Annotated in this window: 29 protein-coding genes; 6 read left to right on the forward strand and 23 right to left on the reverse strand. The window is 72.3% G+C overall.

Annotated elements, in window-relative coordinates:
• Positions 1-169 precede the first annotated feature (169 nt).
• The 3 genes from ACFU95_RS31960 to ACFU95_RS31970 form a co-directional block, all read right to left on the reverse strand.
• A complete protein-coding gene (locus ACFU95_RS31960; RefSeq protein WP_383834625.1) occupies positions 170-1564 on the reverse strand; it encodes a chloride channel protein in 1395 nt (464 codons plus the stop codon).
• 17 nt (positions 1565-1581) lie between these two features.
• Positions 1582-1872, reverse strand: a complete 291-nt coding sequence (locus tag ACFU95_RS31965; protein ID WP_383834751.1) for an SHOCT domain-containing protein — start codon at positions 1870-1872, stop codon at positions 1582-1584.
• 183 nt (positions 1873-2055) lie between these two features.
• Positions 2056-2952 (reverse strand): PfkB family carbohydrate kinase, encoded by an 897-nt coding sequence (locus ACFU95_RS31970; protein ID WP_383834628.1) that lies wholly within the window; start codon positions 2950-2952, stop codon positions 2056-2058.
• A gap of 236 nt (positions 2953-3188) precedes the next feature.
• Between ACFU95_RS31970 and ACFU95_RS31975 the strand changes: the two genes are divergently transcribed.
• Positions 3189-4394 carry a glycoside hydrolase family 64 protein gene (locus ACFU95_RS31975; RefSeq protein ID WP_383834631.1) on the forward strand — a complete coding sequence of 402 codons (1206 nt, stop codon included), beginning with the start codon at positions 3189-3191 and terminating at the stop codon, positions 4392-4394.
• Between the two features lie 10 nt (positions 4395-4404).
• On the opposite strand, the gene ACFU95_RS31980 is transcribed toward ACFU95_RS31975, so the two are convergent.
• Positions 4405-4848: a DUF6325 family protein gene (locus tag ACFU95_RS31980; protein WP_383834634.1), complete on the reverse strand. Its 444-nt coding sequence runs from the start codon at positions 4846-4848 to the stop codon at positions 4405-4407.
• Positions 4849-5029: 181 nt separating this feature from the next.
• Here ACFU95_RS31980 and ACFU95_RS31985 point away from each other — a divergent pair, with 181 nt between their 5' ends.
• Positions 5030-6358 carry a hypothetical protein gene (locus ACFU95_RS31985; RefSeq protein WP_383834636.1) on the forward strand — a complete coding sequence of 443 codons (1329 nt, stop codon included), beginning with the start codon at positions 5030-5032 and terminating at the stop codon, positions 6356-6358.
• A gap of 36 nt (positions 6359-6394) precedes the next feature.
• Here the strand turns inward: ACFU95_RS31985 and ACFU95_RS31990 are convergent, their stop codons facing one another.
• The gene (locus tag ACFU95_RS31990; RefSeq protein ID WP_383834639.1) at positions 6395-7384 is read right to left on the reverse strand and encodes a TIGR00341 family protein; all 990 of its coding nucleotides are present in this window, start codon (positions 7382-7384) and stop codon (positions 6395-6397) included.
• Positions 7385-7510: 126 nt separating this feature from the next.
• The gene (locus ACFU95_RS31995; protein ID WP_383834642.1) at positions 7511-10264 is read right to left on the reverse strand and encodes a SpoIIE family protein phosphatase; all 2754 of its coding nucleotides are present in this window, start codon (positions 10262-10264) and stop codon (positions 7511-7513) included.
• Positions 10265-10467: 203 nt separating this feature from the next.
• Between ACFU95_RS31995 and ACFU95_RS32000 the strand changes: the two genes are divergently transcribed.
• A complete protein-coding gene (locus tag ACFU95_RS32000) occupies positions 10468-11589 on the forward strand; it encodes a PP2C family protein-serine/threonine phosphatase (RefSeq protein WP_383834754.1) in 1122 nt (373 codons plus the stop codon).
• A 12-nt stretch (positions 11590-11601) separates the two neighbouring features.
• On the opposite strand, the gene hisC is transcribed toward ACFU95_RS32000, so the two are convergent.
• The 17 genes from hisC to ACFU95_RS32085 all read right to left on the reverse strand — a co-directional run bounded on the left by hisC (position 11602) and on the right by ACFU95_RS32085 (position 35612).
• Positions 11602-12660: a histidinol-phosphate transaminase gene (gene hisC, locus ACFU95_RS32005; protein ID WP_383834645.1), complete on the reverse strand. Its 1059-nt coding sequence runs from the start codon at positions 12658-12660 to the stop codon at positions 11602-11604.
• Positions 12661-12726: 66 nt separating this feature from the next.
• Complete coding sequence (locus tag ACFU95_RS32010; RefSeq protein WP_383834648.1) at positions 12727-14019, reverse strand: ATP-grasp domain-containing protein; 1293 nt, start codon at positions 14017-14019, stop codon at positions 12727-12729.
• Between the two features lie 25 nt (positions 14020-14044).
• Positions 14045-14881 carry a TauD/TfdA dioxygenase family protein gene (locus ACFU95_RS32015; protein WP_383834651.1) on the reverse strand — a complete coding sequence of 279 codons (837 nt, stop codon included), beginning with the start codon at positions 14879-14881 and terminating at the stop codon, positions 14045-14047.
• Positions 14863-16089, reverse strand: a complete 1227-nt coding sequence (locus tag ACFU95_RS32020; RefSeq protein WP_383834654.1) for an MFS transporter — start codon at positions 16087-16089, stop codon at positions 14863-14865. Before ACFU95_RS32020 ends, ACFU95_RS32015 begins: the two co-directional genes overlap by 19 nt.
• Positions 16086-17486, reverse strand: coding sequence for an FAD-binding oxidoreductase (locus ACFU95_RS32025; RefSeq protein ID WP_383834657.1), 1401 nt, complete (start codon positions 17484-17486; stop codon positions 16086-16088). The genes ACFU95_RS32020 and ACFU95_RS32025 overlap by 4 nt, the downstream gene beginning before the upstream one ends.
• A complete protein-coding gene (locus ACFU95_RS32030) occupies positions 17483-17728 on the reverse strand; it encodes a ferredoxin (protein WP_383834660.1) in 246 nt (81 codons plus the stop codon). The genes ACFU95_RS32025 and ACFU95_RS32030 overlap by 4 nt, the downstream gene beginning before the upstream one ends.
• Positions 17725-18921 (reverse strand): cytochrome P450, encoded by a 1197-nt coding sequence (locus ACFU95_RS32035; protein WP_383834663.1) that lies wholly within the window; start codon positions 18919-18921, stop codon positions 17725-17727. The genes ACFU95_RS32030 and ACFU95_RS32035 overlap by 4 nt, the downstream gene beginning before the upstream one ends.
• Positions 18918-25022 (reverse strand): amino acid adenylation domain-containing protein, encoded by a 6105-nt coding sequence (locus tag ACFU95_RS32040; RefSeq protein WP_383834666.1) that lies wholly within the window; start codon positions 25020-25022, stop codon positions 18918-18920. The genes ACFU95_RS32035 and ACFU95_RS32040 overlap by 4 nt, the downstream gene beginning before the upstream one ends.
• 10 nt (positions 25023-25032) lie before the next feature.
• The gene (locus ACFU95_RS32045; RefSeq protein WP_383834669.1) at positions 25033-25437 is read right to left on the reverse strand and encodes a nuclear transport factor 2 family protein; all 405 of its coding nucleotides are present in this window, start codon (positions 25435-25437) and stop codon (positions 25033-25035) included.
• Positions 25434-27620: an aminotransferase class III-fold pyridoxal phosphate-dependent enzyme gene (locus ACFU95_RS32050; RefSeq protein ID WP_383834672.1), complete on the reverse strand. Its 2187-nt coding sequence runs from the start codon at positions 27618-27620 to the stop codon at positions 25434-25436. Before ACFU95_RS32050 ends, ACFU95_RS32045 begins: the two co-directional genes overlap by 4 nt.
• Positions 27621-27883: 263 nt before the next feature.
• Positions 27884-29767 (reverse strand): beta-galactosidase, encoded by a 1884-nt coding sequence (locus ACFU95_RS32055; RefSeq protein WP_383834675.1) that lies wholly within the window; start codon positions 29765-29767, stop codon positions 27884-27886.
• Positions 29764-30801: a zinc-binding dehydrogenase gene (locus tag ACFU95_RS32060; protein ID WP_383834678.1), complete on the reverse strand. Its 1038-nt coding sequence runs from the start codon at positions 30799-30801 to the stop codon at positions 29764-29766. Before ACFU95_RS32060 ends, ACFU95_RS32055 begins: the two co-directional genes overlap by 4 nt.
• Positions 30798-31751 carry an inositol monophosphatase family protein gene (locus tag ACFU95_RS32065; RefSeq protein WP_383834681.1) on the reverse strand — a complete coding sequence of 318 codons (954 nt, stop codon included), beginning with the start codon at positions 31749-31751 and terminating at the stop codon, positions 30798-30800. Before ACFU95_RS32065 ends, ACFU95_RS32060 begins: the two co-directional genes overlap by 4 nt.
• Positions 31748-33016, reverse strand: a complete 1269-nt coding sequence (locus ACFU95_RS32070) for an aspartate aminotransferase family protein (RefSeq protein WP_383834683.1) — start codon at positions 33014-33016, stop codon at positions 31748-31750. Before ACFU95_RS32070 ends, ACFU95_RS32065 begins: the two co-directional genes overlap by 4 nt.
• A 228-nt stretch (positions 33017-33244) precedes the next feature.
• The gene (locus tag ACFU95_RS32075; RefSeq protein WP_383834686.1) at positions 33245-33838 is read right to left on the reverse strand and encodes a GPP34 family phosphoprotein; all 594 of its coding nucleotides are present in this window, start codon (positions 33836-33838) and stop codon (positions 33245-33247) included.
• The gene (locus ACFU95_RS32080) at positions 33835-34440 is read right to left on the reverse strand and encodes an HAD family hydrolase (RefSeq protein WP_383834689.1); all 606 of its coding nucleotides are present in this window, start codon (positions 34438-34440) and stop codon (positions 33835-33837) included. The genes ACFU95_RS32075 and ACFU95_RS32080 overlap by 4 nt, the downstream gene beginning before the upstream one ends.
• Positions 34437-35612: an MFS transporter gene (locus tag ACFU95_RS32085; RefSeq protein WP_383834692.1), complete on the reverse strand. Its 1176-nt coding sequence runs from the start codon at positions 35610-35612 to the stop codon at positions 34437-34439. Before ACFU95_RS32085 ends, ACFU95_RS32080 begins: the two co-directional genes overlap by 4 nt.
• Positions 35613-35835: 223 nt before the next feature.
• On the opposite strand from ACFU95_RS32085, the gene ACFU95_RS32090 reads away from it, so the two are divergent.
• From ACFU95_RS32090 to ACFU95_RS32100, 3 genes are all read left to right on the forward strand, one after another.
• Entirely contained in the window at positions 35836-36600 is a 765-nt protein-coding gene (locus ACFU95_RS32090) for a DeoR/GlpR family DNA-binding transcription regulator (protein ID WP_383834695.1), read from the forward strand.
• Positions 36601-37239: 639 nt separating this feature from the next.
• Complete coding sequence (locus ACFU95_RS32095) at positions 37240-38310, forward strand: chorismate-binding protein (protein WP_383834698.1); 1071 nt, start codon at positions 37240-37242, stop codon at positions 38308-38310.
• Positions 38311-38564: 254 nt separating this feature from the next.
• Entirely contained in the window at positions 38565-40292 is a 1728-nt protein-coding gene (locus tag ACFU95_RS32100) for a BCCT family transporter (RefSeq protein ID WP_383834701.1), read from the forward strand.
• Positions 40293-40386: the final 94 nt, after the last annotated feature.

A 40386-nucleotide genomic window follows, 5' to 3' on the forward strand; every position in this document is an offset into this window, starting at 1 on the left:
GGGGGGCGGGACGCCCTTGGTAGGGGGTGGTGTCGGAGATCCGTAATGGGAGCTCCTTCGGCGCGGGCCCCCGTTTCCACTGTCGGCCGCCCGGCCGGGGCACGCACCCCGGCGTCCGCGGCGGCAGGTCCGCGCGGCGGTGGAGGGGCCCGGTCGCGGCCCCGGTCGGTCAGCCGCGCTCAGGAGGCCCGCTCGGCGCCTCGGGCGTCGAGTCGGCCGGTGCCCCGGCGTGTTGGCCCAGCGGCGGCACGGTACGGCCGGGCGGCAGCAGCTGGGCCGTCGCGAACCCCACGACCGCCGCGATGATCACCACGGGGGTCATCTCGGCGCTCCCCATGACCAGGACGACCAGCACCGCACTGCTCACCGGCAGGCGGAGCGCTGCCGCGGCCGCCGCGGCCATGCCCGCCGCCAGTCCCGGCACGACTCCCAGCCCGGGAAGCGGCGCCAGCAGAACACCCACCGCGCCCCCCAGGAACAGCGCGGGGAAGACGGGGCCGCCGCGCAGACTGCCCAGGCACAGCGCGTACGCCGCGGCCTTGCACAGCAGGACGGCGACCAGGGCACCGACGCCCCAGGCATGGGGGTCATCGGCCAGCTGGGCCAGCGTCGCCTGACCGGACGACGCCACGTCCGTCGGCGACCGGTCGGCAGCCAGCGAGTACACCGCGGCGCACACACCGGCGGCCAGCGCGCAGACCGTCGTACGGGCGACAGGTCGTCTCGAGACGAACACCGCGGTCAGGCGCCCGGTGCCGAGGACCAGGTGCAGGACGAGCCCGAGCGCGACGGCGATGGGCACCGACCAGAACACGTCCCCGGCGTCGAGGCGGGGCGACGGCACCCCCAGAGTGAGCGAGAGGTCGCCGGTGGAGAGGCCGGTCCAGCGGCCGAACCCGGTGAAGACAAGCGAGCCGATCCCGCTGGACAGGAGCGCCGGCAGCATCACGGCGAACAGTCGCGGCCCGCCCACTCCGGCCACCTCGATGAGGATCACCGCTCCGACCAGCGGATTGCCGAAGATCGCCGGGAGGGCCGCCGCGGCACCGGCCGCTTCGACGAGAGCGGTGCTCTGCGACGTGACCGGGGCACGGGCGAGCCGTGCGAAGAGCAGGGCCAGACCGCCACCGAGTGCGATCAGCGGGGCTTCGGGGCCGAGGGCGGCGCCCAGCGGCAGGCTGGCCAAGGCCGCGAGGACAACTCCCGGCAGGGCGGCCAGGGGCAGACCCGGGGAGTGCAGACCGGCAGCGGGGACGTGGCCGCCGGCGCCCGGCAGGTGCCGGACCACAAGGCCGACGGCGATGCCGGCGAGCGTCAGCAGCGGCAACGGCCACCACCACGGAGGGGTGTCCCACCCCAGCCCCGCGGGCAGGTCGGCCCACACCAGGTGCTCCAGTTCATGCAGGCCCGCGAGAAACCAGAACGCGGCGAGGGAGACCGGGACGCCGATGAGCGCGGAGAAGACGAGCGCCCTCTGGTAGGCCGGGCTGCGCAGGAGGTCACGCAGCCGGTCGGCCTCTGCCGGCTGCGTACCGGGGGCGGTCGGAGGCCGCGGCTCGTGCACCACCCGTTCCCTCCGGGTCAGCCGAGGATCCGGCGCTTCTGGGCCTCGAACTCCTCGTCGGTGAGTACTCCCTGGGCCTTGAGGTCACCCAGTTGCTTCAACTGGTCGATCTTGGTGGTCATCTCGTCGGCGACCGGCTGCGCCGCGGCGGTCGCGGGCGGCGGGGCTTCCTGCTGGTGGGCGAGCTGCTGTTCGCGGTCCTGCTCGGCCCACCGGCCCGCCTGCCGCCGTGAGACGCGGTTGGACACCGCCGTGGCCGTCCCCGAGATGACGGCCGTGCGGGCGACCCCGCGCAGGAGTCCTGGCATGTCACTCATCTCCCCTGTGATCCGTGCGCCGTGTGGAAGGGGCACAGCCGGAGGAACAGCTCCTGTGGCCATTGCAGCACTCGGCCCGGCCCGCTGCATGTCCGCTGTGACTGCGCGCCCGCACCCACGACTGCCGCTGTGGCGGATGCCGTACCAGGGCGTCGCCGCTCGTACGCGACGCCGTCACCCGTCCCGCATCCAGGCCCGGGTGCCGAACGAGGCACACGCCCGCGAGGCCACCGTGGCCGCGGCACGCAGGGCCTCGGCGAAGCCGTGTGCGGTCAGCTGCCGCTGTCCGGCGAGGTGGTGGGTGAGCGCGCCGTGCAGGACGTCACCCGCGCCCAGCGTGTCCGCGACCCGAACGGGGGGCACCTCCACGGTCCCGGCGCCGTCGGGGCCCGCCCACATGATGGGGTGTCCTCCGCGGCTGACGGCTGACCACACGACCCCGTGGTCCCGCAGGAACCGCAGGGTGTCCGTCGCGGTGTCCGTGCCCGGTGGGCGGAAGTCGGCCGAGCAGACGGCCACGTCGATCGACGGCAGCAGGTTCTCCGTACCCGGCTTCCAGCTGCCCCCGTCGAGCACCGTCCGGCGACCGGCGGCCCGCGCGGCCCGGGCGGTGGCCTGAGCCAGCTCCCTGTGGTGGCCGTCGAACTCGACGATGTCGCAGGCTGCCAGCCACGTGTCGAGATCGTCGGGCGCAGTGAGCCGGTGCCCCGTGGCATTGGTCGAGGCGACGGCGCGTTCTCCGCTGGACGCGGTGACCAGGGCGCAGGACACGGCAGGCGGCTGGACCGAGTCCGCTGCCAGGTCGGACACGCTCACGCCCGCCCGGTCCAGGTCCGCGGTGATCGCCTGTCCCAGGGGATGGGAACCGATCGCGGTGAGCAGCGACGCCGCGCCGCCCAGGTGGGCGAAGGCCACGGCCGCGTTCGTCGCCGGACCGCCGGCCGCCACGACCTGCTGACAAGCCGTCAGTTTCTCGTCGGGGGCCGGTACGTGATCCACGAGCTGGACGACATCCAGCGTGCACAGGCCGACGAACAGGCCCCTGGGGCGGCCCCTCGTGTGCGGCTCCATCCGCGAGCACCCTCTTTCGGCCGGGCATGCGGCCCTGTCGCAGGGCCTGCCACGGTATCCGCCCGGACGTTGCCACGGCCGGCGGTCCGAACGGGCTCCGTGGCCGGCCCGGTGCGGGGCCATGGCCGACGCGCGGGCGACATTCGCTCCGTTCATTGACAGGTCCATACCAGCGCGCAACGCTGAGAGCGCTCTCAGAACCTTCTCGATCGGCCATCGTCGAACGGAGACAGAGCATGTTACGAACACTCGAACGCCGGGCCGCGGCCGTGGGGTCGGCCCTCGCCACGGTCCTCGTCGGCACACTGCTCGCGACCGGAGCGGACACGCCGGCCCACGCGGCCGTCCCGGCGACCATCCCGCTGAAGATCACGAACAACTCGTCCCGCGGCGAGCAGGTGTACATCTACAACCTCGGCACCGAACTGACGACCGGACGGCAGGGGTGGGGCGACGCCAACGGCACGTTCCACCCCTGGCCGACGGGCGGGAACCCGCCGACCCCCGCGCCGGACGCCGCGATCCCGGGCCCGGCGGCGGGGCAGTCCACGACGATCCGCATGCCGAAGTTCTCCGGGCGGGTGTACTTCTCCTACGGCCAGAAGCTGGTGTTCAGGCTCACCACCGGCGGCCTGGTCCAACCCGCCGTGCAGAACCCCACCGACCCGAACCGGAACATCCTGTTCAACTGGTCGGAGTACACGCTGAACGACGCCGGCCTGTGGATCAACAGCACGCAGGTCGACATGTTCTCCGCGCCGTACTCGGTCGGAGTGCGGCGAGCGGACGGCAGCACCGCAAGCACCGGCCGGCTCAGGGCGGGCGGGTACAACGGCTTCTTCAACGCCCTCAGGGGACAACCCGGAGGCTGGGCCAACCTGATCCAGACCCGCCCCGACGGCACGGTCCTGCGCGCCCTGTCGCCGCTGTACGGACTGGAGACCGGCGCGCTGCCCGCTTCGGTGATGGACGACTACGTCAACCGCGTCTGGCAGAAGTACTCCACCGCCACGCTGACCATCACGCCGTTCGCCGACCAGCCCGGCACCCGGTACTTCGGCCGGGTCACCGGCGGCGTCATGAACTTCACCGACGCCGCCGGCACCGTGGTCACCCGCTTCGAGAAGCCGGACGCCTCCTCCGTCTTCGGCTGCCACAGGAAGCTCGACGCACCGAACGACCTGGTACGCGGCCCGATCTCGCGCACACTGTGCGCCGGGTTCAACCGCTCCACGCTGCTGGTCAACCCCGACCAGCCCGACTCCAGCGCCGACGCCTTCTACAAGGACGGCGTCACCAACCACTACGCCCGCAAGATCCACGCACAGATGGCCGACGGGAAGGCGTACGCGTTCGCCTTCGACGACGTGGGCCATCACGAGTCCCTCGTGCACGACGGCAATCCGGGCCAGGCCCACCTCACCCTCGACCCCTTCAACTGATCACCCGGGGTCAGCCGGCGGCGTCGGTCGCGTCGAGGGCGGCGACGAGGTCGGGCACCGGGATCCGCCCGGAAGCGACCAACCTGGCACCACCACGGCGCAGGGCCGCGGCGAAGGGCGCGGCCCACAGGTTCTCGTAGATCAGGATCCCGGCGGAACTGCCGGGTTCCAGCGCGGTGCCGGCCTCGTCGATGTCGTCCTGGCCCAGCAGACCCGACGACGCGCCCTCGAAGACGGCCAGGTCGAGCGCGCCGTCGCCGGTGAGATCGGCGATCTCCATGCCGGTCACGGATCCGTCCTCGTCCTTTCTGACGAACACCAGGTCCATGATCCGAATGAGACCGCGGTCCACGAGATCGAGCAGGAGGGGGAAGCCCTCGCCTGTCATCCGGTTGCCGGGGAACTCCACGACCAGGTAGTCGATCGGGCCCACTTCGTCGAATTCGTCGCTCACGGTGTCGCCTCTGATGCTCGTACTCGTGCTCGCGGCTGCCCCCGGTGACCCGCCCGCCTCGGCGTCGGGGCGCGCACCTCAATTGCAGCATCGGGGCGTGCCCTTCGCACCTCCGAACGCCGTTCACCCGCCTGGTCCGCCCATGTGGCGCGTCGGGGGCCGCGCGCATCTGCTGGTGACCATGAGCGACAGCGGTGACGGACGGCTCTCGGGCCAGGAACGCGGCGAGTTGGAGGCACTGCGCAGCCGGGTGGCCGCACTGGAGGTCGTCGGGCCGCCGCGGCACCACCCGTTCCGGTCGCTGGGCGCCGGCCTGCTGATCCTTCTCGCCGCGCTGTTGTCGCTGCTGTCCGTCGTCGCGGTGTGGGCGAACAGCATCGTGCAGGACACGGACCGCTACGTCGCGACCGTCGGGCCACTGGCGAGCAATCCCGATGTGCAGGAGGCGGTCACCAACCGGGTCACCTCCGCCGTACTGGAGCGCGTCGACGTGGACGCGCTGGTCCAGCAGCTGACGGACGCGGCATCGGCGCAGGGCGTGCCCCCGCGGGCCGCCGACCTGCTGAAGAACCTGGACGGCCCGATCGAGAGCGGCCTCAACCAGCTGGTCGCCAACACGGTGCACCGGGTGGTCACCAGCAGCGCCTTCCAGACGGTCTGGGTCGACGCCAACCGCCGGGCGCACGCGGCGCTGGACGAGGCGCTGACCGGCGAGGGCGAGGGCGCGGTCAAGCTGAAGGACAACCAGGTCGTCATCGACATCGGGCCGATCGTCGCCAGGGTCAAGGACCGGCTGGTCGACGCCGGCCTCACACCGGCCGCGAAGATCCCTGAGGTCCACACGAACTTCGTGGTGTTCGCGTCCGAGGACATCGGCGAGATCAAGACCTACATGAGAGTGCTGGAGCTCCTCGGCGGCTGGCTGCCCGTCATCGCGCTCCTGGTCGCGGCCGCCGGAGTCTACGTGGCGTTCAACCGCCGGCACGCGTTGATCGGGGCGGCCCTGGCCGTGTTCGTCGCCATGCTGGTCTTGGGTATCGCGCTCACCGTCGCCCGTGACGTCTACCTCGACCGGCTGCCGCCCGGTACCTCCCAGGCGGCCGCGGGAGCCGTGTACGACGCGCTGGTCAGGTTCCTGCGGGCCGGCGTGCGGGCACTCGCCGCGGTCGCCCTGTTCACCGCCGCCGGAGCCTTCCTCGCGGGCCCGTCCCGGATCGCCGTTCTCACACGTACGGGCTGCCGCAGGAGCATCGGCGCCCTGCGCGACGTGGCGACGTCGGCGGGCTTCCGCACGGGTGCGGTCGGGCGGTTCGTCCACCGTTTCAAGCGCTGGATCGGGATCGCCATCCTGCTGGTCGCGGCGATCGTCCTGTTCACCTGGACCTACCCGACCACGGCAGTGGTGGTGTGGACCGCGGTGATCACGCTCGCGGGCTTCGCGATCCGCGAATTCCTGGACGACGCCCCCGCACCGCCCGCCGACTCCCCGGCCGACACCGCCACTGCCTGACGGTCCGCCCGGCGAATCCCGTACGACCCGGACCGTTCAGTCGCCGACCCGGCCGGCATCGATGCGCCGGCCGCGCGAGGCGTCCACCACGACGGGGATCCCGTCCGGGATCTGTCCGTCGAGCCGGTCGAGCAGCGGCTCCACCGGGGGAAGGTCTCCGGGAGCGCGCACATGGACGTACATGGTCCGGGACTCCGCGTCGACACTCGTGACGGAGGCGCCTTGCTCGTCGGCGAGCCACTCCCGGGCCGCGTCCTTGGTCCGGTCGGTCCAGGCGTCGAGCAGGAGAGTGAGGACGGTGTTGGCCGTCAGCGGCACAACCACCACGGTGAAGAGCAGGGCCATGGCGGCGTAGGCCCGGCGGGCGGGCCGCCCGGCCGCCCTGTCGTCCCGGGTGCCGTAGCCGAGGGCGGCGAAGACCACCATGCCGCCGAAGACCAGCGCGAAGACGTTGGACACGAACAGCATCAGCGCCCCCAGCGCGAGCCATCCCGACAGCCGGCCCAGGCACACTCCGGTGACCACCAGGGGCGGAACGAGGGAGATCGCGATGGCGACTCCGGGCAGCACGGCGGCGACGTCCCGTCGGGCGAGCGCCACCGCGCCGGCGAAGCCCGTGGCCAGGGCGGCGATCAGGTCCATCAGGCCCGGCGACGTACGTCCCGAGATCTGGCTGTTGGAGAGCAGGTCGTAGTCGCCGGGGAGCACCGTCGAGAAGACCGTCCCGATCACGATCACCAGCAGGCAGGCGAGGAGGACGATCCTGACCGATCCGTTGCGGCGGCGCTGCACCGAGCCCAGGGCGATGCCCATGATCGGCGTGGACAGCGGCGCGATGATCATCGCGCCGATCACGGTGGCCGTCGAGTCCGTGAGCACGCCGGCGGCCGCGATGACCGACGACAGCGTCAGCATGGTCCAGAAGGCCGAACGCTTGGACGTGGTGTCCCCGGACGACAGGTCCAGATCCTGGGCCAGTTCCTCCAGCGAGCGGCGCTGGGAGGCCGGCAGAACACGGGCGCGCACTCCGCTGAGCATGCCCCCAAGTAACCACGGCCGGCCCGGCCCGGGGTGCGGGACACGGTGTACGCGAGTGAGCCGGAGCGTTCGGCGGGTCGGACAGCGCGCTGCCGGTCCCGTGCGCCGCCGCCGTCAGGCCGGATTGTCCGGGCCCGCCGCCTCTTCGTTCGGGGGCGGGTCCGCGTGGGCCGGTGCCGGGGCGGGCTGCTGGAGGACGTCGGGCAGGGCCTGTTCGGCCCAGATCACCTTGCCCTGCGGGGTGTACCGGGTGCCCCAGCGCTCGGCCATCTGGGACACCAGGAACAGGCCGCGGCCTCCCTCGTCCGTCGTCGCGGCGTACCGCAGGTGCGGTGAGGTGCTGCTGCCGTCGGCGACCTCGCAGATCAGCCTGCGGTCGCGGATCAGCCGCACATGGATCGGCCCGGCGCCGTAGCGGATGGCGTTGGTGATGAGCTCGCTCAGGATGAGTTCCATGGTGAAGCCGAACTCCGACAGGCCCCACGCGTCGAGCCTTCGGGACACGGCGTCGCGCATCCCCGAGACCGCGGCCGGGTCCGGTGGTACGTCCCAGTCGGCGATCCGGTCGGGCGGCAGTTCCCGCGTGCGGGCGACCAGGAGGGCGACGTCGTCCTTGGGGCGCTCGGGGAGCAGGCTGTCCAGGACGTCCCGGCAGGTCTCCTCGGGCGGTCGGCCGGGGTGGTCCGTGAGCGCGGCGCGCAGCAGCTCCATGCCCACGTCCAGGTCGCGCCTGCGGTCCTCGATGAGGCCGTCGGTGTACAGGACGAGCTGGGTTCCCTCCGCGAGGCACAGCTCCGCCGTCTGGAACGGCAGGCCGCCCAGGCCCAGGGGCGGACCGGCCGGCACGTCCGGGAAGGTGACGCTTCCGTCGGGGTGGACCAGCGCGGGCGCCAGATGCCCGGCGCGCGCCATGACGTAGCGGCGCGTCACGGGGTCGTAGATCCCGTACAGGCAGGTGGCGCCCACGACGCCCGCCGCGCTCTCCGCCGCCTCGTGCTGGTCGATGCTCCCGACCAGGTCGTCCAGATGGCTCAGCAGCTCGTCGGGTGGCAGATCGAGGGCGGAGAAGTTGTGCACCGCGGTCCGCAGCCGTCCCATCGTGGCGGCGGCGTGCAGGCCGTGGCCGACCACGTCGCCGACGGCCAGCGCCACCCGGCTCCCCGGCAGGGGAATCACGTCGAACCAGTCCCCGCCCACGCCCGACTGGGCGGGGAGGTAGCGGTAGGCGATGTCGAGGGCGTTCTGCTCGGGCACGGCCTGCGGCAGCAGGCTGCGCTGGAGGGTGACCGCCAGGGTGTGCTCGCGGGTGTAGCGGCGTGCGTTGTCGATGCTCGTCGCGGCCCGGGCCACCAGCTCCTCCGCCAGCGAGAGGTCGTCCTCGTTGAAGCGCTCATGGTGTTGCGCGCGCCAGAAGTTGGCCATGCCCAGCACGACACCACGGGCCCGGATGGGGGCGGTGATCAGGGAACGGATGCCGTAGTCGATGATCGCCGTGGCACGCTCCGGGTCCTGCACGCGCCAGCCCGTGGCGGTCGGCAGATCGCTCACCAGCTGGGAGCGGCCGCTGCCGTAGCCGCGCGCCTGGGGTGTGGTGGGCAGGTAGTCGAACAGCCGGCCCTGCGCGGAGAGCGGATGGTCCTCCCGGATGCCGGCCACGGCCGCGCGGCGCATGTCCGTCGCCGTGGGGGCCGGCTCCTCGCCGTGCAGGACGGCGTCGGCCAGGTCCACGGTGACGAAGTCCGCGAAGCGCGGAACGGGGACGCGCGCCAACTCGTCGGCGGTGCGCAGCACGTCCAGGGTGGTCCCGATGTTGAGTCCGGCGTCGTACAGCAGCCTCAGCCGTTCCCGGGCCACCTCCGCCCTGCCGGTCAGGGCCTGTAGCTCGGTGGAGTCGCGCAGTGTCACCACCGTTCCCTCGGGACCTCCGTCGCGATCCGTGGGCCGCTGGTTGACCGCGAGCAGCCGCTCTCCCGCGAGGTGCACCTCGTCGGTGGCCTCGCGCCCGGACGCGAGCAGCGTCTTCATGTCGGGATCGAGGCCCCGCAGTTCGGTGACGAGCCGTCCCTCGACGTCCGGGGGAAGCTCCAGCAGTCGTCTGGCCTCGTCGTTCGCCAGTACCAGGCGCCCGTCGGCGGCCACGATCAGCACTCCTTCCCGAACGGAGTGCAGGACCGTGTCGTGGTGCTCGTACATCACGGTCATCTCGTCCGGTGCCAGGCTGTGCGTCTGCCGTCGCAGCCGCCTGCCCACCAGCGCGGTCACACCGATGGACAACACGAGCGCTCCGGCCCCGGCGCCCAGGATGATCGGCAGCTGCCGGGTCAACTGGCTCTCGACGTTCTTGACCTTCATCCCGGCCGACACGAGGGCCACCACCTCGTCCTCGGCGTTCTCGATCGGGACGGTGGCCTGTACCTCGCGGCCGAGGGGACCGTCGACGCTCTCCACGTAGACCTTCCCCGCCAGCGACGGCCCGATCTCGCCCACGAACCGCTTTCCGATCCGGTCCGGCAAGGGGTGCGTGTACCGGATGCCGTCGGTGTCCATGACCACGATGAAGTCGACTCCGGCCGCCCGGCGGGCCGCCTCGGTGAGCGGCTGGAGGATCTTGCTCGGATCCGGGGCCTGCAGTGCCGCCAGGACGCCCGGCGCGTGCGCGAAGGTCTGGGCCACGGCCGTGGAGCGGCGCCTGGCCTCGGCACTGGTGTCCCGCTCCGACTGGAGGATGAGGGCGAAGACGCCGCAGGCCACGAGCAGCACCACCAGAGCCACCTGGAAAACCAACACCTGCCCGGCGACGCTCCGTGTGCTCTTGCTGATCAGGCGCCTGGCCGGTACGTGTCGGAAACGGGCGAAACGACTCGCCATGCGACCCTTTTTAACACCGATGATCCCTAGCGGCCAGGGGCCCGCCCGGTCGCTGTCCGGCTGACCTGGGGCGTCTGTGCGGCCGGGCGTCCCACGGGCTCGCCTCGTCCGGGCGGGGTCGTGCGCCGCGGGTTCCCGTGAGCGGGCGCATGATTTTACTGTGCCGTATGTCCCGATAGGTCGATATGATGCATTTTGTGATCATGTCTGCACGGCTGTGGCGCCGTCGTCCCGCCTACAGCGGTCGATGGCAGGCTGCCCGGCTGTCACCCGTGGTCCTGACCGTCCTCATCGCCGGCCTGGCGTTCTCCACGCCCAGGGAGATCGCGATCAGCCGGCTGCTGCCCGCCGCCCCCGCCCTCGCCGCCGCGATGTGGCCGGTGCTGCCCACGGTCCTGCTGGGGACGTTCTGCCTGGTGTTCATGATCGTCCTCAGCTTCTTCTACACCGATCTGGGGACGCAGTACACGTCGGCCGCCATCATCGCGGTCACCCTGGCGGCCGCGTACGGCAGCCATGTCCGGCTTCAGCGGGAGAACATCCTCTTCCACGTCCGGCTCGTCGCCGACGCGGCCCAGAAGGTGCTGCTGCGCCCGCTGCCGCGCCGCATCGAGGACGTCGAGATCGAGTCGCTGTACCTGGCGGCCCAGGAACAGGCCCGGATCGGCGGCGACTTCTACGAGGCGATCGGTACACCGCACGGGGTCCGGCTGCTCATAGGTGACGTACGGGGCAAGGGCCTGTCCGCGGTGGGCGCGGCCGCGGCGGTGATCAGCTGCTTCCGGGAGGCCGCGTACGACGAGCCCGACCTCCAGGGCATCATCCACCGCCTGGAGACCACCGTCACGCGCCACAGCGCCGCCTTCACCGCCCAGGACCAGCCCGAGCACTTCGCCACCGCTCTCCTCGCCGAGGTCCCGCACGGCGGCGGCCACATGCGACTTCTCAACTGCGGGCATCCCCCGCCACTGATCGCGCACTGCGGGAAGGTCCGCGTCCTGGAACCCACGCTCCCCTCCCCGCCCCTCAACCTCGCGGCGCTCATCGGTGACCGCTACTGGGTCGACCTGGTCGACTTCGCCCCGGGCGACCAGCTGCTGCTCTACACGGACGGCGTGTCGGAGGCCCGGGACCACGCCGGCCAGTTCTTCCCGCTGTCGGACTGGCTGCGGCGGCAGGGCCCGGAGCAGCCCCGCGAGCTGCTCGACCAGCTGCACCGCGATCTGCTCCGGCACAGCGGCGGAAGGCTCGACGACGACATCGCGGCCCTCGCACTGAGGCGCTCCGGCGCGCAGGACCGGGGAGCCGTCGCCGCGGAGGGCTGAGCCCGTCGCCGGTCATCCGGCGGCCGCGTACGCCTCCGCCGCCCGCACGAAGACGTCGTTGTCCTCCCGCGCTCCGACCGTGACCCGCACTCCCTCGTCGCCGAAGCGCCGGACCACCACACCGTGCTCCTCGCAGAACCCGGCGAAGTCGGCCGACCGGCCGGCCAGGGGCAGCCAGAGGAAGTTCGCCTGGGAGGCGGGGACCGACAGGCCCGCCGCCGTCAGCCGGTCGCGTACGCGCTCCCGCTCCGCCGCGACGGCCCGGCAGCGCTCGGCCACCTCGGCGGTGTGGGACAGCGCCGCCGTCGCCGCCGCCTGGGCCAAGGCGCTGACCGCGAACGGCACCGCCACCTTGTTCACCGCCGAGACGACATCGGGTGACCCGACGCAGTAGCCGACCCGGATGCCGGCCAGCCCGTACGCCTTGGAGAAGGTCCGCAGAACCGCCACGTTCTCGTACTCACGGGCGAGCAGCAGGCCGTCGGGCACGTCCGGGTCCATGACGAACTCGCGGTACGCCTCGTCCAGTACCACGAGCACGTCGCTCGGGACCCGCTCCAGGAAGGCACGCAGTTCCCGGTCGCCCACCGCGGTGCCGGTCGGGTTGTTGGGGTTGCAGACGAAGACGACGCGAGTGGCCGGGGAGAGGGCGTCCGCCATGGCGGCCAGGTCGTGCCGGTGCCCGGAGTCGAGCGGAACGGTCCGGGCGCGTACCCCGGCGACCCGCGCGAAGACCGGGTACGCCTCGAACGAGCGCCACGCGCACACCACTTCGTCGCCCGCGCCGCAGTACGTCTGGATCAGCTGCTGGCACAGGCTCACCGAGCCGCAGCCGATCCCGACCCACGACTCGGGAAACCCCAGCTCGGCGGCGAGCCGTGCCACCAGGTCCTCGGAGAACCACTGCGGGTACCGGTTGCCCCCGGCGGCGGCCACGGCGACCGCCTCGACCACCGCGGGCAGCGGCGGCAGAGCGTTCTCGTTCGAGTTGAGCAGGATCGCGCCGGGCGGCCGGCCCGGAATGATGTAGTCGGGGATGCCGGCCAGATCGGCCCGGGTGGGCACACCCATGGGGCAACCTCCCTTTCGGACGGGCGTGATGAACGTGGTGGGGGCAGGGGGAGAGCGCCGGCCGCGTCAGCGCGCGGTCCCACCGGGCGCGGCAAGCCGGAAGACCTGGTCCTTCAGCACCTGGACCTGCCGGTAGTCGGCGAGCAGGTCCTCGTGACGGTCCCCGACCAGGAAGACCCGCAGCGGGCTGGAGAGCAGATCGGTGGTCGGACGCATCCGGTCGCCGGGGCGCAGCCGGGGCAGGACCAGCCGGACCGTGCGCAGGGCGGCGATCCGGGCGAGGACGTCCTGGTCGACCTCCTCGACGATGCCCTCCCGGGTCGTCTGCCCGTGCAGGACGAGGGCCTCGCGGTGCTTGCGGTACATCGTGCGCCCCGCGTACCGGCGCTCGAACTCCTCGGGCCGTACGCAGGCCAGGGCGAGCAGGTCCGCCTGGTTGCCGTCCATGCAGGCGTCGTGGACGGCGGGATCCATGTCTCCGTTGAGCCGGGCCCCCACCTCCACCAGAGCGGGACCCTCGGGGGTCAGCACGACCTCGGCGTGGGCGGCGCCGAAGCGGATGCCGAGGGCGTCGAGGACACGGTCCACATAGGCGACGAGGACGGGGACCTCGGGGCTGTCCGGGTCGAGCAGGATGTCCTTGTCGTAGATCCGTTTGGCGCCGGTCTCCGTCTTCTCGTACCGCCACACCCCGCACACATGGCGCCCGCCGCCGGGCCCCCGGACGACGTCCACGATGTACTCGGGGCCCCGCAGGAAGGACTGCGCGAGAACCTCGGTGTTGCGGCGCTCGAAGATGTCGTACGTCCCGAGGACGGCGGCCACGGCCGTGCGGATCTCCCCGGCGCTGCGGCAGATCGAGACGCCGTCGGTGGAGGCGGAGCTGAGCGGCTTGACCACCACGGGGTAGTCGGCCTCGCGCTCGGCCCAGGCGACGATCTCGGCCGCGTCCGCGGACTTCAGCTGGCGGGCACAGTGGAGGCCGGCGGCCCGCAGCGCCTCGATCATCCGGTACTTGTCGCGGCGCACCGCGGAGGTCGCGGCCGGGTTGCCCGGCAGTCCCAGCAGCTCGGCGACGACGTCGGCCGGGGGAACGCCGGTCTCCTGCCCGGGCAGCACGCCGACGGGGGAGTGGGCGGCGAGTTCCTTCGCGGTGCGCTCCCAGTCGCCGCCGTCGTGCACCACGTTGGCGGCGTAGGGCCCGAGGTCCGGCGGCGGCACCGAGGCGAGGAACTCCGGGGCGGACTGGAGGTGGACGACGTCGGCGCCGAGCCGCTGGAACGCGGCGGGCAGGTACTTGCCGATCGAGTAGCCGTCGACGATCACACCGACGGGCCGGTGCGGGTGGGCGTGGTCCATGGGGAACCCTTCTGGCGGAGCGGGGTCAGGCGGCGACGCTGATGCGGTGGACGGTCCGGCCGACGCCCTCCGGAAGGTCGGTCGCCCGGTGGTAGGTGGTCGCGGTCTTCCAGATCAGCAGGTCGTCGCGCGTCCAGCGGTGCTCGTAGACGTGCGCGGGGTCCCGCACCAGGGTGTCGAGCAGCGCGAAGAACTCCTCGTTGCCGTTGGCGTCCAGGCCCACGACCGAGTCCATGTACTCCCGGGCGGCGTACAGGAAGCGCCGGCCGGTGAACGCGTCGCGGCGGACCACGGGATGCTCGACCACCGGGTACTCGTGGGCGACCAGGGCCCGCATCTCGGCGATGGACAGGCCCACATGACGGGGCTCGATGCGCTGCTGCCTGGTCAGGGTGTGCAGGCCGGTGCGGCCCTCCAGGCGGGTCTTCCACTCCTCGGGCAGCCGGTCGTGGACGTCGGCGGCGGAGGCGAAGAGGGTGTGGCCGTGCTCCGCGGGCACGTTCACCCCGTGCAACACCGTGTACTCGGCCGGACGCGCGTTGTACGACGAGTCCTGGTGCCAGAAGTTCCCGACACGGGGGACGCCGATCGGCCTGTTCTTCCGGCGCTCGTTGGAGGAGACGAGGATCTCGGCGAACTCCGGGTGGCGCCAGTCGCTCAGCAGGAAGGGGACGGGGGTGCCGAGGCGGGCGGCGATCGAGATCTGCTGCACGGGGGTCAGCCGGATACCGCGCAGCACCACCAGGTCGCGCTGATGGACCGAGTCGACGACCTCCGCGAAGAGATCGTCGCTTCGCAGGTCGTCGTAGGTGACTGAGGTGTACTCGACGCCGATGAACGGGGTCAGATCGCGTCGGTGCATGAGGGTTCCTCCTTGTGCCAGGTGAGAGGGCTGGTCCGGGCCACGGTCAGCAGCAGCCAGGCGACGCACAGGGCGCCGCCGGCGACGGCCCACGGGATACCGGGGGCGCCGGGCCGGGAGAGCAGCAGGGCGAGGTGGGGCGCCAGGATGAAGGCGATGTTGACGCCGGTGGAGTAGAGACTGAGATCGCGGTCCGCCGAGGCCGCGCCGGACAGGTCGCTGACATAGCTGAGCAGCCCCGGGAAGACGACGATCTCCCCGGCGGTCCACACCAGCGTGGCCAGCACGAGCGACGGACCCGACCCGGACAGCGCCATCAACAGGAAGCCGGCGCCCGCGAGTCCATAGCCGAGGAGCAGGGTCGGCAGATGCCCCGTCCGGGCCATGAGCACGTTGAGCGGTACCTCGAACAGGACGATGCCCACCGCGTTCACGGCGAAGACGACGCCCGCCCAGTACCCGGGCAGGCCCAGCCCGACGATGACGTAGGTGGAGACGAAGACGGAGGGCAGCGAGTAGGCGAGCTGGACGGGCAGCGAGAGGCCGAAGATCGTCCAGAACCGGGCCCGTTCGTACGGCGTACGGCGGACCGCGCCCTGCTTCCGGACGTTCCGCCGTGGCGGGGGAGCGGCCGCCGCTCCGCCGGAGCGTGCCGCGAGGTACCCGGCCGCGGCCAGGGTGCAGCCGGCGTTCGCCCAGAACACCAGCCGCGCGTCGAGGGCGAAGAGCAGCCCGCCGACGACGGGTCCGGCCGCCATACCGAGGTTGATGGCGAGCCGGTAGCAGGAGAAGGCGACCTTCCGCTCCTCGGGACCGGCTGCGGCGACGGTCGCCGAGTACGCGGCCGGGGTGACGATCTCGTACGCGAAGCCCCACACCACGGCGAACGCGACGACCGCCGTCAGACCGTGCAGGAAGGGGAAGAGGATCAGGACCGCAGCGTTGAGGACCAGACCGCCGAGCATCAGCGCACGGGCGGACACCCTGCCGAGCAGCACGCTCGCCGCCAGGTCGGCGGCGAGCGCGCCCACACCGAAGCAGGCGAGGACCGTCCCGGCCATGGCCTTGCTCAGCCCCTCGTGCACCAGCAGGTGGGCGGCGAGGAACGGGTAGGCCATGGTGCCCGCGCGGAAGAGCAGGGTGGTGAGGAAGAGCACGCGCAGCGGGGCGGGCAGCCCCGCGACGGTACGGAACGTACGGGTGATCACGCGTCGCGCCCGCCCGCCGGGCGCCGGGTGAACAGAGCACCCGGATTGAACAGGCCCGCGGGGTCGAGGGCGTCCTTCAGCTGCCGGTGGACCCGCATCGACACCGGGCCCAGTTCCCGTTCCAGCCACTCGGTCTTGAGCTTGCCGATCCCGTGCTCGCCGGTGACGGTGCCGCCGAGGCCCAGGGCGAGGGCGAGGATCGCGTCGAAGGCGCCGCGGGCACGGGCGTACTCCGCCGCCGACGACCCGTCGTACAGGACGGTGGGGTGCATGTTGCCGTCGCCCGCGTGGCCGACGACGGCCACGGTCAGCCCCGCCTCCGCCCCGATCTTCTCGCAGCCGGTCATGAGTTCGGCGATCCGGGTGCGGGGCACCGCCACGTCCTCGGTCATGCAGGCACCCCGCGCCTCCAGGGCCGGGAGGGACACCCGGCGGGCCCGGAGCAGCAGACCGCCCTCGGCCGGGTCCCGGGTGGCGTGCGTCCAGTCGGCGCCCGCCTCCCTGAACAGCCGGTCCATGGCGTCCAGTTCGGCGGCGGCCGACGCGCCGCCGGCGTCCGACTGGCACAGCAGCAGGGCGCTGCCGTCACCCGCGCCGAGGTCGGCCCGCAGGTACTCCTCGGACGCCCGCAGCGAGGTGGCGTCCATGATCTCCATCAGGGAGGGCACCAGACCGGCCCGGACCACGCGGTTGACGGCATCCCCGGCCCGCGCCACGGAGTCGAAGGCGGCGACGATCGTGCCCGGCGCGGCGGGCAGCGGACGCAGCTTCAGCGTCGTCCCGGTGATGATCCCGAGCGTGCCCTCGCTGCCCACGAACAGCCGGGTCAGGTCGTAGCCGGCGACACCCTTGACGGTCCTGCGGCCCGTGCCCAGCAACGAGCCGTCGGCCAGGACGACTTCGAGGCCCAGCACGGCATCGCTGGTCACGCCGTACTTTCCGCAGCACAGACCGCCGGCGTCCGTGGCGAGGTTCCCGCCGAGCGTGCACCAGTCGAGGCTGGACGGGTCGGGCGGGTAGAACAGGCCGTGCTCGGCGGCGGCGTCCCGGAGCGTCCGGTTGACCACCCCCGGCTGGACGACGGCCAGCCGGTTGTCCGCGTCGAGTTCGAGGATCCGGTCCATCCGGGTGGTGACCAGGACGACACAGCCGTCGACCGCGTTGGCGCCGCCGGTCAGGCCGCTGCCCGCACCGCGCGGCACGACGGGCACACCGGCCTCCGCGCAGGCGCGGACACAGTCCTGCACCTCGGCGGTGCCGGCCGGCAGCACCACGGCGCGGGGGCGGCCCGCCGGGGCGAGCGGCATCATGTCGCGGGCGTAGCCCTCGGTCGCGTCCGGGTCGGTGAGCACGGCGGCGCCGCCCACCGCCTCCCGCAGCCGGTCGATCAGGTTCACGGGGTGCCGTCCCCGCCGTCGACGAGGATCGCGCGGGCCGGACAGAGGTCGGCCGCCTCGTGGACGGCGTCGGCGAGCGCGGCGTTTGGCGCGGGGGCGAGCAGCACGACGATGCCGTCGGTCTCGTCCTGGTCGAAGACCTCGGGTGCCGACAGGACGCAGTGCCCGGCGCCGACACATCGCTCGGGTTCGAGGGTGATCTTCACAGTCGTGGGTTCCTTGACGGTCAGAAGGGGGTTCACCAGGTGACGGGCAGTTCGTGGACGCCGTAGACGGCCATGTCCGACTTGAAGCGGACCTCCTCGACGGGCACGGCGACCCGCAGCTGAGGCAGGCGGTGGGCGACGGCGTGGTAGGTCTCCTGGAGCTCGACCTTCGCCAGGGACTGGCCCATGCACTGGTGGGGGCCGTAGCCGAAGGCGAGGTGGCCGTGGGCGCGCGTGCCGGGGTCGAAGTCCTCGCCGGAGGGGAAGCGGGCAGGGTCCCGGTTGGCCACGTTGATCGCCGCGATCACCCCTTCACCGGCCCTCACCAGGCGGCCGCCCACCTCGACGTCCTCCGTCGCGATCCGGCGGATCCCGCGCTGCACGATGGTGAGATGGCGCAGCAGCTCCTCGACGGTGCCCGCGACCTGCCGGGGGTCCTCGTGGCCGCGCAGGGCGGCCCAGTGGGCCGGGTGGCGCAGCAGGGTGAGGATGCCGAGGGAGATCATGTTGGCCGTGGTGTCGTGTCCAGCGGTCAGCAGCAGCAGGGCCGTCGCGCTCAGGGTGCGGCGGCTCATCGCCCCGGTGCGCACATGCCGGACCACCATGCGCCCGATGAAGTCGTCCCCCGGTTCCTTCTCCCGGCGGGCCACGAGGGATTCGAGGTAGTCCTGGAGCTCCTGGCGGGCCGCGGCGGCGGTCTCGGTGCTGCCCGCGACCGCGTTCATGGTGTGGGTGAGCGAGCGGAACAGCTCCCGGTCCTCCAGGGGCACGCCCAGGAACTCGCAGATCACCGAGAGCGCGACGGGCAGCGCGAGATCGGCCACGAGGTCGGCGCGGCGCGGTCCTTCGAGCACGCGGTCGAGACAGTCCGCGACGACGCCGCGCACGGCCGGGCGCCACGACTCGGCCTGCCGTACGGTGAACTCGCTGAGCACCAGGCGCCGCAGCGCGTCGTGCTCGGGGTTGTCCATGATGAGCAGCGTCGGTTCGACGGCCGTCTCGGCGGCCGCGACGGCACTGGAGAGCGGATAGCCGGGGCGGCGCTTGTCGGCGCTGAACCGGGGGTCGCTCAGCACCAGCCGGGCGTCCTCGTAGCGGGTGAACAGCCACGGGCGTACGCCGTTCCAGATCGGCACGCGGGGCACCTCCGGCTCGGCGCGGAGCCGGGTGACCTCCCCTGGCGGGGCGAACGGGCACTGGCGGGCCATGGGATAGAGCACTTCCGTCATTCGCTCGTCTCTCCGGTCGGTGCGAGGTACCGCCACCAGCGGTCGATCACGGCGTCGTGCCAGTCGGGCACGGCGATGCCGTGCGGGCGCAGGGCGGCCAGGGTGGCTTCGTTGCGGTAGCGGGCCGGTGCCACCGGATCGGCGTCGCACAGCTCGCGCAGGTGCTCCCGGTAGGCCAGGGCGGGCAGTTCGGTGCCCCGCGCCACCGCGTCGTCCAGGCGCCCGAGCCAGGTGGCCAGGCCGACCGGGTGGGTGCGGGAACCGCTGCGCCGGTCGTGGCCCGCGAGGAAGACGCCGAGCCCGGTACGGCGCGGATGGTGCAGGTGGCGGACCGTGCCCGGCGGCGCGTCGGCGAGGGCCAGCGCCACCAGGGCACGGGCCATGACGTCGACGGGCAGGGCGTCGGAGGCCAGGTCCGGGTGGTCGGGGTAGCAGCCGAGGGCGGCCGAACTGACCAGGAGCCGGGTGAGCATGTCGTCGTGGCTGAGCGCGCCGGTCGTCGCGCTGCCACCGGCGCGGCCCAGCCGGTACGTACGGGCGTCGGCCCCTCGGGAGACAGCCTGGCGGACGAGGTGTTCGGCCGCCCACTTCGCCGCGGCATAGCCCCGCCCGCGCGGGTGGCGTTCCCGCTCGGCCGGTGTGGACTCGCTGAGGGTGCGGGGACGGCCGTCCGGCGCGTGCTGCCGCAGCACGGCCAGGGTGGAGACGTGATGGAAGCGGGCGGCCGTACCCTCGGCGGCGATCCGCAGCAGCTCCTGGGTCCCGCCGACGTTGGCCGCGGCCAGGTGCTGGTAGCCGGAGAGGTGGTGGACCTCGGCGCCCAGGTGCAGGACGGTGGCCGCCGCACGGGCCGCGTCCTGCCCGGCGGTTCCGGTCAGCCCGAGGCCGGGCAGGGTCAGGTCACCGGGCAGCGGCACGATCCGGGGATCGGCGGTGTCCAGGGCGAGCGCGTGCCGGCGGGCCGCCCCCGCCAGCCGGGCCCGGGCCGCGTCGGGCGTCGCGGCGCGCACCAGGCACAGCACCGGACCCTCGGTACGGTCCAGCAGTTCCCGCAGGACGTGGATGCCGACGAACCCGGTGGCACCGGTGAGCAGCACGGAGTCGGTGCGGCGGGCGGCGGCGACGGGCCCGGTGAAGGCGATGGTGGGATCGAGCACCACGTCGCCGGGGAGCACCACCGCGGTCTCGGTGCCCGCGTCGGGGCGGGTGAGTGCGCGCGCGGTCGCCCGCACCGTCGGCTCGGCGAGGAAGTCACGGACCCGTATCCGGGTGCCGTACCGTCGTTCGATCTCGCCGAGCAGCCGGATGACGCGCAGCGAGTGCCCGCCGAGGGCGAAGAAGTCGTCCGACAGCCCGATGGCCGGGCCGGCCCCGAGGACCTCCCGCCACAGCGCCAGCAGCCCCTGCTCCAGCGGGCTCGCGGCGGGAGCGGACTCCCCGGCCGGGCCGGGATGCCGCGCGTGGGCGGCGAAGCGGGTGGCGAGCGCCGTGCGGTCGGCCTTGCCGTGACTGCTGGTGGGGATGTGCGCGACCGGCACGACGAGTCTGGGCACCATGTGGCCGGGCAGATGCCGCACGAGATGGGCGCGGACCTCCTGCTCGTCGGCGCTGCCCACGTAGGCCACACCCAGGTCGGCGTCCGGTCCCTCGCCGACCAGTACCGCGACGGCCTCACCGATGCCCTGATGGCGGGTCAGGGTCGCCTCGATCTCGCCGAGTTCGATCCGGAAGCCGCGCAGCTTGATCTGTCCGTCGAGCCGGCCCAGGTAGTCCAGCGTGCCGTCGGGCAGCCGGCGCACCCGGTCCCCGGTGCGGTACAGGCGCCGGTCGCCGAGGACGGGGACCGTGGTGAACAGGTCGCGGGTGCGGTCGGGGTTGTCCCAGTAGCCGAGGGCCACTCCCGCGCCGCCCAGCCAGAGCTCCCCGGGGACGCCGGTGGCGGCGAGCCGGCCGTGGCGGTCGATCACATGCGCCGTGGTGCCCGGCAGCGCCCGCCCGATCGGGACCCTGCCGCGGTCCTCGTCCGGTCCGGCCTCGTGGGTGGTGGCGAGGATCGCCGCCTCGGTGGGGCCGTAGCCGTTGATGACGGTGCGCTCTCGGGCGTAGTGGCGGGTGTCGTGCGGGTCGGCGGGCTCGCCGGCCACGACCAGGACCCGCACCGAGGCCAGATCGGGGCGGCCCAGCGCGCGCAGCAGCGAGGGGACGATGACCATGACCGTCACGTCGTTGTCCCGCAGGACGCGGCCGAGCGCGGCGGCGTCCCCGCGGGCGGTGTCCCCGCAGTACACCAGGGTGCCGCCGGAGACCAGGGGCATGAACTGCTCGTAGGCCGCCACGTCGAAGCCGGGCGAGGTGAGCTGCAACCAGACGTCGTCCGAGGTGAAGGGATGGCGGGCCAGGTTGGCGTGCAGGGTGTTGACGACCGAGCCGTGCGAGACGACCACGCCGCGCGGCCGGCCCGTGCTGCCGGACGTGTAGATGATGTACGCGGGGTCGGCGGCGCGGGCCGTCTGCCGCGCGGGCGGCGTCTCGTCCGAGGGGCGGACGAGCCGGTCGATGTCCAGGACGGGCGGCACACCGACGGGGTCCGAGCCAGGGCCGAACAGCCGGTCGGAGATGTCCTTCGCGGTCACCAGCATCCCGGCCCGGGCGTCCGAGAGCACGTACCGCAGCCGCTCGGCCGGATAGGCGGGGTCGAGCGGGACGTAGGCCGCGCCGGTCTTGAGCACGCCGAGGACGGCCACGACCAGCAGGGGGGTCCGCTCCAGGCAGAGAGCGACGCGCTCTCCGGGCCCCGCCCCCCGGGCGTGGAGCCGGGCGGCCACGTCGTCGGAGAGCCGGTCGAGTTCGCCGTAGGAGAGGGCGGTGTCCTCACGCAGCACGGCGGTCCTGCCGGGGTGGTCGGCGGCCGCGCGGGCGAACAGCGAGGTGAGCGTGGCGTCCGGGTGGACCGGCGGCCCCTCGGGCTCCGCGGTGGCCAGGAACCGTCCTCGCTCGCCGGGTTCGAGCAGCTCGATGTCGCGCAGGACCTGGTCGGAACCGGCGTCGGCGAGCCGGCCCAGCACGGCGACGAGCTGACCCGCGAGCCGCTCGACGGAGTCCCGGCGGTAGAGGTCGGTGCTGAACTCCACCTCCAGCCCGAGCCCCCGAGGCGACTCCTGGAAGGTGAAGCTCAGCTCGAACTTCGCGGTGTCGTCGTCGGCCGTCGGCCAGGGCTCGACCGGCGCCCGGCCCAGCCGGAGCGGACGGGGCGGGTGCTGCTGGTGGTTGACGACCACACGGAACGCGCTGGTCGCGCGGGAGGCACCCGTGGCGCCGAGTTCCCGGCACACCGTCTGGAAGGGCACGTCGTGGTGGCCGTGGGCGGCGGCCGCGGCCTCGCGGACCCGCCGGAACAGGGTGGCGACCGGTGTGTCCGCGGTGGCCTCGACCCGGACCGGCAGCAGGTTGACGAAGTAGCCGACGAGGTCCTCGGTGCCGGCCCGTCCACGGCCCGTCGTCAGGCTGCCGAGGCAGAGCGAGTCGCGTTCGGCGTGTGCCGCGAGGACGGTGTACACGCCGGCCACGCAGAACATGAAACGGCTGACGCCGTGCCGGCGGGCGGCCTCGGCGTACCGCTCGCTCTCGGCGGCCTCGATCCGCACCCGCACCCGGTCACCGGCCCCGCTGAGCACGGCCGGCCGGGGACGGTCGGTGACCAGGTCGGGAGCGGCGGCGCCGCCCTCCAGGGCGCCGCGCCAGAACTCCAGTGCGGCGGCCTCGCGTTCCCGGACGCGGTCGAGGGCCTCGCGCACATGGTCGGCGAACGTCAGCCGGAGCGGCGGGAGTTGGGTGGCATGGTCGTCGTACAGGGCCGACAGCTCGGTGAAGAAGAGGTCGAGGGACCAGTCGTCGGCGATGAGGTGGTGGATGCCGAAGTGGACGACGGTGGCGGATCCGTCGAGGGTGACCACGAGGGTGCGGACCAGCGGGGACGTGTCGTCGGCGGTCGCCCGGGCGGCGATGAGCGCGCGGATCCGGTGCCGCTGCTCCGCCGGCGGGACCCGGGTCATGTCGTAGTGGTCCACGGTGGTGCCGGGATCCGCGTCCGGTGTCTGCCACCAGCCGTCCGCGTCCTGCCGTACGGCGGTGCGCAGCGCCGTCTGCCGGTCACCGAGCACGGTGAGCGCGTGCCGCAGCCGGTCCACGTCGACCGGCCCGCGTACCAGGAAGGTGCGGGAGATGACGTACCGCTTGCCCGGCGCGGCCAGCTGCTCGAACCAGATGCCCTCCTGCCCGGGCAGCAGCGCAGTCCGGCCGGGAGCGTCCGGCACCTGCCGTCCGGTGGCCGGTGCCGCGGTCCCGGCCGGGGCGGCGGCGTCGACGAGTGCGGCGAGCCCGCGCACCGTGGACGCCCGGAACAGGTCCCCGACGGACAGGGCCGTACCGGTCGCGCTCTCCAGACGGGCCAGGACGGTCATGGCGGAGAGCGAGTCGCCGCCCGCGGCGAGGAAGTCGCTGTCGGTGCCGACCGGGACGCCGAGCACGTCCTGCCACAGACCCGCCACGACCCGCTCGGTGGGTGTGTCCGGGATGCCGGGCCCGGCCGTGCCGTCCGCCCGCCCGGCCAGGCGGGCCAGGGCGGGGCGGTCGGTCTTGCCGTTCGGGGTGACCGGCAGCTCGGTGAGAGGTGTCACGGTCGCGGGGACCTGCGGCGACGGCAGGAGTGCCGCCACGTGGGCGACGAGGTCCGCTTCGGTGGCGGGCTCCCGGAGGACGGCGAACGCCACGAGCCTGCGCCGTTCGCCGGTGCCCCCGGCCACCACGACGGCCTCACGGACCGCGGGATGGGCGAGCAGGGCCCGTTCCGTCTCGGCCGGTTCGACCCGGTGGCCGCGGATCTTCACCTGGTCGTCGGTGCGGCCGAGGAAGGCGAGATTGCCGTCCGGCAGCAGCCGGACCCGGTCGCCGGTGAGGTAGGCGGTGCGATCGGCACGGCCGGGCTCGGGGACGAAACGCTCGGCGGTGAGGTCGGGACGGCCCAGGTAGCCGCGGGCCACGCCGGACCCGCCGACACAGAGTTCGCCCTCCTCGCCCGGGGCGACGGGGCGCCGCTCGCGGTCGACGACGTGGACGGTGGCGTCGGCGAAGGGGCGCCCGATGGGCACGTCCGCCCAGTCGTCGGCGTACGGGTGATCCGCGTCGAGCACCAGCCAGCAGGCGTAGACGGTGGTCTCGGTGGGGCCGTAGCCGTTGACGATCCGGCACCCGGGCAGCTCGCGCAGTGCGGTGCGCACGGCCTCGGCCGAGGCCCGGTCGCCGCCCGACACGCACAGCCGCAGTCCCCGCAACGCGTCGGTGATGTGCTCCATGGCGAGCCGGAACAGCGGTGCGGCCAGCCGCAGCACGCTCACGCCGTGCCGGCGCACCTCCCGCCCGATGTCGTGGACGCCCGGCCGTGCGGCTTCGGGCAGGACGAGCGTGGCCCCGTTCAGCAGGGCGCCCCAGATCTCGAAGACGGACGGGTCGACATGGAGGGGGGCGAGCTGGAGCACCACGTCGGCGGGCCCGAACCCCGCCTGCGGGGCACGGGCGAGGGCGAGCACCGAACGGTGTTCCACCCGCACGCCCTTGGGGCGACCGGTGGTGCCCGAGGTGGCGATGACGTAGGCGGTCATGTCCGGGCCGCCGCCCGGCGCGACGGTGAGCGGTCCGGGGTCCGGCATCTCCTCGTCCACGGCCAGGACCCGCACCCCGGGCAGCAGCGCGCGCAGCCGGTCGGCCTCGGCGGGCGCCACCCACAGGGTGCGCAGGCCGAAGTCCGCCACCAGGGCGCGCAGTCGCGCGTCGGGCGCGTCCGGGTCGAGGGGCACGTAAGGGCATCCGGCGAGGACCGTGCCGAGGACGGTGGCGATGGTCCCCGCGGAGCGCGGGGCGCGGATGCCGACCACTTCGCTGGCCGCCCCGGCTGCGCCGAGCCGGGCCGCGACGGACGCGGCCCAGCCGGCCAGCCGGCGGTAGGTCAGGCGCAGGTCGCCCCGGACGAGCGCGGTGTGCTCGGGGCGGGTGCGTACGACGTCGGCGAAGGCGTCGCCGAGGGTATGGGTGCTGGCTGCGTTCATGTGGTCTGGTTCAGCGCTCCTGGCCGAGGGCCTCGACCACGCTTGCCGTGTCGTAGAGGTCCAGGTAGCGCGAGATCAGACCGTCGCGCACGGTGAAGACGTTCATCCACTGGGCTTCGTAGTGGCGGTCGTTGGCGAGTACGCGGGTGCGGCTGACGCCGAGGACCACGACCCGGTCACCGGCGTCCAGGTAGTCGTACGCCACGCACTCCTGCACCTGGATCAGCTCGCGGACGACGGAGAAGAACCGGCGGAACCCCTCGACGCCCCGGTAGGTGCCCGCCCAGGGCAGGGACTTGGGGCCGTGGTAGATCCACTCGAAGTCGTCGGTGAGGAGGGCCTCGATGTCCGCCAGCCGTTCCTCGTCGAAGAGTGCGAAGAAGCGGCGGACCACATCGACGTTCTGCCGGCTCATACGGTGCTCCTTGCGGTGGTCGGTTTGCGCACGAAGGCCCGGACCCGCTCCCCGAGATGGAAGAGGCCCACCTGGGCGAGAAGGCGGTACGGGGACGTGCGCGAGAGGTCCCGGGCCGCGCGCATCACCTGGCGGATCTCGTCCTCGGTGGCGACCAGCGGCAGCAGGAAGACGTCGTAGACGACGAACGCCCTGGCCCGGGTGATCCACCAGAGGATCAGGGCGAAGGTCATCCACTCGCCCTCGGGTTGGAGGAAGCGGCGCAGCGGTCCGGGGACGCGGGGTTCGAAACGGCCCAGCAGGCCCTCGGCGAAGCGGCGCCCGACGACGCCGGCGGGCCCGGTGTCCATCGCGGCGATCCCCTCGTCCACCACGGCGGACAGGGCCGCCACCCGCCGCTCCAGTCGCAGCGCGTCGACCTGGGCGACCGCCTGGAGGGAGAAGTGGGCGCCGAGCTGGTGGGCGTGCTGCGTGCGCAGCTCCTCGACCAGCCGGGGGTCGGTGCGGCGGGCGGCCTCGTGGACGGCGCCGGACACCAGGGCGGCCCCGGTGGGGAAGCAGCCGTAGCTGAGCGCCTTCGACAGGCTCATCAGGTCGACCTCGGGCAGCCTGCCCTGGTGCGCGAACCGGGTGCCGCAGCGGTGGTACGAGGTGAGGACCTCGTCGACGCCGACCAGGTACCCGTGCCGCTCGCGGCCCTCGGAGACGGCGTCGAGGAGGGACGACGGAATGGGGGCGTAGGAGTCGGAGCTGCCGTGGACGAGTTCGATCCAGACCAGGCCGACCTCACCGGTCGCCGCCTCCTCGCGGAACTCCTCGGCGGCGTGCGGGGTGTACGGGTCGATGTAGCGGATGTCCTCGTACAGCGGCCCGAACGGGGCCCGGGTGCGCTCGGCGGCGGTGGCCAGCAGGGACACGAGGGTCTTGCCGCCGTAGTTGTGCTTGAAGACCACGATCCGGCGCCGCTCGGGGCGGGCCAGCCGGGCCAGGACCATCGCGCTCTCCACCGCCGAGGCGCCGCTGACGGCGGGAAAGGCGTGCGGCAGGCCGGTGTCCCGGGCCAGGACGCGCTGGAGTTCGGCGACATAGTCGCGCCCCGTGTCGTGTGCGTGGACGACGTCGGTGAGCGCGTCGGCGGGATTGTGCCCGTTGACCCCGAGACCCGCCCCGCACAGCCCGTCGACGAGGTCGAGGCGGCGGCCCGAGTCCAGCTGCACGGTGAGCCGGGAACCCTTGGCGCGTACGACGTGCAGGGCGCCGCGCAGCTTGCGGTGCATCCGCACGGTCATCGGGTTGACGTGCCGGGCGTACAGGTCCAGGGTGCGCTGCCAGTCGCGGTCAGAGGCTGCGAGGACGCGGCGCACGGGGTGCCGTTCGTCCCAGCGGCCCAGCAGCCGGGCCTTGACCGCGCGCATGGCGACGGTGTTGCCGCCGTACGTGTTGGAGTGCAGGAACCCGGTCGACGGGGTGGACCAGGGCGCGAACAGGTCGGGACGGCCTGCGAAGGCGCCGAAGGGAACCTCGTACCCGGTGAGGGACTCCCCGAGGACGAAGAGGTCGGGCCGCAGCGCGCGCACGGTGTCGGAGGGCGGGGCCAGCGGGTCGACGTCGGACAGGTCCAGGACGATGCGGGTGCCGCGGCCCCGGACGGCCTCGACGAACGCGGCCAGGTCGGCCAGCTCCTCCGCGTCGAGCCGCTCCGTACCGCGCAGTACCAGGCCGCAGTGGTCGGCCTCGGCCGCCGCGGCGCGCAGCGCGGCGAGGGTGGGGTGGCCGTGGAGTCCGGGGGCGAGTGCGCGGTCGGGGCCGTCGCCGAGCGGGTCGGCGCGCCGGGTGAGGGTGCCGTCGGGGTCGAGGACGAGGACGTGTCCGCGGTGCCGGGCCGCGGAGCCGGACGCGCCGTGGCGCAGCAGCTTGACGGCTCCGTGGAGGGCCTCGTACCGCGAGTTGGCGAAGAAGCAGCGGTGGGTCGCGGCTCCGCCGAGTTCGCGCAGGAACTCGCTGATGAGGTGACCCGCGTGGGCGGAATCGGCCGTCACGAACCAGGAGGGCATCGCGAAGATCGGATGCTCCTGTTCGATGAGGTCGGCGAGGGTGGCGAGGGTGTCGCGGCCCGCGGAGCGGAACAGGGTGGTGGCCGTGGCGGGTGTGGCGTCGTGGCTCTGGACGTGGTTCTGGAACAAGGCGGCACCTGGGCTCGAAGCGGGTTCGGGCGGTTCGTCGGTGCGGGGGGCGCCGCCCCACCCCCTTCCTTCCGGGGGGGGGTGTCTAGCAGGGAGCGTGTCTCGAGAACAGGGTGCCCCGCGGGCGGGAGGGGGGGTTTGGCGTTTTGTTGGTGCGCGGCCCGCGGCGAACCTCCTTTTGGCGGGGGAGGGTTTCGGCGGCGGGCCCCCGGGGCGGGCGGCGGGTGGAGCGATGTCAGGTGCGCTCTCCCGCCGCCCGCGGTTCAGGAGGCCGTCACACGCAGGGTGTCGGCCTGCTCGCCGCCCCAGGTCAGGGTGACGGCGGGGGTGGCGGGCGCGGTGGGCGTCGCCAGCCAGCCCAGGAGCGAGCCGTCCCGGCACACGGCGAGCGCCGCGGTGCCCGCGGGCAGATCGACGGCCCAGTCGCCGTCGGCAGCGGTGATCCGGTCGTCCGCGCCGGTGGGGTTGAACGCGCCGATCAGGCGCGTGCCGTCGGGGCCCGTCCGGGTGAGGGCGACGGCACGCCGGTGGACGGACGTCCAGCGCGGGGCGCCCGTGGCCAGTCCCGCGACGAAGCCGCCCACGGCGCCGTGGGCGGGGACGCCCGCGGCGACGGTGACTTCGCCGGGCACGGCGCTCGCTCCGGGGTGGCCCGCGCGGAGCACCCCGAGGGGCCCGGTGGCGTCCTGGGCGTCGCGGTGCGCGGCCGCGTCGAGCCAGCGCAGGCCCACCAGCCGGTGGGTGTCCCGCAGTTGCTCGTGGACGGCCTCGGTGAGCTCGCCCAGCACGGTCTGCCCCTCCCGCTGCCAGGCGCCGGCCTCCGCCAGGGCCCGGTCGACGAGCAGGTCCGCATCGCGGTCGAGCCGGGTGGCGGCAAGCGCCGCGCCGTGGCGGTCGAGGAAGAGGGCGAGCAGCCGCAGGCTCTCCGCGGTGGGGTTGTGGCCACCGGCCTCCGCGAGGGGTGCTCCCGGGCAGTACGGGGGAGCGTGGAGGGCCGGGTCGACGCCTTCGGCGCGCAGCCCGTCCGGGTCCATGTCGATCAGCTCGCCCCAGGTGCCGGCCGCGCAGGCGGTGTAGACGCTGACCGTGGTCGATCCGAGCGTGAGGGCCAGCAGGGCGTTGAACAGGGGCGTGCGCGGACCGGCGAAGGTCTCGTCGTCCCAGGTGAAGCCCCAGTTGGCTTCCAGCACATCGGTGTCGCCGAGCAGGATCTCGCCCAGGTGCGTGGCGAAGGCGTCCGAGCTCTGCGCCGGGTTGCCCACCCACTCGGTGTGCCCGATCAGATGCCGGGAGCCCTTGAGGGCACGGTGGCGGGCGGCCCAGGCGTCGATGGTGGCGTCCGGTCCCGTGGCGCGAGCCAGGGGCACGTTGGCCACGCGGACGGGGCCGGCCGGGAACAGGTCGGAGATCCAGTCCCACAGGCCGACGATGGCCTCGCCGGACCAGCGCGACCACTCAAGGCGCAGTCCGCTGGGCCAGTCGGCGAGGTCGTCACCGGTGCGTGCCGCCTCGTCGGCCAGTCCGCGGGCGGACAGCCACCGCGCGAACTCCTCCCGCGCCGCCGGGGAGGCGTCCTGGGCGTCGATCGCGATGTGCACGTCGCCGGACATGCCCTCGTTGCCGAGCTGGAGCGCGACGACGGGGCCGCGCGGGGCGGCCGTGGGGGACACGACCTCGTCGGCCACGGCACGCAGCCAGGTGGCGACCTCCTCCTTGACGGCCGGGTCGAGGAGGCTGGGCAGGGGCTTGGCCTGGGAGGTGAGCAGGTCGCCGTTCAGCCCCCGGTAGGGCGTGTGGTCCGCGCCGCAGAGCCGGTCGGGCAGCCCGCCGAGCTGTACTTCCGCGTGGATGAAGGGGCCGGGCTTGACCAGGACGGTGAGGCCGGCCTCGGCGGCGAGGCCGATCAGAGCGACGACGTCGCGCTGTGGGTCGGTCTTGCCGTGGAAGTCGAACGCGCGCCGCTCGCCCTCGCCGGTCTCGTGGAACCGCCACGGCAGGTAGAAGGAGACGACGTCGACGCCGAGGGAGCGCAACTTGCGAAGGTTGCCCGCCCAGTTGGCCGGATCGGCGCGGTAGTAGGGGTACTCGCCGATGACGACGGGGCGGTCCGAGCCGGGGATCAGCGCCGTGTTCAGCCGGGTGCTCATGCGGTGCTCCCGTCCTGGTTCGGTATGAGGACGACCTTGAGCGCCGTGTAGTCGGCGCCCGGCACGGCGGCCAGGGCCTTGAAGGCCTCCGCGTGGTCCCCGAGCGGGAAGCGGTGGGTGATCAGCCGCTCCAGCGGGATCGATCCGGCCAGTTCGACGGCCTTGGGGAAGATCATGCTGTTGTAGTCGCCGGCGCCGATGATCTGCAGTCCGCGCTGGAGGATCTCCAGCGGACGCACGGTGGCGGCGGCGTTGCTGTTGAAGCCCATGACGACGATCCGGCCGCGCTGGGCGGCGTAACCGAGGCTCTGCTCCAGGAGGTTGCCGACGGAGTCGACGACCAGGTGTGCGCGGTGGGTGAGTTCCGCGTCGTCCGGGGTGTGGACGGTGATCCGGCCCTCGAACTCGGGGGCGGCGAAGATCTCCCGGTCCAGCGACTGGCGGACCGGGTCGGGTTCGACGACCAGGACCCGGGCGCCGTAGCGGGCGGCGGCCATGGCGGTGACGGCGCCCATCGGACCGCCACCGACGATCACCGCCGTCTCGCCCGGCTGGAGCCGGCCGGCCTCGATGTTGTTGAGGGCGCAGGCGAGCGGTTCGACCACGACGGCCCGGTCGAAGCTCATTCCGTCGGGGATCGCGTGGCAGAACAGCTCGGGCAGGCGCATGAACTCGGCGAAGGAGCCGTCGTAGTCGAGCCCGACCTCGGTTCCGGCCTTGTTGCCGCAGAAGTTCCAGTGCCCTTCCAGGCAGGTGGCACAACTGCCGCAGTACAGGGTCGGGTTGACGATGACCCGGTCACCCGGTGCGAACCGGGTCACACCGGGACCCGTCGTCTCGACGACTCCGACGGCCTCGTGTCCCATCACGACCCCGGGCTCGGCCGGGAACTTGCCGACGAGCACGCTGCGGTCGGTGCCGCAGATACCGCTCTGGACGATGCGGATGACGACGTCGGTCGCCTCGCGCGGTTCCGGCTTGGGCCGGTCGACCAGCTCCAGGGAGCGGTCCTCGGTCAGTGTGAGTGCCTTCATGCGTCCCCCTTGGAGGCCGCGGCGGTGCCACGGCCCAGTTCCCAGCTGATGGAGTCGAGGAGTTGCGTGTGCAGTTCGGGCGTCGCCGCGGCGATGCACGACTTCTGGTTCAGCGGCCCGAGGTCGACCAGCGAGGTCGTCCCCAGGTCCTCGCCGTAGGCGTCGGTGATCACGACGCCGGCCTGCCGGGCGAGGTAGACGGCGGCGGCGATGTCGTACGGGAACAGGTGCAGGATCGAGCCGCGTCCGACGCGCAGGAACTCGGCCTCGGTGTCGGGGTGGTCGCGCAGGATCCGGTTGCCGATGTCGACGTAGGCGTCGAGCTGCCCTGTGATGATGCGGGAGATGGAGAAGGTGGCGCTGTTGAAGACGAACACGCCGCCGGTGTTGGCCGACTGGTCCACGAGGTGGGAGTAGGCCGCGTTCATCAGGTGCATGGGGTGGCCGTTGAACTCGATCGACCAGAACATCTTCGTCAGGTCGGTGGTCCGGCTCAGCCGCGGCACGGGGTTCGGGTGGCCGCCGCTGGAGAGGCCCTCCGTGTCGTCACCGTAGATCCAGGCCCCGCTCTTGATCTCCACCAGGCAGGCGGCCGTCACGTCGGCCAGCGTCGGCTTGCCGTCGCCGTAGGGCGCGACCGCGATGGAGACCATGCCCATCTCCAGGCCGGCCGAGGTGGGGCGGGTGCCGTCGATGGGGTCGACGACCAGCAGGTACCGCGGGTCGGGGGCGAGTTCGACGAAGGCGCCGTCCTCGGTGTAGACGGCGACGGGCACCTCGGCGTGGGCGCGCAGGTAGTCCAGTACGGCCTTCTCGGCCACCTCGTCGACGTCGAACTGGGCGTCGCCGCCGGGGGAGTCGCCGTGCACCTGGCGGGCCAGGCCCTGTTGGCCGTAGGTCAGCAGCTCGGCGCGGACGTGTTCGCCGAGACCCTTGAGCAGTTTCTTCACCGGGCCAGCTCCGACATGAAGAGGTTCTCCAGCTTGTCGCAGATCTCCTCGGCCTGAGCCATGGTCAGGATCAGCGGGGGACGGATCTTGAGGACGTTGCCGTAGCCGTAGCGCGAGGTGCGCAGGATGAGGCCGTGGTCCATGGCCGCGCTCGCCAGGTGGTTGGTGAGCTTGACGGCCGGCTTGCCGTCGGGCTCGCACATCTCGAAGCCGATCATCAGGCCGACGCCGCGGACGTCACCGATGGCCGGATAGCGCAGCTGCATGTCGCGGAGCCGCTCGAGAATATAGTCGCCGGTATGCGTGACATTCGCGAGGAATTCCGGCTGCCGCACAATGTCGAGGGTGACGTTGGCGGCCGCTGCGGCAAGGAGATTCGAGCCGTACGTGAAGGAGTGGTGATGCGCGGGAAGCCCGGAAAGGCGGTCATTGGTGAGAATGGCGGCGACCTGCGCTCCGGAACCGCCGAGGCCCTTCGCCGTGGTGATGGCGTCCGGCTCCACACCGAAATGCTGGGCCGCGAACATATGGCCGGTGCGGCCGATGCCCGTCTGGATCTCGTCGAATATGAGGGCGATGTCGTGCTCGTCGCAGAAGGCCCGCAGTTTCTGCATGTAGCCGTCCGGCGGCATGATGTTCCCGCCGTTTCCGGAAATCGGCTCGATGAGGACGGCGGCGACCCGGCCGCTGCTCGCGTACTCGATGAAGTCGTCGATGCGGTCGACGCACATCAGGCCGCAGGTTTCCTTGTTCTGCCCGTAGAAGCAGCGGAAGCAGTACGGGTCGGGCACCTGGAGGCTGCCCGGGTACAGGAGCGGGAACGGCTCACGCCGGAACGCGTTTCCTGACATGGAGGCCATCATCATCGTCTGTCCCACATGACTGCGGAACAACGTGATGACCTCGGACTTTCCGGTGGCGTGCTGCGCCATCTTGATGGCGCCCTCGTTGGCGGACGACCCGCCGGAGACCTTGGGGTGGACCCGGGTCAGGTTGGCCGGCGAGGTCTCCACGAGCCGCTGCACGAGCCCGTTGATCGGGTCGCTCTGGTACGAGGAGGTGAGGTGGACCACCTTGTCGAGCTGGTCCTTCATCGCCGCGATCACGGCGGGGTGGGAGTAGCCGAGGCTGAGGTTGAACGTCGCCGACGCGCAGTCCAGGTAGCGTTTTCCGTCGGAATCGTAGAGATATACGCCTTCGCCGCGCTCCATCTTGAGGGCGCTGACGGGATAATAGAGATGGTCGGTCACTGCCTCGGTGGTCATATTTCCCCCTGAGTTAGAAACGAAGCTCATGCTTCATATTTCCGTTGGTCGAAGAAGCGCGCCGGTGAAATCCGACTGCTGAACACACCCGTCCCATGCGGTGTGCGACACGGAGGGGACGCGGCGGAGCGGTATTTCCATGCGGTCCGAGTTCACAACATCCCCCCATTAAGAAGATCATATCGAGTCCCTCGCTGGCAAGGAGGGGCAGAAATTCGCGGACGATTGCTAGCCGGGAAAGGCCAGGGCCGCGGCGGAAACGGCGATCGAGCGCTGCACGGCGGCCGAGGCGCGGCGCAGTGCCTGACCGGAACGCGGCGCGCCGCGTTCCAGCAGGGCGAGCGCCCTCGCCGCGGGCAGGACCGCCGGCCGCACCAGGTGTCCCTGGCGGGCGGCGATCAGCAGCACGGCGACCGCCAGGGCAGAGGCGTCGGTGGCATCGGGCCGTTCGGCGGCGTGGCGCACCCGCGCCCTCGCCTCGCTCATGCGCTCACCGAGCGTGCCGAGCGCGGCGGCGCGGGCGCACTCCTCCTCGACCTGCCGCAGCGCGGCGGGGCCGAGCGACTCGACCCACTCCCAGGGCGGCCGCGCCCGGCCGGCCGCGCCGACGCCGCGGAGCACTCCGTCCTGGACCGCGTCACCCGTCGGGCCGCCTTCGCACGGCACGACACGGTCGTCCCCCAGCTCCAGCCGCCGAGCGAGCGCGAGTTCGAAGAGCGCCGCGCCGACGACCGCCCTTCCGGCCTCGGTCCGGGACGGCCAGGGCCAGGATCCTCCTTCTCCGGCCCCGCACAGGGCCAGGAGGAGAGGCGTCGGTGTCACCCCGCCTTCTCCTCCTCCAGTGCCGCGGCGAGGAGGCCGACGCGGGTGAACACATGACCGCGCATGCCGACCTCGCGGGCCGCGGACACGTTGTCGGGACGGTCGTCCACGAAGAGGATCTCCTCGGCGGGCAGCCCCAGTTCGCGGCTGCACCACGTGTAGGCGGCCGGCTCCGGCTTGGCGCTGCCGATCCGACAGGACATGCCGACCACGCTGAAGTGCCCGAGCCACTCCTGGGTGGCCTCGTAGTGGACGGCGAGCTCCTCCGGAATGTTGGAGAGGAGTCCGAGGCGCACGCCCCGGCCGGCCAGTTCGGCCAGGAAGTCCACGCTCTCCTGGTCGACCTCGCTCCAGCTGGCCAGGTCGGCGCCGATCAGGTCGTCGACCTGCCGGTCGGTGAACGCGGCGCCGAGCCGGTCGCTCACGCTTGCCCAGTAGGCGGGGCCGAGGACGTCGCCGCGGTCGTACGGTGGGCGCAGCGACCAGTAGGCGTCCCAGAACCGCTCTCCGCTCACGCCGGCTGTTCGTTCGATCACCGCCTGGGACTCCGTGGACTGGACACGGGCCAGGACTCCGAACATGTCGAAGAGGACGGCCTTCACGCCTGCACCTCCGAGGGCTTGGTGGTCCCGGCGGAGTCGGCGCTCGGCGCGGGCAGTCCGTCCGGATCGGGTGCGTTGCTGCGCAGCCAGAAACTGAGCACGAGGCAGACCGCGGCCAGAGCGAACATGACGAGCGGCAGCGCCTTGACGTCCATCCCGTCGATGACCACGCCGAGCAGCGGCGGGAAGGCGACGCCTCCGATCATCGACGCCGCCATCACATAGGCGCCGGCCGCGGCGACGCTCGGCACCGCCCGGTTCAGCCAGGGCAGACACGTGGGGAAGATCGGGGCGATGGCGAGGCCGACCCCGAAGTAGGCGTAGGGCGCCGCCCAGGGGATCGTCGCGAGCAGCAGGAATCCCGCCATGCCCGCGGAGCACACGGTGAGGATCGCGGGCGCCGAGAAGCGCAGGCAGAGCGGAACCACGACGAAGCGGCCGATGGTCATGGCGGCCCAGTACGCCGATGTGGCGGTGGCGGCGGTCGCGGCGGCGTAGCCCACGGTCTCCAGATGGGTGGGCTCCCATCCGCCGACTCCGGTCTCGATGGCCACGTGCAGCACGTAGATGCCGATGAAGGCGGCGATGATCGGCGCGACGCGGGCACCGGTGCGGGTCGTGGCCTCGACGACGGGTTCGGGCTCCCGGGAGGCCACGCCGCCGAGGGTGAACAGGATGAGCACACAGACGGCGGCGACGCCGACGAAGATGCCCGGGTAGTGCTCGGCGCCGAGCCATCCCACCAGGGCCGGCCCCGCGATCGCACCGACGCCGAAGTGGCCGTTGAGCAGGTTGAGCATCGCGGTGCTGCGGCGGCCGAAGGCGACGGCGAACAGCTGGTTGAGGCCGTAGTCGACGCCGCCGAAGCCGAGGCCGATGACGAAGGTGCCGACGAGGGCCATGGGCCAGTTGGGGGCGACGGCGAACGCCACCGATCCCACCGCCATGAGCAGGTAGGAGGCGCCGAGCAGGATCCGGTGGCCCAGCCGTACGCGCAGCAGGTGGTAGATGAGCACACCGACCACCGCGGCGGCGAAGTGTCCGCTCAGGCTGAGTCCCGCGACGGCGGGGCTGATGCCGTACTCCTCGCGCAACGCTGGGATCGCGGGACCGTACAGGGCCTGGAGGGCTCCGATCACCACGAACGCCCCGCAGGAGGCCACGATCGCCATCGTTGTGATCAACGGTTGTGGGGCCCCGGACGGATCGGGTCTGCGGGCTGTGGACATCGAGCTCCTCAAGGGGACGATAGTTGAACATGAATCAAATGAACATGGAAAGGCGCAGGTCAGGCGGGCAGCTCGGCCATACCCTCTCATGGATCGTGTGTTCTTGAACAGATTGGCTGTTCATTCGGTCAGCCATCCTGGCGGAATGGCCGATACCCTCCCTGGCATGAACGTGATGGAGAGACACAACTTCGTGATCGAGATGCTCATGCGTGAGAACCGCGCGACCGTCGCGGATCTCGCCAGCGCCACGGGGACCTCGGAGATGACGATCCGCCGGGACCTGGAGGTCCTGGAATCGCGCGGGGCCCTGCGCCGGGTGCGCGGCGGCGCGGTGAGCAATCTGCCGGGCGGGGTCGAACCTCCGTACGCGATCCGCGCGATGTCGGGCACGGAGACGAAGGAGCGACTCGCGCGTACCGTGCTCTCGCTGCTGACGGACGGCGAGACGGTCGCCCTGGACACCGGTACGACCATGGTGGCCGTCGCGAAGGCCATGGAGGACCGGCAGTTCACCGTCACCCCGCTGTCGCTGCACGCGGCCTTCGCCCTGTCCACCCACCCCGGCATCCAGTTGCTGCTGCCCGGTGGCCAGGTCCGTTCGGGAGAACTGTCCTTCTACGGCCAGACACCGGCCGACACCTTCAAGGACCTGTGCTTCGACACGTTCGTACTGGGCTGCTGCGGGGTCGACCCGGCTCGCGGAGCGACCGCGTACAACCTCGACGACGTCCAGGTGAAGCGGGCGGCTCTCGAGTCGGCCCAGCGGGTCATCCTGGTGGCCACGGCCGAGAAGCTCGGCCGCACGGCTCTCGGGCGCATCTGCTCACTGGAGGAGATCGCCCTGGTCGTCACCGACGCGGCGCTGGACAACCCGGTGGTCGAGATGATGCAGGCACGGGGCGTACAGGTGGTCCATCCGCAACCCTGAGCGCCGGCGGCCTCGCGAAGTTCCTGTGTCCCGGGGGCATGTCCCGAATGGGCGAACCCGCTAGCGAGAGGTAGGGGGCCGACCATGCCCGAACGCCGCCGGCGACGGGTTCTGGAGGGCTGGTTGTCCACACCGACGTCGTGGCACCTGCTGCATCGCGTGATGCGTGACGAGCGTGAGCTGGACGCGGCCTGGACGTACCGCAAACAGACCGTCCACGACGTGGCCTTCACCGGCGGCGCGGGCCCACGACGACCAAGTGCTGCGCGCCGCCGATCTGTTCGGACTGCTCCGCAAGGAACGCCACATCGAACGCGGACCGGGCCGCACGGTGTGTCGAACGCCGTCTACCTGTACCTCCGCGACCCCGACCACGAGACCTACCGCTGGAACGTCCACTACGACCGCCACTGCGCATGGCCGCGCTCGCCGATGGCGGGCTCGCTCTTGACAGGAGTCGACAGGGGGCTTTCCTGTCCAGGAACCAATTGTGTTGCGTATCACACTACAGTTGCTTGATGCGCAACTCCTGACGGGGAGTGGCGCTACAGATGACTCGCAAGCCACCTGTCGAGGACTCCGGCGACCAGGCGGCCGTCGTCGTCCGGCTGGAACCGGCCGGTGCCGATCCCCGCCCCGGTGCCTGACCTCCCCCCGCTGGCCCGCTTCGGGGGCCTGGTCGCCACCGACCTGCGGGACGTGACCGGCGATCCGGAGGCCCTGGACTCCGCCGGATTCTGGGCCGTGGTCGCCGACTTCGAGGGACACCTGGTCTGCGCCCGCTTCGGGGACGTACGCCGGGTGCCCGGGCCCGCCGCCGCGCCCGGTGCGTGGCGGGGTCCGCACCCGGACGCCTGGACGTCCTCCCTCGACCGGGCCGCCTATACCGCCGGGGTGCGGCGCATCCGTGAGCACATCGCGGCCGGCGAGGTCTACCAGGCGAATCTGTGCCGGGTCCTGTCCGCGTGGCTGCCCGACCCGGAACGCGCGGACGTCGACGCTCTCACCGCCCTGCTGGCGCGCGGCAATCCGGCTCCGTACGCGGGCACCGTGCGTCTGCCGGCGCACGGTGTGGAGATCGCCACGGCCTCGCCCGAGCTCTACCTCCGCAGGGACGGCCGGACGGTCGAGTCCGGCCCCGTCAAGGGCACCGGGCGCACCGCCGCGGACCTCCTCGACAAGGACCACGCCGAGAACGTCATGATCGTGGACCTGGTCCGCAACGACCTGGGGCGCGTCTGCGCCACGGGCTCCGTGACCGTTCCCGAGCTGTGCGCCGTGGAGGAACACCCCGGTCTGGTGCACCTGGTCTCCACCGTGCGCGGCGAGCTGGCCGAAGGCGCCGCATGGCCGGAACTGCTCGCCGGAACCTTCCCGCCGGGGTCCGTGACCGGTGCCCCCAAGTCCAGCGCGCTGCGCATCATCGCGGCGCTGGAGAACGCGCCCCGCGGTCCGTACTGCGGGGGCGTCGGCTGGGTCGACGCGGACCGCGGCACGGGTCGACTCGCCGTCGGCATCCGCACGTTCTGGCTCGACCGCACGGCTCCCGGCGGGCCCTTACTGCGCTTCGGCACGGGGGCCGGGATCACCTGGGACTCCGACCCCGAGCGCGAGTGGGCCGAGACGCGGCTGAAAGCGCGGCGACTGCTGACGGTGGCGTCGGGCGAGTACCCGCGCAGCTCCCGCACGCCCTCTCGCGCGGGCGGCTGACGGTTCGTCCGGTCGGGCAACTCCGCACGTCCGACCCCTTGACAGCCCTCCCCGGCGCCCAGAGGGTTGTTGCCCATAGTGAATGCCGATGCATTATTCGCAACGACGCGCCATGGCGGCAGTTCCGCCTCCCCTTCTCTCGTGGTTCCCGCATCCGCTCCGGCGTGCCGGTCGGTCAGGCGGAATCACCGACGAGTTCCCCCGTCGTCGTCCGCGACGAAGACTCCACTGCCGTCTGTGGAAAGGACGCCCTGATGAACAAAACCCGCGAAAGGGATGGGAGCCGTAGCCATCCCGTCGAAGCGGCTCTGCCAGGAAGCCCGGCGGCGACCGCCGGCCCCCGGACCGACCTGATCGTCTTCGGTGTCGCCGCGGCGCTCACCCTCGCCTTCGTCGTGTGGGGTGCCACCGCGACCGACACGCTGGAGAGCGTGTCCGGGAAGCTGCTGGACGGGACCATCCGCAACGGCGGCTGGGCCTTCGTCCTGGCGGCTTCGGGCTTCGTGGTCTTCGCCCTCTGGCTGGCGGTGAGTCGTTACGGGCGGATCACTCTGGGCGAGGAGGGCGAGCAGCCCGAGTTCCGCACCGTCTCATGGATCGCCATGATGTTCAGCGCGGGCATGGGTATCGGCCTGATGTTCTACGGCGTGAGCGAGCCGCTGTCGCACTTCGTCACGCCGCCGCCGGGCACCGACCCGGCCGACGCCAACGAGGCCATGGGAACCGCCATGGCCACCACCCTCTTCCACTGGACGCTCCACCCGTGGGCGATGTACGCGGTCGTGGGTCTGGCCATCGCCTACAGCACCTTCCGGCGCGGACGCCGGCAGCTGATCAGTGCCGTGTTCACGCCGCTGATCGGCGAGAAGCGGGCGAACGGCTGGGGCGGCCGGGTCATCGACATCCTCGCGATCTTCGCCACCCTCTTCGGCTCCGCGGCCTCTCTGGGGCTCGGCGCCCTGCAGATCGGCAGCGGCTTCACCGGGCTGGGCTGGCTGGGATCCGTCGGCACGGGCCTGCTGGTCGCCGTGATCGCGGTGCTGACCGTGGCGTTCGTCGCCTCGGCGGTGTCCGGGATCGAGAAGGGCATCCAGTGGCTGTCCAACATCAACATGGTGCTGGCGGTGACCCTGGCGGTCTTCGTGTTCCTCGTCGGCCCGACCATCTTCATCCTCGATCTGCTGCCCACCTCCATAGGCGCCTTCTTCGGCGACCTGGCCCAGATGGCCGGGCGCACCGAGGCGTCGAGCGGTGAGGGCGTGGCCGACTGGCTGGCCGGCTGGACGGTCTTCTACTGGGCCTGGTGGATCTCCTGGACGCCCTTCGTCGGCATGTTCATCGCGCGCATCAGCCGGGGCCGGACCATCCGGCAGTTCGTCGGCGGCGTCATCCTGGTCCCCAGCACCGTCAGCCTGCTGTGGTTCGCCGTGTTCGGCGGCTCGGCGATGCACCTACAGGACGAGAAGCGCCTCAGCGACGCCTCGACCGCGCAGGGCCAGCTCTTCGACGTGCTCCAGCAGTACCCGGTCGCCACGATCTCGAGCGTGGTGGTGATGATCCTCGTCGGCATCTTCTTCGTCTCCGGCGCCGACGCCGCCTCGATCGTGATGGGCACGCTCTCGCAGCGCGGATCCCTGGAACCGACCCGCGGTGTCGTCGTCTTCTGGGGCGTGCTGACCGGTGCGGTCGCCGCGATCATGCTGCTCATCGGCGGCGGCAAGGGCGACGCGCTCACCGGACTGCAGAACCTCACCATTCTCGCGGCGGCTCCCTTCACCGTGGTGATGGTCGGCCTGTGTATCGCGCTCACCCGCGATCTGCGCCAGGATCCGCTCATCATCCGCGGGCGCATCGGCAAGGAAGCCATCGAAACGGCCGTCATCGCCGGCCATGAGCAGTACGACGGCGACTTCGAACTGCGCATCGGTCCCGCCACGTCCACCAACGGCACGGACCCCGCAAAGCCCGAGCAGCCCCAGTAGCCAACGCAGTCCGCCTCCTCCGCTCGCTGAGAGCGGTGGGACCCACGCCCGGCGGGGGCAGGGCAATCACACTTCTTGGACACCTATCGGCGAG

Origin of the sequence: Streptomyces sp. NPDC057623 (genome assembly GCF_042800355.1) — a bacterium.
In the GTDB taxonomy this organism is placed as follows: Bacteria; Actinomycetota; Actinomycetes; order Streptomycetales; family Streptomycetaceae; genus Streptomyces.

What these genes read in the sequence shown, in the direction of transcription:
- ACFU95_RS32055 (WP_383834675.1), bottom strand. Translation starts at nt 29,767, where the DNA reads ATGAGCACCCGGCTGAACACGGCGCTGATCCCCGGCTCGGACCGCCCC.
- ACFU95_RS32060 (WP_383834678.1), bottom strand. Translation starts at nt 30,801, where the DNA reads ATGAAGGCACTCACACTGACCGAGGACCGCTCCCTGGAGCTGGTCGAC.
- ACFU95_RS32015 (WP_383834651.1), bottom strand. Translation starts at nt 14,881, where the DNA reads ATGCACCGACGCGATCTGACCCCGTTCATCGGCGTCGAGTACACCTCA.
- ACFU95_RS31965 (WP_383834751.1), bottom strand. Translation starts at nt 1,872, where the DNA reads ATGCCAGGACTCCTGCGCGGGGTCGCCCGCACGGCCGTCATCTCGGGG.
- ACFU95_RS32010 (WP_383834648.1), bottom strand. Translation starts at nt 14,019, where the DNA reads ATGGACCACGCCCACCCGCACCGGCCCGTCGGTGTGATCGTCGACGGC.
- ACFU95_RS32100 (WP_383834701.1), top strand. Translation starts at nt 38,565, where the DNA reads ATGAACAAAACCCGCGAAAGGGATGGGAGCCGTAGCCATCCCGTCGAA.
- ACFU95_RS31985 (WP_383834636.1), top strand. Translation starts at nt 5,030, where the DNA reads ATGAGCGACAGCGGTGACGGACGGCTCTCGGGCCAGGAACGCGGCGAG.
- ACFU95_RS32040 (WP_383834666.1), bottom strand. Translation starts at nt 25,022, where the DNA reads ATGAACGCAGCCAGCACCCATACCCTCGGCGACGCCTTCGCCGACGTC.
- ACFU95_RS32085 (WP_383834692.1), bottom strand. Translation starts at nt 35,612, where the DNA reads ATGGCGATCGTGGCCTCCTGCGGGGCGTTCGTGGTGATCGGAGCCCTC.
- ACFU95_RS32035 (WP_383834663.1), bottom strand. Translation starts at nt 18,921, where the DNA reads ATGACGGAAGTGCTCTATCCCATGGCCCGCCAGTGCCCGTTCGCCCCG.
- ACFU95_RS31995 (WP_383834642.1), bottom strand. Translation starts at nt 10,264, where the DNA reads ATGGCGAGTCGTTTCGCCCGTTTCCGACACGTACCGGCCAGGCGCCTG.
- ACFU95_RS31970 (WP_383834628.1), bottom strand. Translation starts at nt 2,952, where the DNA reads ATGGAGCCGCACACGAGGGGCCGCCCCAGGGGCCTGTTCGTCGGCCTG.
- ACFU95_RS31975 (WP_383834631.1), top strand. Translation starts at nt 3,189, where the DNA reads ATGTTACGAACACTCGAACGCCGGGCCGCGGCCGTGGGGTCGGCCCTC.
- ACFU95_RS32000 (WP_383834754.1), top strand. Translation starts at nt 10,468, where the DNA reads ATGTCTGCACGGCTGTGGCGCCGTCGTCCCGCCTACAGCGGTCGATGG.
- ACFU95_RS32070 (WP_383834683.1), bottom strand. Translation starts at nt 33,016, where the DNA reads ATGACCACCGAGGCAGTGACCGACCATCTCTATTATCCCGTCAGCGCC.
- hisC (WP_383834645.1), bottom strand. Translation starts at nt 12,660, where the DNA reads ATGGGTGTGCCCACCCGGGCCGATCTGGCCGGCATCCCCGACTACATC.
- ACFU95_RS32045 (WP_383834669.1), bottom strand. Translation starts at nt 25,437, where the DNA reads ATGAGCCGGCAGAACGTCGATGTGGTCCGCCGCTTCTTCGCACTCTTC.
- ACFU95_RS32090 (WP_383834695.1), top strand. Translation starts at nt 35,836, where the DNA reads ATGAACGTGATGGAGAGACACAACTTCGTGATCGAGATGCTCATGCGT.